The organism is Stenotrophomonas sp. MH181796 (assembly GCF_009659995.1).
GTDB classification, from domain to species: domain Bacteria; phylum Pseudomonadota; class Gammaproteobacteria; order Xanthomonadales; family Xanthomonadaceae; genus Stenotrophomonas; species Stenotrophomonas riyadhensis.
In genome coordinates this window covers 388316-429370 of sequence record NZ_RAHU01000007.1, presented here as the reverse complement: position 1 = coordinate 429370, position 41055 = coordinate 388316, and the positions used below count along the sequence as shown (strand labels likewise).

Here is a 41055-nt window from a genome sequence, read left to right as displayed (position 1 = left end):
CGTGGTCTCGAAGATCATCGAGTAATCTGGTAGTATCTGCGCCCCGATGTTGCCTGGGTAGGGCATCGGGGCGTATCAAATGGGAAAGCAGGCACAGGATGTGCCTTGTGTTCCCCGGACCAGGAAGGGGCAATGCCATTCAGGCGGCGTCAACAGGCGACTGTTGACAGCTGCCTTGCGTGCCATTATGCTTCTACGTCTGGGCAGGCCGGGTAACTGGTCTGCCTACGTTTTTGAGGTCTATGGAGTGACCTTGGCGGCCTGCAGGACTGTGGGTCGTCCGTATTCAGGAATTTCATGGGACAAAGCAACCCAGAGGCTTTGTCTGTCGCTCTTTTAACGAAGGAACCTACCGCCATGGCGGACCAAAAGATCCGGATCCGGCTGAAAGCGTTCGATCATCGTCTGATCGACCGTTCGGCCAGCGAGATCGTTGAAACGGCAAAGCGGACCGGCGCGCAAGTGCGTGGCCCGATCCCGCTGCCGACCAAGATCGAGCGTTACACCGTTCTCGTTTCCCCGCACGTCGACAAGGACGCGCGTGACCAGTACGAGACCCGCACGCACAAGCGCGTGCTCGATATCGTTGACCCGAATGACAAGACCGTGGACGCGCTGATGAAGCTCGAACTGGCTGCCGGCGTCGACGTTCAGATCAAGCTGACCTGAGGACTACGACCATGACGAAGAAGTATTCGTTGGGCTTCGTGGGCCGCAAGGCTGGCATGAGCCGCGTGTTCACTGAAGATGGCCGCTCCATCCCGGTGACCCTGATCGAAGCAACCCCGAACCGCATCGCGCAGATCAAGACCGTCGAAACCGACGGCTACAGCGCCGTGCAGGTGACCGTCGGCGCGCGTCGCGCTGCCCTGGTCAACAAGCCGGAAGCCGGCCACTTCGCCAAGGCGAAGGTGGAAGCGGGTCGTGGCCTGTGGGAATTCCGCGTTGAAGACGCGCAGCTCGGCGATTTCGCCGTTGGCGGCGAAGTCAAGGCGGACATCTTCGAAGTCGGCCAGATCGTCGACGTCCAGGGTGTCACCAAGGGTAAGGGCTTCCAGGGCACCATCAAGCGCCACAACTTCCGTATGGGCGATGCAACCCACGGTAACTCGCTGTCGCATCGCGCGCCGGGTTCGCTGGGTCAGCGCCAGACCCCGGGTCGCGTTTTCCCGGGCAAGAAGATGTCGGGCCACATGGGCGCGGTGCAGCAGAGCACCCAGAACCTGGAAGTGGTCAAGGTCGACGTCGAGCGCGGTCTGATCGCCGTTCGCGGCGCCGTTCCGGGCGCGGCGGGTGGCGACGTGATCGTCCGTCCGGCGAGCAAGGCATAAGGAGAGATGACGATGGAACTCGTTATCACGGGTAGCAACAACAAGGTCTCGGTCTCCGACGCCGTGTTCGGTCGCGATTTCAGCGAAGATCTGGTCCACCAGGTCGTCGTTGCCTACCGCAACGCCGGTCGCGCCGGCACCAAGGCACAGAAGACTCGCTCCGAAGTGGCTGGTACCACCAAGAAGTCGAAGAAGCAGAAGGGCGGCGGCGCGCGTCATGGCGCACTGACGGCTCCGATCTTCGTCGGCGGCGGTGTCACCTTCGCGGCCAAGCCGCGCAGCTTCGAGCAGAAGGTCAATCGTAAGCAGTACCGTGCCGCCATGTGCGCGATCCTGTCCGAGCTGAACCGTCAGGGCCGTCTGACCATCGTGGAGTCCTTCGACGTCGAAGTGACCAACACGAAGGGTCTGATCGCCAAGCTGGCCGGCCTGGAAGTGGGCAAGCGCCCGCTGATCGTCACCGAAGAAGCGTCCGAGCACCTGTACCTGTCCGCCCGCAATCTGCCGTACGTGCAGGTGCGTGACGTCCAGGGTCTGGATCCGGTCTCGCTGGTGGGTGCCGACACGGTCGTCATCACCGCTGACGCGGTCAAGAAGGTCGAGGAGTGGCTGGCATGAACAGCAACGAAAAAATCTTCAGCGTGCTGCGTGCCCCGCGTGTCTCCGAAAAGACCGCGCGCCTGCAGGAACTCTCCAACCAGTATGTCTTCGAAGTTTCGAACGAAGCCACCAAGGCCGATGTAAAGGCCGCGGTTGAGCAGCTGTTCGACGTCAAGGTCGAAGCCGTCAACGTGGTCAACGTCAAGGGCAAGAACAAGTCCTTCCGTAACCGTGCTGGCCGCCGCGGCGATTGGCGCAAGGCGTACGTTCGCCTGGCCGATGGCCAGTCGATCGATGTAACGGCCAAGGCCTGAGGTACATCCCATGCCATTGATGAAATTCAAGCCCACTTCCCCCGGCCGCCGTTCGGCCGTGCGCGTGGTCACTCCCGACCTGCACAAGGGTGCTCCGCACGCTGCGCTGGTCGAGTCGCAGAGCCGCTCGGGTGGTCGTAACCACCATGGCCGCATCACCGTGCGTCACGTCGGTGGTGGTGCCAAGCAGCACTACCGCATCATCGACTTCAAGCGCAACAAGCTGGGCATCCCGGCGCGCGTGGAACGCATCGAATACGATCCGAACCGCACCGCGCACATCGCTCTGCTGTGCTACGTCGACGGTGAGCGTCGCTACATCATCGCCCCGAAGGGCCTGAAGGCTGGTGATCAGGTGATCGCTGGTTCGGACGCCCCGATCAAGGCTGGCAACACCCTGCCGCTGCGCAACATCCCGGTCGGCACCACCATCCACTGCATCGAACTGAAGCCGGGCAAGGGCGCTCAGATCGCTCGCGCCGCTGGTGCGGCCGTGCAGCTGGTGGCTCGCGAAGGCATCTACGCCACCCTGCGCCTGCGCTCGGGTGAAATGCGTAAGGTTCCGGTCGAGTGCTGCGCCACCATCGGCGAAGTCGGCAACGACGAGCACAGCCTGGAAAAGCTGGGCAAGGCCGGTGCCAAGCGTTGGCGCGGCGTCCGCCCGACCGTTCGTGGTGCTGCCATGAACCCGGTTGACCACCCGCACGGTGGTGGTGAGGCCAAGGCCGGCCAGGGTAACCCGCATCCGGTCACCCCGTGGGGTGTCCCGACCAAGGGTTACAAGACGCGCCATAACAAGCGCACTCAGCAGTTCATCGTCCGCGATCGTAGGGGCTAATCGACCATGGCACGTTCACTCAAGAAGGGCCCGTTCGTCGATCACCACCTCGTCAAGAAGGTGGAGGCCGCTGCGGGCAGCAAGAAGCCGATCAAGACCTGGTCGCGCCGTTCGATGATCCTGCCTGACATGGTAGGCGTCACCATTGCCGTGCATAACGGCAAGAACCACATCCCGGTTCTCGTCAACGAGAACATGGTCGGCCACAAGCTCGGCGAATTTGCCATCACCCGGACCTTCAAGGGTCACGGTGGTGACAAGAAGTCGGGCAAGTAAGGAGAGATGACAATGGAAGCGAAAGCCATCCTGCGCACTGCGCGCATCTCCCCGCAGAAGGCTCGTCTGGTCGCTGACCAGGTGCGCGGTCTGCCGGCCGAGCGTGCGGTCAACCTGCTGAAGTTCTCGGACAAGAAGGCTGCCCACCTGATCAAGAAGGTGGTGGAGTCGGCAATTGCCAACGCCGAGAACAACCAGGGCGCCGACGTCGACGAGCTGAAGGTTCAGACCATCATGGTTGATGAAGGTCCGACCCTGAAGCGTTTCATGGCGCGGGCGAAAGGCCGCGGTACCCGCATCCTCAAGCGCACCAGCCACATCACTGTGGTTGTGGGCGCCGCCAAGTAAGCGGATAAGGAAAAGACCATGGGTCATAAAGTTCATCCGATTGGTATCCGCCTCGGCATTTCCAAGGACTGGAACTCCAAGTGGTACGCCAACAAGGCCGAGTTCGCTGGTTACCTGGCAGCCGACCTGAAAGTGCGCGAAATGCTGCGCAAGAAGCTGGCTCAGGCCGGCATCAGCAAGATCCTGATCGAGCGTCCGGCCAAGACCGCTCGCGTGACGATCCACACCGCCCGTCCGGGCGTGGTGATCGGCAAGCGCGGTGAGGACATCGAGAAGCTGCGCAAGGAAGTGAGCGAGATGATGGGCGTCCCGGCGCACATCAACGTCACCGAAGTGCGCAAGCCGGAACTGGACGCGCAGCTCGTTGCCGAGTCGATCGCCCAGCAGCTGGAGCGTCGCATCATGTTCCGCCGTGCAATGAAGCGCTCGGTCGGCAACGCGATGCGTCTGGGTGCCCTGGGCATCAAGGTCAACGTTGGTGGCCGCCTCAACGGTGCAGAAATCGCCCGTTCGGAGTGGTACCGCGAAGGCCGCGTGCCGCTGCACACCCTGCGTGCCGACATCGACTATGGCTTCGCTGAAGCCAAGACGACCTACGGCATCATCGGCATCAAGGTCTGGATCTACAAGGGCGAGGTCTTCGATTTCTCCCAGGTTGGCCAGGAAAAGCAGGACGACACCCCGTCGCGCAACGATCGTCACGATCGCGGCGACCGTGGTGACCGTCAGCGCCCGGCCCGTGAAGCGAGGTAACGACAATGTTGCAACCCAAGCGAACCAAGTACCGCAAGGTACACAAGGGCCGTAACGATGGCCTGAGCTGGAGCGCCAACGCTGTCAGCTTCGGCGAATACGGCCTGAAGGCAACCGCACACGGTCAGCTGACCGCGCGTCAGATCGAAGCGGCCCGCCGCTCGATCAGCCGCTACGTCAAGCGCGGCGGCAAGATGTGGATCCGCGTGTTCCCCGACAAGCCCATCACCAAGAAGCCCATCGAAGTCCGAATGGGTTCTGGTAAGGGCAACGTGGAATACTGGGTGGCCCAGATCCAGCCCGGCCGCATGATCTATGAAATCGAGGGTGTTTCCGAGGAAGTGGCTCGCGAGGCGTTCCGCCTGGCCGCCGCCAAGCTCTCGGTCACCACCACTTTCGTGACCCGTACGGTGCGCTGATGGATATCAAAACTCTCCGTGAAAAGTCGGCTGACGAACTCAAGGCCCACCTGATCGACCTGCGTAAGGAACAGTTCTCTGTCCGTATGCAGCAGGTCACCGGCCAGCTGCCGAAGACCCACGACATTCGCCGGGTCCGTCGCGAGATTGCTCGCGTCAAGACCCTGCTCGGCAGCACGAAGTAAGGATGGCCGCTATGAGCGACAATACTGAAAAGAAGACGCTGCGCACGGTCGAAGGCCGTGTCGTCAGCAACAAGATGGACAAGACGGTTACCGTCCTGGTTGAGCGTCAGGTCAAGCACGCGCTGTACGGCAAGTACATCAAGCGCTCGACGAAGCTGCACGCCCACGATGCCGACAACGCCTGCAAGGAAGGCGATGTCGTCCGCGTGACCGAGATTGCTCCGATGTCCAAGACCAAGAACTGGCGCGTGGTGGAAGTCATCACGCGCGCGGCTGAATAAGGAGCTGAATCATGATCCAGATGCAGAGCTACCTTGACGTCGCGGACAATTCGGGTGCCAAGCAGGTGATGTGCTTCAAGGTGCTGGGTGGTTCCAAGCGCCGTTACGCCGGCATCGGCGACATCATCAAGGTCACCGTGAAGGATGCGATTCCGCGCGGCAAGGTCAAGAAGGGTGAAGTGTATGACGCCGTCGTGGTGCGTACCCGCAAGGGTGTGCGTCGCGCCGATGGCTCGCTGATCCGCTTCGACGGCAACGCTGCCGTTCTGCTGAACAGCAAGCAGGAGCCGATCGGTACCCGTATCTTCGGGCCGGTGACCCGTGAACTTCGTTCGGAGAAGTTCATGAAGATCGTCTCGCTCGCTCCCGAAGTGCTGTGAGCGACAGGAGATAATCATGGCTAACCGTATCAAGAAGGGCGACCAGGTTGTCGTCAACGCTGGCAAGGACAAGGGCAAGCAGGGCGAAGTCGTCCGCGTCGACGGCGACCGTGTGGTCGTCGCCAACGTGAACATCGTCAAGCGCCACACCAAGCCGAACCCGCAGGCAGGTGTTGCCGGCGGCGTGGTCGAGCGCGAAGCTTCGATCCATATCTCCAACGTGAATGTTCTGAACCCGGCTTCGGGCAAGGGCGAACGCGTTGGCTTCAAGGTGCTGGAGGATGGACGCAAACTGCGTGTGTTCCGCTCCAGCGGTGAGGCGCTCGACGCCTGAGGAATGAGAAGATGAGTTCCCGTCTCGAAAAGTTCTACAAGGACGAAGTGGTGCCGGCGCTGATGAAGCAGTTCGGCTACACCAATCCGATGGAAGTGCCGAAGCTGGTCAAGGTCACCCTGAACATGGGTGTCGGCGAAGCGGCCACCAACAAGAAGATCCTGGAAAACGCCGTCGGCGACATGACCAAGATTTCCGGCCAGAAGCCGGTTGTCACCAAGTCGCGTGTGTCGGTTGCGTCGTTCAAGATCCGCGATGGTTGGCCGATCGGCTGCAAGACCACGCTGCGTCGCCACAAGATGTACGAGTTCCTGGATCGCCTGATCAACATCTCGCTGCCGCGCGTGCGCGACTTCCGTGGTGTTTCCGGTCGTTCCTTCGACGGCCGCGGCAACTTCAACATGGGTGTGAAGGAGCAGATCATCTTCCCGGAAATCGACTTCGACGCCGTCGACGCGATCCGCGGTATGGATATCGCCATCACCACCACTGCGAAGACCGACGCGGAAGCGAAGGCGCTGCTGGCAGCGTTCAAGTTCCCGTTCCGTAACTGATCTGTCGAGGAAACCGAAATGGCAAAGACCTCCATGGTCAACCGCGACATCAAGCGGGAAAAGCTGGCAAAGAAGTACGCTGAAAAGCGTGCGGCTCTGAAGAAGATCGTGTCCTCCGTGGACGCGACCTACGAAGAGAAGATCGACGCCGCAACCAAGCTGGCCAAGCTGCCGCGCGATTCGTCGCCGAGCCGCCAGCGCAACCGTTGCGAGCTGTCGGGTCGTCCGCGTGGCGTCTACAGCAAGTTCGGCCTGGGCCGTAACAAGCTGCGCGAAGCCACCATGCGTGGCGACGTCCCGGGTCTGCGCAAGGCCAGCTGGTAATCCCAGCCGGCCCTGCGATCAGGTGCCCCTTCGGGGGTTCCTGAACCGGGCAGGGGAGGCGTTCAGCCTTCCCGATGCAAAAAAACCGAAGAGCCCGGCGCAAGCCGGGCTCTTTTGGCGTATACTCCCGCGTCTTGCCCTGTGCAAACGGGGTTGTAGGAGTGGGCCCCTGGCCCGCTGCATCAAGGGACCTGGCCCGTTTCCAGGAGACAACAGATTTTCGCGAAAGCGGATATCGGTGCACTCAAAGGTACTCATATGAGCATGACTGATCCCATCGCCGACCTGCTGGTCCGCATCAAGAATGCGGCCGCGGTTGGCAAGCAGACGGTGAAAGCCCCGTCGTCCAAGATCAAGGTTGCGATCGCCCAGGTCCTGAAGGACGAGGGTTACATCACCGACCTGCGCGTGACCCAGCTGGAAAACAACAAGTCCGAGCTGGAAATCGTGCTGAAGTATTTCGAAGGCAAGCCGGTCATCGCGACCCTGAAGCGCTTCTCGCGTTCGGGCCTGCGCCAGTACCGCGGCAAGAGCGAGCTGCCGAAGGTCATGAACGGCCTGGGTATCTCCATCATTTCCACCTCCAAGGGCATCATGACTGATGCGCAGGCGCGCCAGCTGGGCGTCGGCGGCGAAGTCCTGTGCTTCGTGGCCTAAGGCGAAAGGAGTAGAACTATGTCCCGCGTAGCCAAGAAGCCGATCGACCTGGGTAAGGTTGAACTGAACGTCCAGTCGGACAGCGTCACCGCCAAGGGCCCGAAGGGCTCCCTGTCGCTGGCCAAGCCGGCCGGTATTGCCATCAACGTCGACAACGGCGTTGCCACCCTGAGCACCGAGAACGCCGAGCTGGTCGCACTGACCGGTACCGTGCGTGCGATCCTGGCCAACATGGTCAAGGGCGTGTCCGAAGGCTTCGAGCGCAAGCTGGAGCTGGTCGGCGTGGGTTACCGCGCTGCCATGCAGGGCAAGGACCTGAGCCTGTCGCTGGGCTTCTCGCACCCGGTCGTGTTCGTGGCGCCGGAAGGCATCACCATCACCACCCCGACCCAGACCGAGATCCTGGTCCAGGGCGCTGACAAGCAGGTCGTCGGTGAAGTTGCCGCCAAGATCCGTGCGTTCCGCAAGCCGGAGCCGTACAAGGGCAAGGGCGTGAAGTACTCCGACGAAGTCATCATCCGTAAGGAAGCCAAGAAGGCGTAAGTGCGAGTCCCTCGCAAGAGCCCGCACATCCGTGTGCGGACTCCTCAGGGAAAAGCCCAACCTTCAGCTTTCAAGGAATAATCAAAATGAACAAGAACATCGCCCGCCTGCGTCGCGCCAAGTCGACCCGCGCCCACATCCGTGAGCTCGGCGTCGCCCGCCTGTCGGTGCTGCGCACCGGCCAGCACCTGTACGCCCAGGTCTTCACCGCCGACGGTTCCAAGGTACTGGCTGCTGCCAACACCACCCAGACCGACGTCATGGAAGGTCTGAAGAACGGCAAGAACGCCGACGCCGCCGCCAAGGTCGGCCGTATCGTCGCTGAGCGCGCCAAGGCCGCCGGCGTCGAGAAGGTTGCCTTCGATCGTTCGGGCTACCGCTACCACGGCCGCATCAAGGCCCTGGCAGAAGCCGCCCGCGAAGCCGGCCTGCAGTTCTAAGGGATAAGGGCAGGGGACCTGTGGTCTCCTGCCCGCCTGCTCGCCCGCCTGAGTGAGGCTGGACGGCGCCACTCTTCTGCAGTGGCCCACCGGAACAACGCGACATTCCACAACCATAAGCGGCCCCGAGCCGTACATACCCAAACTACCAAGGAATCAAAATGGCAGAAGAGCGTCAGCAGCGGGGTCGCGATCGCGACCGTAACCGCGAAGAGAAAGTCGACGACGGCATGATCGAAAAGCTGGTCGCGGTCAACCGCGTCAGCAAGACCGTCAAGGGTGGTCGCCAGTTCACCTTCACCGCCCTGACCGTGGTCGGCGACGGCGAAGGCAAGGTCGGTTTCGGCTATGGCAAGGCCCGCGAAGTGCCGGTCGCCATCCAGAAGTCGATGGAACAGGCCCGCAAGAACCTGGTCAGCGTTGACCTGAACAACGGCACCCTGTGGCACACCATCAAGGATGGTCACGGCGCAGCCCGCGTGTTCATGCAGCCGGCTTCGGAAGGTACCGGCGTCATCGCCGGCGGTGCCATGCGCGCCGTGCTGGAAGCCGTTGGCGTGAAGAACGTGCTGGCCAAGGCCACCGGTTCGCGCAACCCGATCAACCTGGTGCGTGCCACCGTGAAGGGCCTGTCTGCTGCGCAGTCGCCGGCCCGCATCGCGGCCAAGCGCGGCAAGAAGGTGGAGGAACTCAACCATGGCTAATGAGTCCAACAAGACTGTGAAGGTGCGCCTGGTGCGTGGCCTGCGTGGTACTCAGTCGCGTCACCGCCTGTCGGTGCGTGCTCTGGGCCTGAACAAGCTCAACGATGTGCGTGAACTGAAGGACAGCCCGCAGGTTCGCGGTCTGATCAACACCGTTCACTACCTCGTCAAGGTTGAGGAGTAATCGATCATGACTCTGCGTCTCAATGAACTGAGCCCGGCACCGGGCGCCCGCACCGAGCGCACCCGCGTCGGTCGCGGTATCGGCTCGGGCCTGGGCAAGACTGCCGGCCGCGGCCACAAGGGTTCGTTCGCCCGTAAGGGTGGCGGCAAGATCAAGGCTGGCTTCGAAGGCGGCCAGACCCCCATGCAGCGTCGTCTGCCGAAGATCGGCTTCCGTTCGCCGATCGCCAAGGACACCGCTGAAGTGCTGCTGTACGCGCTGGACAAGCTGCCGGCCGGTGAGATCGACTTCGCCGCCCTGCGTGCTGCCAAGCTGGTCCCGAGCACTGCAAAGAAGGCCAAGGTCGTCGTCAAGGGCGAAGTGACCAAGGCGTTCACCCTGAAGGGTATTGCAGCCACGGCGGGTGCCAAGGCCGCGATCGAAGCTGCCGGCGGCAGCGTGACGGAGTAAGAAAATCATGGCGCAAGCTGGCATCGGTAACCTCGCGGGCGGAATGGGCAAGTTCACTGAACTTCGCCAACGTTTGCTGTTCGTCGTCGGGGCTTTGATCGTCTATCGCATCGGCTGCTACGTGCCGGTGCCGGGCGTCAATCCCGATGCCATGCTTGCCATGATGCAACAGCAGGGCGGCGGCATCGTGGACATGTTCAACATGTTCTCGGGCGGCGCCCTGCACCGTTTCAGCATCTTCGCGCTGAACGTGATGCCGTACATCTCGGCATCGATCGTGATGCAGCTGGCCGTGCACATCTTCCCCGCCCTGAAGGCGATGCAGAAGGAAGGTGAATCCGGTCGCCGCAAGATCACCCAGTATTCACGCATCGGCGCCGTGCTGCTGGCGGTGGTGCAGGGCGGTTCGATCGCACTGGCCCTGCAGGGCCAGGTCTCGCCGTCGGGCGCTCCGGTCGTGTACGCACCGGGCATGGGCTTCGTGCTCACCGCTGTGGTTGCGCTGACCGCCGGTACCATGTTCCTGATGTGGGTCGGTGAGCAGGTCACCGAGCGCGGCATCGGCAACGGCGTGTCGCTGATCATCTTCGCCGGTATCGTCGCCGGCCTGCCGGGTGCGGTCATCCACACCTTCGACGCCTACCGCGACGGCAACATCCAGTTCATCCAGCTGCTGCTGATCGCCATCGTCGTGCTCGCCTTCACCTTCTTCGTGGTGTTCGTCGAGCGTGGCCAGCGCCGGATCACGGTCAACTACGCGCGCCGCCAGGGCGGTCGCAACGCGTACATGAACCAGACTTCGTTCCTGCCGCTGAAGCTCAACATGGCCGGCGTCATCCCGGCGATCTTCGCCTCGAGCCTGCTGGCCTTCCCGGCCACCTTGGCCATGTGGTCCGGCCAGGCCGCCAACCAGAGCAGCTTTGGCCAGATCCTGCAGAAGGTCGCCAATGCCCTGGGCCCGGGCGAGCCGCTGCACATGATCGTGTTCGCTGCGCTGATCACCGGTTTCGCGTTCTTCTATACCGCGCTGGTGTTCAACTCGCAGGAAACCGCCGACAACCTGAAGAAGTCGGGCGCGCTGATTCCGGGCATCCGTCCGGGCAAGGCGACCGCCGACTACATCGACGGCGTGCTGACCCGTCTGACCGCGGCCGGCTCGGCCTACCTGGTGATCGTCTGCCTGCTGCCGGAACTGATGCGCACGCAGCTGAACGCCTCGTTCTACTTCGGCGGTACTTCGCTGCTGATCGTGGTGGTGGTGGTGATGGACTTCATCGCCCAGGTGCAGGCGCACCTGATGTCCCACCAGTACGAGAGCCTGCTGAAGAAGGCCAACCTGAAGGGCGGCAACCGCGGCGGTTTTGCCCGCGGCTGATTGGCCTGTTATACTTTCGTCTTCCTGACGTGATGGTCCCTCCGCTTCGCGGACTCCGGCCACACAAACGAAGGGCGGCCCCCGCAGCGGTTCCGGGTGGGGGTGTGATGAGGTGGTCCCGCGCTGGAGTAGCGCGGGCGGCCCCGGGGGGAAACCCCAGGTCCAACCCCATCCGGCGCCGGAGCCTGGGCACACTCCCCAGGCCGGGTTCATGAAACCAATGGTTTCACGGGCTTCCATGTAAACCGGAACCTTGTTAGTATCGCTAGTTCACTTTTTTGATCCATCCTGCCGGATTGGCGTGCCCGAGGCGCGCTGTCGGCCATCACTCAGCTGGAGAACCGCGTCATGGCGCGTATTGCAGGCGTCAACCTGCCAGCCCAGAAGCACGTCTGGGTCGGGTTGCAAAGCATTTACGGCATCGGCCGTACCCGTTCGAAGAAGGTCTGCGAAGTCGCAGGCGTTGCTTCGACCACCAAGATCCGCGATCTGTCGGAGCCGGAAATCGAGCGCCTGCGCGCCGAAGTCGGCAAGTACATCGTGGAAGGCGATCTGCGCCGTGAGATCGGCATCGCGATCAAGCGCCTGATGGACCTGGGCTGCTACCGCGGCCTGCGTCACCGTCGTGGCCTCCCGCTGCGTGGCCAGCGCACCCGTACCAACGCCCGCACCCGCAAGGGTCCGCGCAAGGCGATCAAGAAGTAAGGGACTGAGAAATGGCTAAGCCCGCTGCTAAGACCAAGAAGAAGATCAAGCGCGTCGTCACCGACGGCGTTGCCCACGTCCACGCTTCGTTCAACAACACCATCGTCACCATCACCGACCGCCAGGGCAACGCTCTGTCGTGGGCGACCTCCGGTGGCGCTGGCTTCCGCGGTTCGCGCAAGTCGACCCCGTTCGCTGCCCAGGTGGCTGCTGAAAAGGCCGGTCGTGCTGCGCTGGACTACGGCGTGAAGTCGCTGGAAGTCCGCATCAAGGGCCCGGGTCCGGGCCGTGAGTCGGCCGTGCGTTCGTTGAACAACGTCGGCTACAAGATCACCAACATCATCGACGTGACGCCTATCCCGCACAACGGGTGCCGTCCGCCGAAGAAGCGTCGCGTCTAAAGGGAGCGATAAGAAATGGCTCGTTATATCGGTCCTACCTGTAAGCTCGCCCGTCGCGAAGGCGCCGACCTGTCCCTGAAGAGCCCGGCGCGTGCGCTGGACTCCAAGTGCAAGCTGGAGCAGAAGCCCGGCCAGCACGGCGCCACTGCCCGTAAGGGCAAGCTGTCCGACTACGCCACCCAGCTGCGTGAAAAGCAGAAGGTCAAGCGTATCTACGGCCTGCTGGAGCGTCAGTTCCGCAACTACTACAAGAAGGCCTCGACCAAGAAGGGCAACACCGGCGAGAACCTGCTGCAGCTGCTGGAAACCCGCCTGGACAACGTCGTCTACCGCATGGGCTTCGCCGTGACCCGTCCGGCTGCCCGTCAGCTGGTGTCGCACCGCGGCGTCACCGTGAATGGCAAGTCGGTCAACCTGGCTTCGTACCAGGTCAAGGCTGGCGACGCCATCGCCCTGTCTGAAAAGGCTGCCAAGCAGCTGCGCGTCCAGGAAGCCCTGACCGTCGCCGCCCAGCATGACCTGAGCCCGTCGTGGGTTGAAGTGGATTCCGGCAAGTTCACCGGCATCTTCAAGGCTGTTCCGGATCGTTCGGATCTGCCTGCGGACATCAACGAAGCGCTGATCGTCGAGCTGTATTCGAAGTAATTCACATTGGAGAGCCCCCGGCGACGGCCGGGGGTTCACTAGGAGAACCCGCAACATGACGGTTACCGCCAACCAGGTTCTGCGTCCTCGCGGTCCGCAGATCGAACGCCTTACCGACACCCGTGCAAAGGTCGTTATCGAACCTTTGGAGCGGGGTTACGGGCATACGCTGGGTAATGCCCTGCGTCGCGTGCTGCTGTCGTCCATCCCGGGCTTCGCCATCACGGAAGTCGAAATCGACGGCGTGTTGCATGAGTACACCACGGTCGAAGGTCTGCAGGAGGACGTGCTCGAAGTCCTGCTGAACCTGAAGGACGTGGCCATCCGTATGCACTCCGGCGACAGCGCCACCCTGTCCCTGTCCAAGCAGGGCCCGGGCGTTGTCACCGCTGCCGACATCAAGGTCGACCACAATGTGGAGATCCTGAACGGCGAACACGTGATCTGCCACCTGACCAAGGATACGGCGATCAACATGCGTCTGAAGATCGAACGTGGTTTCGGCTACCAGCCGGCTGCCGCGCGTCGTCGTCCGGACGAAGAAACCCGTGCCATCGGCCGTCTGGTCCTGGATGCCTCGTTCTCGCCGGTCCGCCGCGTCGCCTATGCCGTGGAAGCGGCCCGCGTCGAACAGCGTACCGACCTGGACAAGCTGGTCATCGATATCGAGACCAACGGCACCATCGATGCCGAGGAAGCCGTGCGCACCGCCGCCGACATCCTCAGCGACCAGCTGTCGGTGTTCGGTGACTTCACGCACCGCGACCGCGGTGCGGCCAAGCCGGCCAACAACGGCGTGGATCCGGTGCTGCTGCGCCCGATCGACGATCTGGAGCTGACCGTGCGTTCGGCCAACTGCCTGAAGGCTGAAAGCATCTACTACATCGGCGATCTGATCCAGAAGACCGAAGTGGAGCTGCTGAAGACCCCGAACCTGGGCAAGAAGTCGCTCACCGAGATCAAGGAAGTGCTGGCTCAGCGCGGCCTGTCGCTCGGCATGAAGCTGGAGAACTGGCCGCCGGCCGGCGTCGCCAGCCACGGCATGCTGGGCTGATATCGGTAATGCCTGAAGGCTCCACCGTTCGCGGTGGGGCCTTCAACGCAACACAACATGCCATGACGAACCCCAGGTTCGCGCGGCAGGTCGTCCAGGACGGGCGGCCAGGACCAACCGCAGTCCGCGCAGCAACGCCAGGATGGCGACAACGATCCACACAGCCTCATCATTAACCAAGGAATATCACCATGCGTCACCAGAAGTCTGGCCGTAAGTTCAGCCGTACCAGCGCCCACCGCGAAGCAATGTTCAAGAACATGGCCGCCTCGCTGTTCAAGCACGAGCTGATCAAGACCACCCTGCCGAAGGCCAAGGAACTGCGCCGCGTTGCCGAGCCGCTGATCACCCTGGCCAAGGTCGACTCCGTCGCCAACCGCCGTCTGGCCTTCGCCCGCCTGCGCGACAACGAAGCCGTGGGCAACCTGTTCACCATCCTGGGCCCGCGCTACGCGAACCGTCCGGGCGGCTACCTGCGTCTGCTGAAGTGCGGCTTCCGCGCTGGCGACAACGCGCCGATGGCCTACGTCGAGCTGGTTGACCGTCCGGTCGTGGCCGAGGAAGTGGCCGAGTAATCGGACCGCTCCAATGCGACACAGCGAAAGCCCGGCCTCTGCCGGGCTTTTGCGTTTNCGAAAGCCCGGCCTCTGCCGGGCTTTTGCGTTTCCGGGGTCGGATCCCTTTCCGCAGGACAGGGCTCTGACCCACACCGTTCCGACAGGCGTCACCTGTGGCGGTTCGAATGGCGCGCACTCTCGGTTACGCTTGGCGCCTGATCCATTCGAGCGTTGACGATGAATCCACTGCGCTGGCCCTTCCGCGCCCAGTTCTTCCTGGGCTTCCTGATCTGCGCGGGCCTGCTTGGCTACGCGATCTTCCTGCAGCTGAAGATGGGCCTGGAGCCGTGTCCGCTGTGCATCTTCCAGCGCCTGGCGTTCGCCGCGCTTGGCCTGCTGTTCCTGATCGGTGCACTGCATGGTCCGTCCAACCGCCCGGGACGCGCGATCTATGGCGTGCTGGCGTTCATTGCCGCGGCCGTGGGTGTCGGCATCGCCGCGCGCCACGTCTACGTGCAGATGCTGCCGCCGGAAATGGGGTCCACCTGTGGCCCGCCGCTGGCCTTCCTGAGCGAGACCATGGGGCCGCTGGAAGTGTTCCGCACGGTGCTGACCGGCACTGGCAACTGCGGCAACATCGACTGGACCTTCCTCGGCCTGACCATGCCGATGTGGTCGGGCGTGTGGTTCGTGCTGCTGGCGCTGTGGGCGCTGGTGGTGTCGCTGCGCAAGGTCAAGCGCTGAAAGCGAAACGGGGGCGGATCCCTTTGCATCGCAAAGGGCTCTGACCCCATTCCCGGTGGGGGGTCAGAGCCCTTTCCTGCGGAAAGGGATCCGACCCCTGTCTCCTCAGAAGTCCTGCTGCAGGCTCAGGTAAGCGCCACGGCGCGGTCCCCACTGCGGGGCGAACACGCCGACACCGCCGCCATCGCGCAGCTGGTAGCTGCGGTCCAAAGCGTTGATCACCGCCAGCTGCACATGCAGTGGATGGCCGCTGTCGACGTTGAAGTCGTGCCCGGCGCTGAGGTTCACCTGCAGGTAGGACGGCAGCTCGCCGCCGTTGGGCACGCCCTCGATGTCCGAACGCAGGCCGCTTCCGAACACGTAGTTGGCCCCGATCCGGTTGTGCCCGGCGAACGCGTAGCTGAGGCCTCCAGAGGAAGTGAGCTTCTGGTCGTGGTCGAGGTGGATCCAATGGTCGGCCACATAGGCCAGCGCATCCGGATCGAGGTTGTACTGGCTGGTGATGACCTGGGTGCCGATCGCCTTGTTGTAGGCCGCGTTGAAGTAGGCGCTGAACGGACCGTTGCTGTAGTCGGCACTGAACTCCAGGCCACGGATATGGCCGCGGCGGTAGTTGAAGGTCGAGTAGATGTAGGCGGCGCCGAACTGGCCTTCGTCCTGCAGGCGCGCGACGCGGCGGTCGTAAGCGTCCAGGCCCAGGGTCAGGTGTTCACCCAGCTGCTGCGAGACGCCGATGTCGTAGTAGTCGCTGCGCTCCGCCAGTGGCGTGTTGTTGCCGCCACTGGGCTGCTGGTTGGTGGTGCCGTCATACAGGGCGATATCGCTGCTGGCGATCAGCTCACTGGCCGGTGGCGTGAAGTAACGCGAGTAGCCGGCGTGCACGGTGGTGCTGTCGCTGGCATTCCAGACCACGCCCACGCGCGGGCTGAGTTGGCCCTCGGTGCGGCCGAAGGCCTTGTAGCGATCACCACGCAGGCCGTAGTTCACGGTCCAGTCGTCGCCGATCTTCCATTCATCCTGCACGTACAACGCCAGCGTGCTGGCATGGAAGGCGCTGCGGTCAGGAATCAGCAGCGGCGTGGTGCTGGACTGCTGGCCGGTGTCATCGACCGGGAACACCCAGCTGCTGTTGCTGGCCCGCGCGTTCTCGTAGTTGCCGTACAGGCCGTAGCGCAGCGTGTGGTCGTTGCCCAGTGGTGTGGAGAAGTCGGCCTGCAGGGTGTTGGCACGGTTGCTGCGCTGGACCTGCGAGGCGACGCCACTGAACACCAGGTCGCCAATGACGTCCGGATTGAACGCCACATCGCTGTAGCGCTGCCCGGCCGACAGTTGGTAGGCGGTGCTACCCAGCGTGCCCTGCAGTACCAGCATGCCGAAGCGGGTGGTCTCGCGCTGGGTCTCATCCAGCTGGCTGGAATCGAAGGTGGTGGTATCGAGATAGCCAAATTGTGGCGTCTGGCCCGGATTGACCGGGATCTGGAAACGGTTGTTGGCGAAGCCGGCGAACACGCTCAGGCGGGTGTTCTCGTTGACCAGGTAGGTCAGGTCGGCGAAGGCCTTGCCCTGGTGGGTGTCGTCGTGCAGCGGTTTGCGCGAGTTGGTGGGGTTCTCCAGACCAACCTCGTTCTGGTCGTAGTTGCCGGTCAGGAACCAGCTCCAGCGCCCCTGGTTGCCCCACCAGGAGGCATTCGGGTTGACTTTGCCGAACGAGCCCGCGGTGAGTCCGGCGCTGCCGCCATTGCCGAGCTCGGCGCCACTGCGGGTGGTGATGTCGACCACCGCCGCGGTGCGCTCGCCGAACTGCGCCGGCAGCGCGCCGTCCATCAGGCGGATGCTCTTGATGGTGCGCGCGTCCAGGGTCTGGCCGAAGCCGGAGATCGATTCGGGCAGCAGCACGCCGTTGATGCGGTACTGCAGGTTGGCGTGGTCGCCGCGCACATGGACGCCGCCATAGGAGTCCTGGACCACGCCCGGGGCCTGCAGCAGCACCTGGCTGAGCGGGGCGGAGGCACCCAGCGGCTGCTTCTGGATGTCCTCGGCGGTGATCTGGTATTGGCTGCTGCCGATGTCCGGCGACAGCGCGTTGCGGGCCTGGTCGAGCTGGGCACTGACGGTGACCGTATCGAGATCCTTCACCGGGGCCACATCGGCAGCCAGGGCGAGGGAGGGGAGGTTGGCCAGGGTCAGGGCGAAGGTGATGCCGGTAGCGAGCAGGGAGGGCTTCATGGCGGATAGGCTGTGGAAGGGGCCAGTGGGGATTGAGTGTTACTTCGTAACAGTGCGTGGCGAATCATGCGCCTGTCCGGCTGGCCGTGGGCATGCCGCTTCTGGCCAATCGCGATGCGCTTTCCCCGGCGTTCAGTCATGTGCAGACGATGTTCGACCCTTTGCGACAGCGGTCCGCTCTGCGACCATGAACGCCCCCCACCTCCGGAAGTCTGCAATGAGCCTGTCCGCCGTTTCGCCTGTCCCCGATCCTGCCGCGGCCGCCGCTGGCGCTGCCTGGTCGCCGGAGAGCTGGCGTGGCAAGACCGCGCTGCAGATGCCGACCTATCCGGACCCGGTGGCGCTGGACGCCGCTCTGCACGAGCTGAAGCGGCTGCCGCCCCTGGTCACCTCGTGGGAGATCCTGGCGCTGAAGCAGCAGCTGGCCGAGGCTCAGGAGGGCAAGCGCTTCCTGCTGCAGGGTGGCGACTGCGCCGAGAATTTCAGCGACTGCGAATCGGGCACCATCTCCAACCGCCTGAAGGTGCTGCTGCAGATGAGCCTGGTGCTGGTGCATGGCCTGCGCCAGCCGGTGATCCGCGTTGGGCGCTTTGCCGGCCAGTACGCCAAGCCGCGTTCGGCCGATACCGAGACCCGCGACGGCGTGACCCTGCCCAGCTATCGTGGCGATGTGATCAATGCGCCGGCGTTCACCGAGGCGGCGCGCCTGCCGGACCCGAAGCGGATGCTGCAGGCCCACGCGCACTCGGCGATGACGATGAACTTCGTGCGGGCGCTGATCGATGGTGGCTTCGCCGACCTGCACCACCCCGAGTACTGGAACCTGGAGTGGGTAAGCCACTCGCCGCTGGCCGCCGAGTACCAGAAGATGGTGGCCTCGATCGGCGATGCGGTGCACTTCATGGAGACCCTGGCCGGGGCCCGCGTGCACAACCTCAACCGCATCGATTTCTACACCTCGCACGAGGCGTTGCTGCTGCCCTACGAGCAGGCGCTGACCCGACAGGTGCCGCGCCAGCAGGGCTGGTTGAACCTGAGCACGCATTACCCGTGGATCGGCATGCGTACCGCCGCGCTGGATGGCGCGCACGTGGAGTACCTGCGTGGCGTGCGCAACCCGATCGCGATCAAGGTCGGCCCGTCGGTGACGCCAGACCAGCTGCTGCGCCTGATCGACGTGCTCAACCCGCATGACGAGCCGGGTCGACTGAGCTTCATCCATCGCATGGGGGCGGCGCAGATCGCCGAGAAGCTGCCGCCGCTGCTGGATGCGGTCAAGCGCGATGGCCGCCGCGTGCTGTGGGTCTGCGATGCGATGCATGGCAACACCGAAAGCACTGCCAATGGCTTCAAGACGCGTCGCTTCGACAACGTGCGTGGCGAAGTGGAGATGTCGTTCGATCTGCATGCGGCCGCAGGCACGCGCCTGGGGGGTGTGCACCTGGAACTGACCGGCGAGGACGTGACCGAGTGCACCGGTGGCGCACGCGAACTGACCGAGCGTGACCTGGAGCGTGCGTATCGCTCAACGGTGGACCCGCGGTTGAACTACGAGCAGTCGCTGGAGATCGCGATGGCGATCGTGCGCAAGCAGGAGCAAGTGCGGTAAGGGGTTTTCGGCAGGGCTTGCAGCCCTGCACCTGCTGTAGTGCCGGCCGCTGGCCGGCAACCTCAACAGCAACGGCAGAAGCGGATATTCCGTGGGATGGCGGGGCGGTGTGGGTAGTCAGGACACGCCGTAAACCCATCCATGGGGGCTCGATGGCGCCATCCATGGCGCCAACGGTCCTGCCTATCCACACCGCCCCGCCTCTGACAGATTCCGGCGGCTGTTGGTAGGTGCCGACCTTGGTCGACACGGTAGATCCACGCTATGCGTGGATGAATTTCCAATGGAATCGAATATTTCGATATCTGTGAGATTTGAGCCGAGCATGGCTCGGCTCTACAAAAAATGCCGACAGATCGCAGAAAACTGTCGAAGGCGGGGTGGGTCCGGTTGCGGGGGCGTGAGCCGCATGGATGCGGCGACCGAGCTTACATGGACGTACTTGCAGCGTCCCCCGCAACCGGACCCGCCCCGCCACCCCACAGGAAACCCGCTTCTGCTTCGGCTGTTGCTGTTGCTGTTGCTTCGGCTCGCAGCAGGTGCAGGGCTGCAAGCCCTGCCGACCAACACCCTTCTTACGAACGACTGACGTGACGCTCATGCGCCATGCGCGAGGCTGTCCGCTTGGCTGTTCGAGTGGAGGTGGCAACGGTGCACTGGCAAACCGCACAGGCCTACGCATGGCCGTTGGGATTGGCAGCAGTGGTGGGCGGCATCGGTGCGTGGCTGATCCTGTGGATCTATCACCGGCTGAAAGGGCGTGATCGGCGGCGCGCGCGCATCGGTCGCGTGCTTGGATTGCCGATGGCCACCGCATGGCCGCTGCTGCTGTTGATTCCAGCGCTGCAGGCCACGCCGCTGCAGGATCCCGTGCTGGGCAACCTGCAGCATGTGCTGCACATCGCGCTGACCGCCTGCTTCATCTGGTTGCTGGTGCGTGCGGTCGCCGCGGGTGAGCGCGCGATCCTGCGCAACCATCCCATCGATGTCTCCGACAACCTGGAGGCACGCCGCATCCAGACCCAGACGCGGGTGCTCAGCCGCGTGTTGATGGGCGGCATCATCGTGCTCGGTGCCTCGCTGGTGCTGTTGACGTTCCCGATGGTGCAGAAGATCGGCACGGCCCTGCTGGCGTCGGCGGGCCTGATCGGCCTGGTGGCGGGTATCGCCGCCAAGCCGGTGTTCGGCAACCTGATCGCTGGCCTGCAGATCGCGGTGACGCAGCCGATCCGGCTGGATGACGTGGTGATCGTCGAGGGCGAGTGGGGGCGCATCGAGGAGATCGGCAGCAGCTACGTGGTGGTGCGTATCTGGGATGAGCGGCGGATGGTGGTGCCGCTGACCTGGTTCATCGAAAACCCGTTCCAGAACTGGACGCGGCGCAGCGCCGACCTGCTCGGCACCGCGTTCCTGTGGTTGGACTACCGTGCGCCGATTGCGGCGATCCGTGCTGAGCTGGAGCGCATCTGTCGCGGCGAAGCATTGTGGGATGGCCGGGTCTGCGTGACCCAGGTGACCGAGACCAGCGAGCGTGCGATCCAGGTGCGCCTGCTGGTCAGCGCGCGCAGCTCCGGCGATGCCTTCGATCTGCGTTGCCTGGTGCGCGAACGCATGCTCGATTTCCTCGCGCGTGAGCATCCGCAGTCGCTGCCGCAGGTGCGTGCGCGGCTGCAGCATGCAGACGAACTGGACATGCCGCGCGGTCCACGTGCACGCACAGCAGATGTGCGTTCGCCGGGTGCGGAAGATGGCGAGGCGGCGATCGTACCGGTGGAGCCGGAACCCGAACGGTAGCGCCGGCCGCTGGCCGGCAACTCCGGATCTGCCGGCCAGCGGCCGGCACTACCGGATCACGGCTCGCCAGCGTCGATCAGTGCGTCGGTATCGAAGTGCGGTGGTCGCCGCGCGCGCGTGCGCTGTTCATAGGCATAGGCCATCTCGATCAGCTTCGGTTCGCTCCAGGCGGTGCCCATGAACAGCAGGCCGACCGGCAGGCCATCGATCTGCCCCATCGGCACGGTGAGGCTGGGATAGCCGGCCACGGCGGCGGCGCTGTAGCTTTCACCGGGGAAGTCGTCGCCTTCGCTGCGGATCGGCCATGCCACGCCGGTGGTGGGCGCGACCAGCGCATCAAGCTGGTGGGCGGCAAGGGCGGCATCGATGCCCTCCGGCCCGGCCAGCCGGCGCGCATCGCTGCGCGCGCGGATATAGGCGGGATCGGCCAGGCCGGCGGTGGCATCGGCTTCCACCAGCAGTTCCTGGCCGAACAGGCCCAGTTCCTGTTTGCTGTGCGCCTGGTTGAAGGCGATCAGGTCGGCCAGGCTGCGCAGTGGCGCTCGGTGGGTGTTGAAGTAGCGCTCCAGCCCGGCCTTGAATTCGTACAGCAGCAGCGTGCGTTCGGCCTCGGCCCAGGCGCCCTGGTTGGGCAGCTCCACCGGTACCACCATGGCGCCGGCGCGGCGCAGCTCGGTGGCGGCCTGTTCGATCAGTGGCGGCATGCCGCGGTACTTCAGCAGCGGTGTCTGCAGCAGGCCGATGCGCTTGCCACGCAGGCCCTGCGGGTCCAGTCGCGCGGTGTAGTCGTAGACCGCGCGGCCGGGCATGGTGGCCGTAGCCGGGTCGGCATCGTCGCGGCCGGCGATCGCGGTCAGCACGGCGGCGGCGTCAGCGACACTGCGCGCCATCGGTCCGGCGGTGTCCTGGCTGAAGGAGATCGGGATGATGCCATCGCGGCTGACCAGGCCGACCGTCGGCTTCAGGCCGACCACGCCGTTGATCGCCGCCGGGCAGACGATGCTGCCGTCGGTTTCGGTGCCGATCGCCACGCTGGCCAGGTTGGCGGCCACGGCCACCGCGCTGCCGCTGCTGGAACCACACGGCGAATGGCTGATGCGATAGGGGTTGCGGGTCTGGCCGCCACGCGCGCTCCAGCCGGAGATCGAATCATTGCCGCGGAAGTTGGCCCATTCGCTGAGGTTGGTCTTGCCCAGCACCACCGCACCGGCGTCGCGCAGCCGGCGCACCAGGTAGGCGTCATCCGGGCGGAAGCCCTGCAGGGCCAGCGAGCCGGCACTGGTGGCCATCGGCGCGGCGTTGATGTTGTCCTTCAGCAGCAGCGGGATGCCGTGCAGCGGCCCGCGCAGGCGCCCATCGCGGCGCTCGCGGTCGCGCTCGGCGGCTTCCTTCAGGGCGTCGGGGTTGAGCTCGATCACCGCGCGCAGGCGTGGCCCGGTGCGGTCCAGGGCGGCAATGCGCTGCAGGTAGGCCTGGGTCAGGGTGGTGCTGTCCAGTTCCCCGGCGGTCATCCGCGCCTGCAGGTCGGTGACATCGGTTTCGGCGTACGGGAACGGCACGTTGCGGCTCGCGGGTTCGGCCGCATGCGCGCTGGGCGTGGCCGGGCTGCAGCCAGCCGAAAGCAGCGCCGGCAGCGCGGCGAGCAGGCAGGTCAGCAGAGGCGGCAAGGACGGGCGCATGGGGCGGCTTGGTCGGCTCCAATCCCCAGTGTAGCCGGTGCTCAGCGGTGGCGCTTGCGCAGGTCGCGGGCGAGCACGTAGACCACGATCAGGTTGATCGCCAGGATCGTCCACGACGGCCAGCCGGGGTGGCGGATGATCGCGAAGATGTCGAAGGGCAGGTACAGCGAGGCGGTCAGGCAACCCAGCCAGGAGGCCCAGGCCTTGGCGCGCCACAGGCCCCAGGCTTCGACCAGGTGCAGCAGGCCGTAGCCGATCATCCCCGCCGCGGCCAGGTGGACCGCGTCGGGGCTGATCATGTGCAGCAGCGAGGGCAGGGTGCCATGGTCCGGATCCAGGCTGAAACGCCGGATCAGGACCATGATGCCGTGCCGCAGCGGCTGCGGTCCGAGCACTTCCAGCCCGGTGGCAGCCAACAGCGCCAGCATCGCCTTGCTCGCTTCGAGCAGGGCGATGACATGGAGACCCGGATGCCGGTGTGGATCCGGGTTGTAGCCGCTCTGGTTCACGGGGTGCTGGCTCAGCCGCCGCGCGAAGCCTTCTTGCGGTCGCTTTCGGTCAGGAACTTCTTGCGCAGACGGATCTCCTTCGGGGTGATCTCGACCAGCTCGTCGTCTTCGATGAAGTCCAGGGCCTGCTCCAGCGAGTACTTGATCGCCGGGGTCAGCTGGATCGCATCGTCCTTGCCCGAAGCGCGCATGTTGGTCAGCGGCTTGGTCTTGATCGCGTTGACGGTCAGGTCGTTGTCCTTGGAGTGGATGCCGACCAGCTGACCTTCATACACGTTGTCGCCTTCAGCAGCGAACAGCTTGCCGCGTTCCTGCAGCGGGCCCAGCGAGTAGGCCGGCGTGGTGCCCGGCGCATTGGCGATCATCACGCCGTTGATGCGCTTGGCGATCGCGCCCTGTTCCTTCGGGCCGTAGTGGTCGAACACGTGGAACAGCAGGCCCGAACCCTGGGTCAGGGTCTTGAACTCGTTCTGGAAACCGATCAGGCCACGGGCCGGGATCGAGTATTCCAGGCGCACGCGGCCCTTGCCGTCCGATTCCATGTTCTTCAGCTGGCCCTTGCGGGTGCCCAGCTTTTCCATCACGCCGCCCTGGTGGATTTCTTCGATGTCCACCACCAGCTGCTCGATCGGCTCCATCATCTGGCCGTCGATTTCCTTGATGATCACTTCCGGGCGCGACACGGCCAGCTCGTAGCCTTCGCGACGCATGTTCTCGATCAGCACCGACAGGTGCAGTTCGCCACGGCCGGAGACCAGGAACTTGTCAGCGTCTTCCAGCTGCTCGACCTTCAGGGCCACGTTGTGGACCTTCTCACGGTCCAGGCGGTCCTTGATCTGGCGGCTGGTCAGGAACTTGCCACCGGACAGGTCCTTGTTGCCGGCGAACGGCGAGTTGTTGACCTGGAAGGTCATCGAGATGGTCGGCTCGTCGACGGTCAGCGCCGGCAGGGCTTCCGGGGTGTCCGGGGCGCAGATGGTGTCGGAGATGGTCAGCTCCTGGATGCCGGAGATGGCCACGATGTCGCCGGCCTCGGCGGTATCCTGCTCGATGCGCTCCAGGCCCATGAAGCCCAGCACCTGCAGCACCTTGCCGTTGCGCTTCTTGCCTTCACGGTCGATGACCGCGACCTGCATGTTCTTCTTCAGGGTGCCGCGCTGGATGCGGCCGATGCCGATCACGCCCACGAAGTTGTTGTAGTCCAGCTGGCTGATGCGCATCTGGAACGGGCCTTCCGGGTCCACTTCCGGACGCGGCGCGTGCTGCATGATCGCTTCGTACAGCGGGGTCATGTCGCCATCGCGCACGGTGTCTTCCAGGCCGGCGTAGCCGTTCAGGCCCGAGGCGTAGACGATCGGGAAGTCCAGCTGCTCGTTGGTGGCGCCGAGCTTGTCGAACAGGTCGAAGACCTGGTCGATCACCCATTCCGGACGGGCGCCCGGACGGTCGACCTTGTTGACCACGACGATCGGCTTGAAGCCCATCGCGAAGGCCTTCTGGGTCACGAAGCGGGTCTGCGGCATCGGGCCGTCCATCGCATCGACCAGGATCAGCACGGTGTCGACCATCGACAGCACGCGCTCGACCTCACCACCGAAGTCGGCGTGGCCGGGGGTGTCGACGATGTTGATCCGGTTCTTGATACCGGTCTTCTTGTCTTCCCAGGTGATGGCGGTGTTCTTGGCCAGGATGGTGATGCCGCGTTCCTTTTCCTGGTCGTTGCTGTCCATCACGCGCTCGGCGAGGACGGTGCGCTCGGACAGGGTGCCGGACTGCTTCAGCAGCTGGTCGACCAGGGTGGTCTTGCCATGGTCGACGTGGGCGACGATGGCGATGTTGCGAAGATTTTCGATGGACATACGAAAGGGGGCCAGTCGGCGCCGGATTTGGAAAAAGAAGTCCAACATTATACGTCGAACTTGACGATTCGCGAAAAGGTGGATTTCACGCCCGTCACGGGGCCCATTCAGCTGGCGGTCCGCGGCGCCGGTCGAGGCCGCCTGGCCTGCACGGCGGGGCAGCCCGTCCCGTGGCTGAAGCCCGGATCTGCGCCCATGGTCGAAGCCGCCGCCGCCACGAGGCAGGTGTAAACTAGGTGGCTAGACGCGTTCCCCTCTGCATCAAGGATCTTCATGTCCCTCATCGCCACTTTCGACACCACCCAGGGCCCGATCAAGGTCGAGCTGTTCGCCGACAAGGCGCCGCTGACCGTGGCCAACTTCGTGAACCTGGTCAAGCACGGTTTCTATGACGGCCTGATCTTCCACCGCGTGATCGCCGACTTCATGATCCAGGGCGGCTGCCCGCAGGGTCGTGGCACCGGCGGCCCGGGCTACAAGTTCGAAGACGAGAAGAATGGCGTGAAGCACGAGGTCGGCTCGCTGTCGATGGCCAACGCCGGCCCGAACACCAACGGCAGCCAGTTCTTCATCACCCACATCAAGACCGACTGGCTGGACGGCCGCCACACCGTCTTCGGCAAGGTCCTGGAGGGCCAGGCCATCGTCGATTCGGTCAAGCAGGGCGACGTGATCCATTCGATCACCCTGGAAGGCGACGTCGACGCCGTGCTGGCCGCCCAGGCCGAGCGCGTCGCGGAGTGGAACAAGCACCTCGCCGCCTGATCCCCCTTCGAAACGGCCACCCATGGGTGGCCGTTTCCCTGTTCCCCGCCGCCCGCCAGGCCTGCGTGGCCACGCCCGCGGCGTCCCATCAAACGCTTGCAAGCAAGAGGAAACCCCCATGAAAGCACCCGTTCGTGTTGCCGTGACCGGCGCCGCCGGCCAGATCGGTTATGCCCTGCTGTTCCGCATCGCCTCCGGCGAAATGCTGGGCAAGGACCAGCCGGTCATCCTGCAGCTGCTGGAACTGCCGGTCGACAAGGCCCAGGCCGCCCTGAAGGGCGTGATGATGGAGCTGGAAGACTGCGCCTTCCCGCTGCTGGCCGGCATGGTCGGCACCGATGACGCCGAAGTCGCGTTCAAGGACGCCGACATCGCCCTGCTGGTCGGCGCGCGTCCGCGTGGCCCGGGCATGGAGCGCAAGGACCTGCTGCTGGAAAACGCCAAGATCTTCACCGCCCAGGGCGCGGCGCTGAACAAGGTCGCCAGCCGTGACGTGAAGGTGCTGGTGGTCGGCAACCCGGCCAACACCAACGCCTACATCGCGATGAAGTCGGCCCCGGACCTGAAGCCGGAGAACTTCACCGCCATGCTGCGCCTGGACCACAACCGCGCGCTGAGCCAGCTGTCGACCAAGCTCGGCAAGCCGGTCGGTGGCATGGAGAAGCTGGTCGTATGGGGCAACCACAGCCCGACCATGTACCCGGACTACCGTTTCGCCACCGCCGATGGTGCGTCGATCGCCGATGCGATCAACGACCAGGAGTGGAACGCCAACACCTTCATCCCGACCGTCGGCAAGCGCGGCGCGGCGATCATCGAAGCCCGTGGCTCGTCCTCGGCTGCCTCGGCCGCCAACGCAGCCATCGACCACGTGCGTGACTGGGTGCTGGGCAGCAACGGCAAGTGGGTCACCATGGGCGTGCCGTCCGATGGTTCCTATGGCATTCCGGAAGGCGTGATCTTCGGCTTCGCGGTGACCACCGAGAACGGCAAGTACACCCTGGTCAAGGATCTGCCGATCGACGACTTCAGCCAGAAGTACATCGACAAGACCCTGGCCGAGCTGGAAGAAGAGCGCGCCGGCGTCGCCCACCTGCTGGGCTGATGCAGGCGGTACCGGCTCCGGCCGGTACGTCTTCCATCAAGGTAGGTACCGACCGTTGGTCGGTACGCAGAAGACGGGGAAGCTTCGGCTTCCCCGTTTTTGTTTGGACGGATACGGAACCGCATGATCCACCTGCATTACATCGACGACGCGCTGCTGGTGGCCGAGAAGCCGGCTGGCCTGCTGTCCGTGCCTGGCCGAAGCACCGAGAACCAGGACTGCGTGGTCGCGCGGCTGCAGGCGCTGTACCCGGATGCGTTGACCGTGCATCGCCTGGACCAGGTGACCTCCGGCCTGCTGCTGCATGCGCGTGGCAAGGACATGCAGGCAGCGTTGTCGATGCAGTTCGAGCAGCGCCAGGTTGGCAAGCGGTATGAAGCGGTGGTGCAGGGGCTGCTCGAAGGCGATGCCGGCGAAGTGGACCTGCCGCTGATCGTGGACTGGCCGAACCGGCCGAAGCAGATGGTCGACCATGAGCGTGGCAAGCCGGCGTTGACCCGCTGGCGCGTACTGGCCCGTGATGTTGAGGCGCAGCACACCCGGGTGGCGTTGGAACCGATCACTGGCCGCAGCCATCAGCTGCGCCTGCACATGGCCAGTCTCGGTCATCCCATCGTCGGTGACGTGCTGTACGGTGCAGCACCGGCGCTACGCGTGCACCTGCATGCGCGCAGCCTGCGGTTCACCCATCCAGTGACGGGCGAGGCGCTCGCGGTCGAGTCCGCGACTCCGTTCTAGGGGTTCGGCAGGGCTTGCAGCCCTGCACCTGCGGTAGTGCCGGCCGCTGGCCGGCAACAGCAACAGCAACAGCAACAGCGCGCATTCCGTGGGATGGCGGGGCACTGTGGGTGTGCGGGGACGCCGTAAACCCGTCCATGGGGGCTTGGTCGCGGCATCCATGCCGCTCACACCCCGCAAACCCACAGTGCCCCGCCTTCGACAGGTTCCCGCGGCTGTTGGTAACCACGGCCGTCGTTCCGCGCGGCTGTTGGTAGGTGTCGACCTTGGTCGACACGATTTCTCTGTCAGATATCGAGTGAATCATCCACGCATGGCGTGGATCTACCGTGTCGACCAAGGTCGACACCTACCAGAGCAATACGCCGTTCCGACAGATCGCGGAAAACTGTCGAAGGCGGGGTGGGGCCGGTTGCGGGAGTGTCCGCGGCATGGATGCCGCGGCCAAGCCCCCAAGGACGGGTTTACGGCGTCTCCCGCAACCGGACCCACCCCGCCATTCCCCAGGAAACCAGCTTCTGCTGTTGCTTGGGCTTCGGCCTCTGCAGGTGCAGGGCTGCAAGCCCTGCAGAACAAAACCCCACCCCCTACCAAGGTAGGGCGGCCCGCGCGGCAGCGCCGGACTATCCTCGAACCCATGACTTTGTCTGGGAGGGCTGCGTCATGAACTACGAGGAAACCTACCGTCGCTCGATCGACGAGCCGGAGGCCTTCTGGGGCGAGGAAGCCAAGCGCATCCATTGGCACAAACCGCCGCAGCAGGTGCTCGACTACAGCAACCCGCCGTTCCGGCGCTGGTTCGTCGGTGGTGAAACCAATCTCTGCTACAACGCCGTCGACCGCCACCTGGCCGAGCGCGCCGACCAGCTCGCGCTGGTCGCCATCTCCACCGAAACCAACAGCACCCGCGAGATCACCTATCGCCAGCTGTATCGCGAAGTGAACGACTTCGCCGCCGTGCTCAAGCATCTCGGCGTCGGTCACGGTGATCGCGTGGTGATCTACATGCCGAACATGGCCGAAGCGGTGTTCGCCATGCTCGCCTGTGCGCGCATCGGCGCCGTGCATTCGGTGGTGTTCGGTGGCTTCGCCGCGCACAACCTGGCGCTGCGCATCGACGACGCCAAGCCCAAGCTGCTGATCGCCGCCGATGCCGGCATGCGCGGTGGCAAGCTGATTCCGTACAAGCCGATGGTCGACGCCGCCTGCGCCGAAGCCACGTCACCGCCGCCGCACGTGCTGATCGTGTCACGCGGGCTGGATGCGGCCCAGCCGCGGGTCCCGGGCCGCGATGTGGACTACGCCACGCTGCGTGCGCAGATCGGTGAAGTCGACGTGCCGGTGCAGTGGCTGGAAGCGAGCGAGCCGAGCTATCTGCTGTATACCTCCGGCACCACCGGCAAGCCGAAGGGCGTGCAGCGCGATGTGGGGGGCTATGCGGTGGCGATGGCACAGTCGATGGAAACGGTGTTCGACTGCAAGCCGGGCCAGGTGATGTTCTCCACCTCCGACGTCGGCTGGGCGGTCGGCCATTCCTACAATGTGTACGGCCCGCTGATCGGTGGCTGCACGTCGCTGCTGTACGAAGGGCTGCCGACCAACCCGGACCCGGGCATCTGGTGGGCGCTGTGCGAGCAGTACAACGTGCGCACGATGTTTTCATCGCCCACCGCCATCCGCGTGCTGAAGAAGCACGACGCCGATTTCATCCATCGCCACGACCTGGGGGCGCTGAAGTACCTGTTCCTGGCCGGCGAGCCGCTGGACGAACCGACCGCGCACTGGATCAGCGAAGCGCTCGGCAAGCCGATCATCGACAACTACTGGCAGACCGAAACCGGCTGGCCGGCATTGACCCTGCTGCCGGGCCTGGAAATGAAGCCGGTGCGTTTCGGCTCGCCCGGGTTCCCCAATCTCGGCTACCGGATGAAGGTGATCGACGAGAACACCGGCGAGGAAGTGGCACCGGGGCAGAAGGGCGTGCTGGTGGTGTCGCCGCCGCTGCCGCCGGGCTGCATGAGCACGGTGTGGAACGACGACAGCCGTTTCCTGCAGAGCTACTTCAGCCACTTCAAGGAACTGCTGTACAGCTCGCTGGACTGGGCGATCCGCGATGACGATGGCTACACCTTCATCCTCGGCCGTACCGACGATGTGATCAACGTGGCCGGCCATCGTCTGGGCACGCGCGAGATCGAGGAGGCCATCTCCAGCCATCCGCGCGTGGCCGAGGCGGCGGTGATCGGGGTCAAGGACGAACTGAAGGGGCAGGTGCCGCTGGTGTTCGTCACCCTCAAGCAGGGGCTGGATGGCGAGGATCCGGCGCCGGTGGTGGCCGAGATGATGGCGACGGTGACCACCTCGCTCGGCGCGGTCGCGCGCCCGGCGCACGTGCACGTGGTCAATGCGCTGCCCAAGACCCGCTCCGGCAAGCTGCTGCGGCGCTCGCTGCAGGCGCTGGCCGAACAGCGCGACCCGGGTGACCTGTCGACGCTGGACGACCCCAGCGCGCTGGAGGAGATCCGCCGCGCGCTGGGACGCTGATCCGGCAACCTCGGGAATCATGGGATTGCCGGCCAGCGGCCGGCACTACCCTCCGCGTCCAGAACATGCGCTAAGCTCGGCCTGTCATCGACCTGCAATACGCGGCGCGCGCCGGGGAACGCGCGCGCCGCCCGGCGATGGCATACAGGGGAGCGTGCCCGCCAGGGCGCGCAGGCATTGCGCATCGAGGGAGGGGGAAGCAATGGCATTGCTGCACGCCAAGACGGCGGCTGGCCGTCAGGAAATCGAAGACCGGGGCCGGCGCCTGCCGGCGGCACTGCGTTCGATCCTGCTGATGGTCGACGGCCATCGCGACGACACCGAACTGCGCGGCCTGTTCGAAGGCCTGCGGGCACCGCCGGATGCACTGGAGCAGTTGGCCGCGCAGGGCCTGATCGAAGTGATCGGTGGCAGTGCCGAAGCCACACCGGCGCGCGGCATCAGTACCGGCCGCGAACAGGACCCGGCGCTGTACCAGCAGCTGTACGACGCGATGAGTGAGGCCGTGCGTCGGCATCTGGGCCTGAAGGGCTATTTCATGCAGTTGAAGATCGAACGCTGCACCGATGCGCTGGCACTGGAACGCCTGTGCCCGGAACTGCTGGCGGCGGTGGGCAAGGCACGCAGCCCGGCGCTGGCGCAGCGCTGGTGGCAGGAAACCCAGGCGGCCGTGGTCAATGGCGGCGGCGAGGTCGTGCAGGCCTGAGCCACCGCGTAAAGTGATCGGTTCACTTCCCCACAAGGAGTCCCGCGTGCAGGACGACCACGACGACACCGATACCCCCGGCTGGGACGCGATCAATGCGGCGCTGGCGCCGCTGTATGCCGGGCAGGAGCCGCGTCACTACGGCACCGCGCTTCCGTACACGCTCGGAGGCCAGGATCCGCTCGATGGCATCAGCGTGTACTGGGCGGATGCGCCGGTTCCACACTGGCATTACATCACTTACGGCTTCTCCGAGTTGTATGCCAAGGAGAGCAGCGATGTCGCCGCCAGCGGCTATGGTTTCGAGTTGACCTTCCGCCTCGCTGCCGAAACCGGTGAGGACGCCGGCAGTGCGCCGCCGGTGTGGCCGATGAACCTGCTGCAGAACCTGGCGCGCTACGTGTTCGGCAGTGGCAACGTGTTCGAGGATGGTCATCACCTCAATGCCAACGGCCCGATCGCGCTGGAGACCGACACGCGCTTGTGCCACCTGGCCTTCATTGCCGATCCGCAGTTGCCGGCGCGGGACACGGCCAATGGCCATCTGCAGTTCCTGCAGCTGGTCGGTTTGACCGATGAAGAGATGGAGGCGGTCAAGCGCTGGTCGACGCGCGGCGTGCTGCAGGCAGTGCAGCCGGCGATGCCGTTGTGGATCAGCGCTCTGCATCGCGGCAATTTGCTGGACGATCCGGCACTGGCCGCGCAGGTGCAGGCCGGCAGCGAGCGCGAGGGCTCCAGCACCGGCATGTTGTTCATCGAGACGCTGGACTGGCGCCAGGAGGGGGGCGTCACCACCCTGGTGCTCGGCGCTGGCCAGGTGGCCAGCGTGTGCGAGCTGCTGCCGCTACGGCTGCGCCACGGCAAATCGCTGGAACTGGTCAGCCGCGAGCGGCAATGGGAATTCATTCCGGCCGGACGCGGTGAAGTGGGTGACGTGTCCGCCGACAGCGCGCGCTGGGCACTGGACGAGTCGGGACTGCAGGCGCTGGCAGGCGTGCGGGCCGAGCGCGGGATCTACCCGGTGGCCGGGGCGCTGCGCATCGAAGTGGTGCCGACCTACCTGCGCGATGCCAAGGGTGAAGTGATCCGCCAGATCGGCTGAGTGTGACGATGGCACCGGTGGGTCAGAGCCGCCTGCTGTGCAGACGGATCCGACCCCGCCCTGGCAGCCGTGTCGGGGTCGGATCCGTTCGCCACGCGAACGGATCCGACCCATGGTCTGGATCAGGCCAGGCCTTCGGCCTTCAGTGCGGCCTGTACGCCTGCATCGGCGTCCATGCGCGCCTTGTAGGCGGCCAGATTGTCCAGGCCGGACAGGTCGACCTTGGTGCCGGCGGCCCAGCGCAGGGTGATGTAGAAGTACGGGTCGGCGAAGCTGCGGAAGCCGGCCAGCCAGGGCTTGTCGGCCAGCTGCCTGTCGGCGGTCTCGAACAGGCCGCCAAGGCGCTTGTGCGCGGCGGCACGGATCGCGTCGTACTGGCCTTCGTCGGCAATGAACTTGCCCGGCGAGAACAGCGGCGAGAAGGCCGGATGCACATCGGAATTGACGAAGGCCAGCCAGCGGGTGGCTTCGGCGCGCTGGCGCGGGCTGCCGTCGCCGCCGAGGCCAGCCTGCGGGAAGCTGTCGGCGATGTAGCCCATGATCGCGGCGTTCTGCAGCAGCACGAAGTCGCCGTCGACCAGCGCAGGAACGGCACCGGCCGGATTGATCTTGAGGAATTCCGGACCCTTCAGGGTGTCCTTGTTCAGCAGTTCAACCTCGAACGGCTGGCCGGTCCACTGCAGGGCGATGTGGTCGGCGGTGGAACAGGCACCGGGCTTGCTGTACAGCTTCATGGGAACTCCAGGTGATGCGGGCGGGAAGCGCCCACTATCCCAGAGCCTGGCGGCGGGCGGCAACGCTGCCGCCAGCACGGATCGTTACGACTGCCGTGGCTTGAGGTTCTGCACCTTATAGAAGGTGTGATCGCCGATGGTGGCCACCTGGTAGGCATTGCGCCAGTTCGGGCTGGCGATGGACAGCGCAGCGAAATGGCTGGCACCGGGCACGATCTCGCGGCGCTCGCCGGCCGGCAGCGCCCAGTTGCGCTCGGCGTCGAAGGCCACGTTCATCGCCTCGCTCCAGGCCGCGTCGTTGCCCAGCTGGGTGCCGGGGGAGACGATGGTCGGCGCGAACTGCTTGCGCGCGGTGACCACCTGGCACATGGAGTCGCCCCACAGGCCACTGTCGAGGCGGCGCAGGGCGACCTCGGCGACGGCCTGCTGGCCACGCAGGGTCTGGTCGCGGGCTTCCAGGTAAACGGTGGTGCTCAAACACAATGAATCAGCGGCCGGCTGAGGCAACAACTGCGACAGCCAGAGAATCCAGGCCAGTTTCATATAACTCCTTGCTCCGTGTGGGTCGCACCCTCCGGTTCCGGCCGCAGGGGCGACAGGAGGCGGGGCACGACTTGGCGTCATGGGGAGGCGGCCATCGGGGCCGCCCCGTGGGCAGCCCCAAAAGAAACGATCAGTACCGATCGAGGGGGCTGCGCCGGCTCACCGGAAACTGGCTGGTGAGCGGAAAGATGGCGCAAGGTAGGGGGGCATAGCCGAACGCATCGTGAACCGTCCGGCTTGACATTCAGGTTCGGCAGGGGTGACGGAAATCACATTCCGCCCCCCATTCAGGCACCCATCAGAGCGCGGCGGCGACCCGGCTGCCCTGGTCGATGGCCCGCTTCGCATCCAGTTCGGCGGCCACATCGGCCCCCCCGATCAGCTGCGCGTTGATGCCGGCGGCCTGCAGTTCGGCCTGTAGCGCACGGTTCGGTTCCTGCCCGGCGCAGATCACCACGTGGTCGACCGGCAGCAGCTGCTCGCTGCCTTCCAGGCGGATGCGCAGGCCTTCGTCGTCCACGCCCAGGTACTCGACGCCGCCGAGCATGCGCACGCCCTTGGCCTTCAGTGTGGCGCGGTGGATCCAGCCGGTGGTCTTGCCCAACCGTGCACCGGGCTTGCCCGGGCTGCGCTGCAGCAGCCACAGCCGACGCGGTGACGCTTCCACCTCGGGACGGGCCAGCGCGCCGCGGGCCTCGAACGCGCTGTCCACGCCCCATTCGGCCATCCAGCGCTGCGGGTCCAGCGAAGGCGACTCGCCGGCGTGGCTGAGGAACTCGCCGACATCGAAGCCGATGCCGCCGGCGCCGATGATCGCCGCATTGGTGCCTACTTCAACCCGGCCCAGCAACACGTCCAGGTAGCTGACCACTTTGGCGTGGTCGGCGCCGGGGAAGTCGACCCTGCGCGGGGTGATGCCGGTGGCCAGCACCACCTCGTCGAAGCCGGCCAGGGTGGCGGCGTCGGCGCGGGTGCCCAGGCGCAGCTGCACGCCGGTTTCGGCCAGCTTGTGGCGGAAGTAGCGCAGGGTCTCGTGGAACTCTTCCTTGCCGGGGATGCGCTTGGCCACGTTGAACTGGCCGCCGATCTCCTCGTTGGCATCGAACAGGGTGACCTGGTGGCCGCGCTGGGCAGCGACGGTGGCACAGGCCAGGCCGGCGGGGCCGGCACCGACCACGGCAACCTTCTTCGGCGTGGCGGTGGGACGATAGACCAGCTCGGTCTCGTGTGCGGCGCGCGGGTTGACCAGGCAGCTGGCCAGCTTGTTCTCGAACACGTGGTCCAGGCAGGCCTGGTTGCAGGCGATGCAGGTGTTGATCGCCTCCGCGCGGCCGGCACGGGCCTTGTTCGGCCACTGCGGGTCGGCCAGCAGCGGGCGTGCCAGCGACACCATGTCGGCACCGCCATCGGCGAGGATGCGTTCGGCGACATCGGGCATGTTGATGCGGTTGGTCGCCACCAGCGGCACCTTCACATACGGCTTGAGCTTGGCGGTGACGCCGGCGAAGGCAGCCCGGGGCACCGAGGTGGCGATGGTCGGAATGCGCGCTTCGTGCCAGCCGATGCCGGAATTGATGATCGTCGCGCCGGCCGCCTCGATCGCCTGCGCCTGCTGCACGATCTCTTCCCAGTTGCTGCCGTCTTCCACCAGGTCCACCAGCGACAGGCGGTAGATGATGATGAAGTCCGGGCCACAGGCCTCGCGGATGCGGCGCACGATCTCGACCGCGAAGCGCATGCGCTGGTTGGCATCGCCGCCCCAGCGGTCGGTGCGCTTGTTGGTGCGCGGGGCGATGAACTCGTTGATGAGGTAGCCCTCCGAGCCCATCACTTCCACACCGTCGTAGCCAGCCTCGCGGGCCAGCTTCGCGCTGCGTGCGTAGTCGGCGATATGGCGCTCGACGCCACTGGCCGACAGTGCGCGCGGGGTGAACGGGTTGATCGGCGCTTTCAGCTTCGACGGTGCCACCGACAGCGGGTGATAGGCATAGCGGCCGGCATGCAGCAGCTGCAGGCAGATCTTCGCGCCATGCTGGTGCGCGGCAGCGGTGAGCTGCCGGTGCGGACGTACTTCCCAGGGCCAGGACAGCTTGCCGCCGAACGGCTTCAGCCAGCCCACCACGTTCGGCGCGAAGCCGCCGGTGACGATCAGGCCGACGCCGCCCTCGGCGCGCTCGGCAAAGTAGGCCGCCAGCCGCGGGAAGTCGCGGGCGCGATCTTCCAGGCCGGTGTGCATCGAGCCCATCAATACGCGGTTGCGCAGCTGGGTGAAGCCCAGGTCCAGCGGGGCGAACAGATGGGGATAGGCGCTTTCGTTGGCTGGCGACATGGTCGATACGCTTGCGTACGGAAGCGCGAAGCGTGCCGCGAAACGGCGGCCGGGGCAAGGGCCGGCCTTTGGGTAGTGCCGGCCGCTGGCCGGCATCCCGGTCAGCTCAGGGGGACTGCGGTTGCCGGTCGGCGGCCGGCACTACCGGGGTGCGACCGATCCCGAACCAGCCCAGCGTGACACCACACAGCGGGCCGATCAGCAGGGCGAAGGCGAGGGTGCCGAGGCCGACATTGCCGCCCAGCCACCAGCCCAGCAGCAGGACGCTGCCCTCGATCAGGCTGCGCACCTTCCAGATCGGCCAGCCGGTGCGGGCGTGCAGGCCGGTCATCAGGCCATCGCGCGGGCCGGGGCCAAGCTTGGCTCCGATGTACAGGCCAGTGGCCAGCGCGACCAGCAGCATGCCGGCGCAGAACATCGCCAGCTGCCAGCGAAGACCGATTGCCGGCGGCAACAGCCACAGCCCGAACTGCGCAGACGGGCCGATCAGCATCACGTTGAGGACGGTGCCGACGCCTGGCTTCTGTCGCAATGGCCACCACAGCAGCAGCACCAGTGCGCCGATCACGTTGGTGGCCAACCCGAACGATAGCGGTGTCTGCGCGGCGATGCCCTGCGACAACACATCCCAGGGAGCAACGCCGATCGCGGCGCGGATCATCAGCGAGGCACCGAAGCCATACAGGAACAGGCCGACGATCAGTTGCAGCAGGCGCAGGGGCAGGGCGGTGGGCATGGCAGACTCGGGGGAGGAGGATCTGTTCCCACCGTATTCCCACTTCCGCTTCATCCATAGATACAGATGCCGGTCAATCCGCTGGTACAGGCAGCGCCGATCCTGGATGTGGGGCTGTTCTGTAGAGCGAAGCCCATGCTCGGCTGCTTTGCCTGGCGCCGCCAGCCGAGCATGGGCTCGGCTCTACATGGGAAGCGTCACTCGCCCCAGCCTGCCAGCGCCAGCTTGCCCACCGTGCGCCCGCTGGCGAGGCGCTGATGCGCGATGTCCAGGTTGGCCGCAGTGATCGTGCCGAGCGTCTCGCTGAGCGTGCCACGCAGCTGGCCGGCGTCGATCATGCTGGCCGCGCGGCTGAGGATGCGGTGCTGTTCGATGCGGTCGGCGGTGGCGAAGCGGGCGCGCGCGAACATGAACTCCCAGTGGATGCCGATGCACTTGGCCTTGTACGGATCACCGATGCGCAGTGCAGCGCGCGGTTCGACGATCAGGCCGACATGGCCCTGCGGCGCCAGCAGTTGGCCCAGTTCATCCCAGTAGTGGTCGGTGTCGGCCAGATTGAGCGCGACCTGTACCGCATCGATGCCCAGTGCCTGCAACTGGGGCAGCAGCGGCCGGTTGTGGTCGATCACATGGTGTGCACCCATCTGCCGGCACCAGTCGGCCGAGGATGTGCGGGAGGCGGTGGCGATCACCTCGAAGCCGGCATGCCGGGCCAACTGGATCGCCATCGATCCGACGCCGCCCGCACCGCCGATCACCAGCAGGCGCTGGCCGGTATGGCGGCGGTCATCCAACTGCAATGGCATGCGCTGGAACAGCAGTTCCCATGCGGTAAGCGTGGTCAGCGGCAGCGCGGCCGCTTCAGCGAAATCCAGCGTGGTCGGCTTGCGGGCGACCAGGCGTTCATCGACCCATTGGTACTGCGCATTGCAGCCCGGACGGGTGACATCGCCGGCGTAATAGACCTCATCACCGGAGGCGAACAAGCTGGCCTCTTCGCCGATGGCTTCGACCACGCCGGACGCGTCCCAGCCGAGCACGCGGGGCGCCTCCAGCGTGCTTGGGGCAGTGGCCGCGCGCTGCTTGCCATCGACGGGATTGACCGAGACCGCTTCGACCCGGATCAGCAGGTCGCGACCGCGGGGAGGCAGCGGCGGGGGCAGGTGGATATCGCGCAGTGCGGGGGCGGATTCACGACTCAGGGCGACGGCTTTCATCTCGGCTCCGGCTGGGTTCGTGGCCCCATCATAAGGTTCCTCACCTTTCCGCAAGCGCGCTGAACCGTGTGAAGCAATCCGTTGCGGAATATGTCGCTTTCCCCGCCTAAACACCGTCAAACCCTTGCAGCGCGAAGGTCTTGCGGATTTTCATCATCCTGTATAGGGTTTCAACGTCGGACCGGTGGAGGGTCGGGCACAACACTTCACATGTTACGGGACTGTTAACATGACCTTCACCCGCCTGAGCATAATGTTCGCGGCGGTGGCGTGCTGAATCGGCTGTCGAACATCGACGCAGTAGTGCTGGCCCATGCCTCTACCGGTTTCATACCCCCGAAATAGGAGCTGTACTCAATGAACAAGAAGATCCTTACTGCCGCGCTGCTGGGTGGTCTGGCTTTCGCCCAGGCTGCCTCCGCGCAGGAGTTCGATGACCGCTGGTACCTGACCGGTTCGGCCGGCTTCAACTTCCAGGACAGCGACCGTCTGACCAATGACGCTCCGTTCGTGACCCTGGGCCTGGGCAAGTTCATCAGCCCGAACTGGTCGCTGGACGGTGAGCTGAACTATCAGAACCCGAACTTCGATTCGAACAAGGACCTGAACTGGTCGCAGTACGGCGTCTCGCTGGACCTGCGTCGCCACTTCATCAAGGAAGGCCGCGGCTGGAACCCGTACATCGTCGGTGGCCTGGGCTACCAGAAGTCGGAAGAAGAGTACCCGGCGCTGAATGCCAATGGTCCGCGCCAGCGTAAGGACGGCAACGTTGCCGCCAAGCTGGGCGTCGGCCTGCAGACCACCTTCGAGAAGCGCGTTGCTGTCCGCGCCGAAGTGGCCTACCGCGCTGACTTCGACGACAAGAGCGTTGCCGCTCCGAAGGAAGACTGGTTCGGTGACGTGCTGGCTTCGGTCGGCGTCGTGATCCCGCTGGGCCCGGCTCCGGTCGCGGCTGCTCCGGCTCCGGCTCCGGTTGCCCCGAGCTGCGCCGACCTGGATGACGACGGTGACGGCGTCAACAACTGCGACGACAAGTGCCCGAACTCGCAGCCGGGTCAGACCATCGGTCCGGACGGTTGCCCGGTGCCGGTCTCCATCGACCTGAAGGGCGTCAACTTCGACTTCGACAAGTCGAACCTGCGTCCGGACGCCGTGGCGATCCTGAGCGAAGCCACCGAGATCCTGAAGCGTTACCCGGATCTGCGCGTTGAAGTTGCCGGTCACACCGACTCGAAGGGTACCGACGCTTACAACCAGAAGCTGTCGGAGCGTCGTGCTACCGCCGTGTACAACTACCTGACCAAGAACGGCGTTGACGCCGGTCGCCTGGTCGGCCCGATCGGCTACGGCGAGAGCCGTCCGATTGCTCCGAACACCAACCCGGATGGTTCGGACAACCCGGAAGGTCGCGCCAAGAACCGTCGTACCGAGCTGAACGTCCAGAACTAAGTTCTGACGCTCTGCCAGTAGGACACAGCAGGACCCGGCTTCGGCCGGGTCTTGTTGTTTCTGCGGCCCGGAATCCGCGTGTCCGTCGGTCCGGGAACAACCGTTCGTCGGGTTTTTATCCGTAAAACCAATGAGTTGCCGTATTCATTGAAAGTGGCGCTTGAAAGCTGTCGCGGCATTGCTAAACTCGCCGCGTCACTTCCTTTCCTGGATGCCCTTCATGCTGCGCTCTGCATCGGCCGCCTTCCTGGCGCTGGCCCTGGTTCCCGCCGCCCACGCTGCGGTCGATTGCTCGGTCAACACCAGCGCCTCGCCGCTGCCGTTGCCGGCCACGACCATCGCGCCGGTGGCCGACGAGCTGTACATCCGTGGCAACCAGCTGGGCATGCCGGCCGGCGTGCTGAGCAGCAGCTACGATCCGTCGCAGTCGCTGGACCAGGTGCTGCAGCGCCTGCGCATCGATGGCTGCCAGAACATCGCCAAGGCCATTCCGAGCGCCCCGGCAGTGAAGCCGAACGATCCGGCGGCCTACAAGCCGCAGACCGAATTCGACAACACGCCCTGGCGCTTCGACATGAGCCAGAACGGCAAGCGCATGACCGCCGAAGAGTTCGACGCCTGGATGAAGGCGCGTGGCGTGCGTGTGGTCAAGGCGCGTCCGGCTCCGGCCGCCACTCCGGCCCCGGCCGAAGCACCGGCTGAGACCAAGCCGGTCGACAAGAAGTAAGCACCGCGGGGAGCAGAGGCTTGCGCACGCGCCGCCCACCTGCCGCCCCCGCCGCCCGCTCCCACGCACCGCGTGGGCGTGCGACTCCCGCTGCCACTGCCGCCGGTGTCCGTCATGGCCTGGCGCGCGTGCTGTCCAAGGCCGGTGTGTGTTCGCGCAGCGAGGCCGCGCGCTGGATCGCCGATGGCCGCGTGCGCGTCTCCGGCCGCATCGTGCGGGATCCCGAATTCCCGATTGGGCAGCCGGCGCCGCCGATCGAGGTCGATGGCCAGCCGATGGGCGCGCCGCAGCGCCTGTACCTGATGCTCAACAAACCGCGTGGGGTGGTGACCACCGCGCAGGATGAGCGTGGCCGCGATACCGTGTACCGCTGCTTCGATGGTGCCGGCCTGCCGTGGATCGCGCCGGTCGGGCGCCTCGACAAGGCCAGTGAAGGGTTGTTGCTGTTCAGCAACGATCCGCAGTGGGCGGCGCGCCTGACCGACCCGCAGACCGGGCCGGACAAGACCTACCACGTGCAGGTCGACCGCCAGCCCGATGACGCCACGCTGGCGGCCCTGCAGGCCGGCGTGGACGACGAGGGCGAGTTCCTCGTCGCCCAGGCTGTGCGCGTGCTGCGCAGCGGCGACAAGACCGCGTGGCTGGAGGTGGTCCTCGACGAGGGCCGCAACCGCCACATCCGCCGCCTGTTGGCGGCCTTCGACCTGCAGGTGCTGCGCCTGGTCCGGGTTGCGATCGGCGGGCTGCAGCTCGGCGATCTCGGCAAGGGCCAGTGGCGGGTGCTGGAGGTCAGTGACCAGCAGCGGCTGGGGGCCGCTGCACCGGGCTGATCATCGCCCGCGGCCGGCGGTTGCCGGCCACCGTTCCAGGCGTAGGGGGCGTCTGGCTGCTGAATTTCCCGAACGGAGCCTGCCCATGTACCACCCGACCCTCAACCAAACCCTGCGCTGCGCAGGCCTGCTGCTGCCGATGGTGCTGCTGACCGCCTGTGGTGGCCACAAGAAGGTGGCCAAGGCGGAAACGCCGGCCGAGACCCCGGTGGTGGAAGTGAAGACCCCGGAGCTGGATGGTCGCGGCAGCTACCGCTTCCTGATGAGCAACGGCGACAAGAAGATGACCGCCGACGAGTTCGACGCCTGGATGAAGGCCAACGGCATCCGCGTTGCCAAGGGCAACGGCCAGGATGCTGCCGCCAAGCCGGTGGTGGTGGCCAGCAAGGACGAGCCGAAGGGCAAGAAGAAAAAGAAGTGATGCCGGGAAGGTGCCGACCTCGGTCGGCACGCCATCA

Annotated in this window: 49 protein-coding genes; 40 read left to right on the top strand and 9 right to left on the bottom strand. The window is 65.2% G+C overall.

Translation table 11 applies throughout. The features are described 5' to 3' along the window. Positions 1–357 precede the first annotated feature (357 nt). The 28 genes from rpsJ to D5301_RS19210 all read left to right on the top strand — a co-directional run bounded on the left by rpsJ (position 358) and on the right by D5301_RS19210 (position 15396). The gene (rpsJ, locus tag D5301_RS19345) at positions 358–669 is read left to right on the top strand and encodes a 30S ribosomal protein S10 (protein WP_005408208.1); all 312 of its coding nucleotides are present in this window, start codon (positions 358–360) and stop codon (positions 667–669) included. A gap of 11 nt (positions 670–680) precedes the next feature. Next, positions 681–1331 (top strand): 50S ribosomal protein L3, encoded by a 651-nt coding sequence (gene rplC / locus D5301_RS19340; protein WP_004145336.1) that lies wholly within the window; start codon positions 681–683, stop codon positions 1329–1331. Positions 1332–1343: 12 nt separating this feature from the next. Continuing rightward, a complete protein-coding gene (rplD, locus tag D5301_RS19335) occupies positions 1344–1949 on the top strand; it encodes a 50S ribosomal protein L4 (RefSeq protein WP_004145337.1) in 606 nt (201 codons plus the stop codon). Further along, a complete protein-coding gene (gene rplW, locus D5301_RS19330) occupies positions 1946–2245 on the top strand; it encodes a 50S ribosomal protein L23 (protein WP_004145338.1) in 300 nt (99 codons plus the stop codon). Before rplD ends, rplW begins: the two co-directional genes overlap by 4 nt. Positions 2246–2255: 10 nt before the next feature. Then, positions 2256–3083, top strand: a complete 828-nt coding sequence (rplB, locus tag D5301_RS19325) for a 50S ribosomal protein L2 (protein WP_004145339.1) — start codon at positions 2256–2258, stop codon at positions 3081–3083. Positions 3084–3089: 6 nt separating this feature from the next. Further along, positions 3090–3359 (top strand): 30S ribosomal protein S19, encoded by a 270-nt coding sequence (rpsS, locus tag D5301_RS19320; RefSeq protein ID WP_004154485.1) that lies wholly within the window; start codon positions 3090–3092, stop codon positions 3357–3359. 12 nt (positions 3360–3371) lie between these two features. Beyond that, the gene (gene rplV, locus D5301_RS19315) at positions 3372–3707 is read left to right on the top strand and encodes a 50S ribosomal protein L22 (protein ID WP_004145348.1); all 336 of its coding nucleotides are present in this window, start codon (positions 3372–3374) and stop codon (positions 3705–3707) included. An 18-nt stretch (positions 3708–3725) separates the two neighbouring features. Further along, on the top strand, positions 3726–4460 hold the full coding sequence (gene rpsC, locus D5301_RS19310) for a 30S ribosomal protein S3 (RefSeq protein WP_004145350.1): 735 nt from the start codon (positions 3726–3728) through the stop codon (positions 4458–4460). A 5-nt stretch (positions 4461–4465) separates the two neighbouring features. Further along, entirely contained in the window at positions 4466–4879 is a 414-nt protein-coding gene (gene rplP / locus D5301_RS19305) for a 50S ribosomal protein L16 (RefSeq protein WP_004154486.1), read from the top strand. After that, a complete protein-coding gene (rpmC, locus tag D5301_RS19300; RefSeq protein WP_004154487.1) occupies positions 4879–5064 on the top strand; it encodes a 50S ribosomal protein L29 in 186 nt (61 codons plus the stop codon). Before rplP ends, rpmC begins: the two co-directional genes overlap by 1 nt. A gap of 11 nt (positions 5065–5075) precedes the next feature. Continuing rightward, positions 5076–5345: a 30S ribosomal protein S17 gene (gene rpsQ, locus D5301_RS19295; RefSeq protein WP_004154489.1), complete on the top strand. Its 270-nt coding sequence runs from the start codon at positions 5076–5078 to the stop codon at positions 5343–5345. Between the two features lie 11 nt (positions 5346–5356). After that, on the top strand, positions 5357–5725 hold the full coding sequence (gene rplN / locus D5301_RS19290; RefSeq protein WP_004145357.1) for a 50S ribosomal protein L14: 369 nt from the start codon (positions 5357–5359) through the stop codon (positions 5723–5725). A 16-nt stretch (positions 5726–5741) separates the two neighbouring features. Beyond that, positions 5742–6059 carry a 50S ribosomal protein L24 gene (gene rplX / locus D5301_RS19285; protein WP_004154490.1) on the top strand — a complete coding sequence of 106 codons (318 nt, stop codon included), beginning with the start codon at positions 5742–5744 and terminating at the stop codon, positions 6057–6059. An 11-nt stretch (positions 6060–6070) separates the two neighbouring features. Then, complete coding sequence (gene rplE / locus D5301_RS19280) at positions 6071–6613, top strand: 50S ribosomal protein L5 (protein WP_004154491.1); 543 nt, start codon at positions 6071–6073, stop codon at positions 6611–6613. An 18-nt stretch (positions 6614–6631) separates the two neighbouring features. Beyond that, positions 6632–6937 carry a 30S ribosomal protein S14 gene (rpsN, locus tag D5301_RS19275; RefSeq protein WP_005408209.1) on the top strand — a complete coding sequence of 102 codons (306 nt, stop codon included), beginning with the start codon at positions 6632–6634 and terminating at the stop codon, positions 6935–6937. A gap of 258 nt (positions 6938–7195) precedes the next feature. Continuing rightward, the gene (rpsH, locus tag D5301_RS19270; protein ID WP_005408210.1) at positions 7196–7594 is read left to right on the top strand and encodes a 30S ribosomal protein S8; all 399 of its coding nucleotides are present in this window, start codon (positions 7196–7198) and stop codon (positions 7592–7594) included. 18 nt (positions 7595–7612) lie between these two features. Further along, positions 7613–8137 carry a 50S ribosomal protein L6 gene (gene rplF / locus D5301_RS19265; protein ID WP_010483977.1) on the top strand — a complete coding sequence of 175 codons (525 nt, stop codon included), beginning with the start codon at positions 7613–7615 and terminating at the stop codon, positions 8135–8137. A gap of 80 nt (positions 8138–8217) precedes the next feature. Then, the gene (gene rplR, locus D5301_RS19260; protein ID WP_024957318.1) at positions 8218–8577 is read left to right on the top strand and encodes a 50S ribosomal protein L18; all 360 of its coding nucleotides are present in this window, start codon (positions 8218–8220) and stop codon (positions 8575–8577) included. Between the two features lie 161 nt (positions 8578–8738). After that, positions 8739–9281 (top strand): 30S ribosomal protein S5, encoded by a 543-nt coding sequence (gene rpsE, locus D5301_RS19255; RefSeq protein WP_004145411.1) that lies wholly within the window; start codon positions 8739–8741, stop codon positions 9279–9281. After that, a complete protein-coding gene (gene rpmD, locus D5301_RS19250) occupies positions 9274–9465 on the top strand; it encodes a 50S ribosomal protein L30 (protein ID WP_004154497.1) in 192 nt (63 codons plus the stop codon). Before rpsE ends, rpmD begins: the two co-directional genes overlap by 8 nt. 6 nt (positions 9466–9471) lie before the next feature. Beyond that, on the top strand, positions 9472–9915 hold the full coding sequence (gene rplO / locus D5301_RS19245; protein ID WP_004154498.1) for a 50S ribosomal protein L15: 444 nt from the start codon (positions 9472–9474) through the stop codon (positions 9913–9915). Positions 9916–9922: 7 nt separating this feature from the next. Next, complete coding sequence (secY, locus tag D5301_RS19240) at positions 9923–11290, top strand: preprotein translocase subunit SecY (protein ID WP_004154499.1); 1368 nt, start codon at positions 9923–9925, stop codon at positions 11288–11290. 348 nt (positions 11291–11638) lie between these two features. Further along, positions 11639–11995 (top strand): 30S ribosomal protein S13, encoded by a 357-nt coding sequence (rpsM, locus tag D5301_RS19235; RefSeq protein WP_004154500.1) that lies wholly within the window; start codon positions 11639–11641, stop codon positions 11993–11995. Between the two features lie 11 nt (positions 11996–12006). Then, entirely contained in the window at positions 12007–12396 is a 390-nt protein-coding gene (gene rpsK / locus D5301_RS19230) for a 30S ribosomal protein S11 (protein ID WP_004145443.1), read from the top strand. Between the two features lie 15 nt (positions 12397–12411). After that, complete coding sequence (gene rpsD / locus D5301_RS19225) at positions 12412–13041, top strand: 30S ribosomal protein S4 (protein WP_004145446.1); 630 nt, start codon at positions 12412–12414, stop codon at positions 13039–13041. A 55-nt stretch (positions 13042–13096) separates the two neighbouring features. Beyond that, on the top strand, positions 13097–14095 hold the full coding sequence (gene rpoA, locus D5301_RS19220) for a DNA-directed RNA polymerase subunit alpha (protein WP_010483975.1): 999 nt from the start codon (positions 13097–13099) through the stop codon (positions 14093–14095). Positions 14096–14286: 191 nt separating this feature from the next. After that, a complete protein-coding gene (gene rplQ, locus D5301_RS19215) occupies positions 14287–14670 on the top strand; it encodes a 50S ribosomal protein L17 (RefSeq protein WP_005408217.1) in 384 nt (127 codons plus the stop codon). Between the two features lie 219 nt (positions 14671–14889). Further along, a complete protein-coding gene (locus tag D5301_RS19210) occupies positions 14890–15396 on the top strand; it encodes a disulfide bond formation protein B (protein ID WP_153856577.1) in 507 nt (168 codons plus the stop codon). 105 nt (positions 15397–15501) lie between these two features. On the opposite strand, the gene D5301_RS19205 is transcribed toward D5301_RS19210, so the two are convergent. Next, a complete protein-coding gene (locus tag D5301_RS19205; RefSeq protein ID WP_153856576.1) occupies positions 15502–17622 on the bottom strand; it encodes a TonB-dependent receptor in 2121 nt (706 codons plus the stop codon). A 217-nt stretch (positions 17623–17839) separates the two neighbouring features. Between D5301_RS19205 and D5301_RS19200 the strand changes: the two genes are divergently transcribed. Together D5301_RS19200 and D5301_RS19195 are read left to right on the top strand one after the other, a co-directional pair. Next, a complete protein-coding gene (locus D5301_RS19200; RefSeq protein ID WP_153856575.1) occupies positions 17840–19231 on the top strand; it encodes a 3-deoxy-7-phosphoheptulonate synthase class II in 1392 nt (463 codons plus the stop codon). Positions 19232–19837: 606 nt separating this feature from the next. Next, complete coding sequence (locus D5301_RS19195) at positions 19838–21025, top strand: mechanosensitive ion channel family protein (RefSeq protein ID WP_153856574.1); 1188 nt, start codon at positions 19838–19840, stop codon at positions 21023–21025. 56 nt (positions 21026–21081) lie between these two features. Here D5301_RS19195 and D5301_RS19190 read toward each other — a convergent pair whose 3' ends face one another. Genes D5301_RS19190 through typA form a run of 3 tightly spaced genes read right to left on the bottom strand, consistent with a single transcriptional unit; the run spans position 21082 to position 25072 of the window. Continuing rightward, a complete protein-coding gene (locus D5301_RS19190; protein ID WP_153856573.1) occupies positions 21082–22704 on the bottom strand; it encodes an amidase in 1623 nt (540 codons plus the stop codon). 41 nt (positions 22705–22745) lie between these two features. Next, positions 22746–23213, bottom strand: a complete 468-nt coding sequence (locus D5301_RS19185; protein ID WP_005415426.1) for a DUF2127 domain-containing protein — start codon at positions 23211–23213, stop codon at positions 22746–22748. Between the two features lie 11 nt (positions 23214–23224). Next, on the bottom strand, positions 23225–25072 hold the full coding sequence (typA, locus tag D5301_RS19180; protein ID WP_032129766.1) for a translational GTPase TypA: 1848 nt from the start codon (positions 25070–25072) through the stop codon (positions 23225–23227). A 273-nt stretch (positions 25073–25345) separates the two neighbouring features. Here typA and D5301_RS19175 point away from each other — a divergent pair, with 273 nt between their 5' ends. From D5301_RS19175 to D5301_RS19150, 6 genes are all read left to right on the top strand, one after another. Continuing rightward, complete coding sequence (locus D5301_RS19175) at positions 25346–25837, top strand: peptidylprolyl isomerase (protein ID WP_004153629.1); 492 nt, start codon at positions 25346–25348, stop codon at positions 25835–25837. Positions 25838–25955: 118 nt separating this feature from the next. After that, positions 25956–26942 carry a malate dehydrogenase gene (locus D5301_RS19170; protein ID WP_004153634.1) on the top strand — a complete coding sequence of 329 codons (987 nt, stop codon included), beginning with the start codon at positions 25956–25958 and terminating at the stop codon, positions 26940–26942. Positions 26943–27065: 123 nt separating this feature from the next. Then, a complete protein-coding gene (locus D5301_RS19165) occupies positions 27066–27680 on the top strand; it encodes an RluA family pseudouridine synthase (RefSeq protein WP_153856571.1) in 615 nt (204 codons plus the stop codon). A gap of 663 nt (positions 27681–28343) precedes the next feature. Beyond that, a complete protein-coding gene (prpE, locus tag D5301_RS19160; RefSeq protein ID WP_153856570.1) occupies positions 28344–30224 on the top strand; it encodes a propionate--CoA ligase in 1881 nt (626 codons plus the stop codon). A 202-nt stretch (positions 30225–30426) separates the two neighbouring features. Beyond that, the gene (locus tag D5301_RS19155; RefSeq protein WP_110711170.1) at positions 30427–30930 is read left to right on the top strand and encodes a hypothetical protein; all 504 of its coding nucleotides are present in this window, start codon (positions 30427–30429) and stop codon (positions 30928–30930) included. A gap of 46 nt (positions 30931–30976) precedes the next feature. Next, complete coding sequence (locus tag D5301_RS19150; RefSeq protein WP_324187355.1) at positions 30977–32032, top strand: suppressor of fused domain protein; 1056 nt, start codon at positions 30977–30979, stop codon at positions 32030–32032. Positions 32033–32154: 122 nt separating this feature from the next. Here the strand turns inward: D5301_RS19150 and D5301_RS19145 are convergent, their stop codons facing one another. The 5 genes from D5301_RS19145 to D5301_RS19125 all read right to left on the bottom strand — a co-directional run bounded on the left by D5301_RS19145 (position 32155) and on the right by D5301_RS19125 (position 37591). After that, on the bottom strand, positions 32155–32766 hold the full coding sequence (locus D5301_RS19145; RefSeq protein WP_153856569.1) for a glutathione S-transferase N-terminal domain-containing protein: 612 nt from the start codon (positions 32764–32766) through the stop codon (positions 32155–32157). 84 nt (positions 32767–32850) lie between these two features. After that, positions 32851–33309 carry a cell wall hydrolase gene (locus D5301_RS19140; protein WP_004154513.1) on the bottom strand — a complete coding sequence of 153 codons (459 nt, stop codon included), beginning with the start codon at positions 33307–33309 and terminating at the stop codon, positions 32851–32853. A gap of 298 nt (positions 33310–33607) precedes the next feature. Next, positions 33608–35638, bottom strand: a complete 2031-nt coding sequence (locus tag D5301_RS19135; protein ID WP_153856568.1) for an NADPH-dependent 2,4-dienoyl-CoA reductase — start codon at positions 35636–35638, stop codon at positions 33608–33610. A 106-nt stretch (positions 35639–35744) separates the two neighbouring features. After that, positions 35745–36374: a hypothetical protein gene (locus D5301_RS19130; protein ID WP_153856567.1), complete on the bottom strand. Its 630-nt coding sequence runs from the start codon at positions 36372–36374 to the stop codon at positions 35745–35747. 197 nt (positions 36375–36571) lie between these two features. Continuing rightward, on the bottom strand, positions 36572–37591 hold the full coding sequence (locus tag D5301_RS19125) for a zinc-binding alcohol dehydrogenase family protein (protein WP_153856566.1): 1020 nt from the start codon (positions 37589–37591) through the stop codon (positions 36572–36574). A 357-nt stretch (positions 37592–37948) separates the two neighbouring features. Between D5301_RS19125 and D5301_RS19120 the strand changes: the two genes are divergently transcribed. The 4 genes from D5301_RS19120 (at position 37949) to D5301_RS19105 (ending at position 41018) form a co-directional block, all read left to right on the top strand. After that, entirely contained in the window at positions 37949–39040 is a 1092-nt protein-coding gene (locus D5301_RS19120) for an OmpA family protein (protein ID WP_110711182.1), read from the top strand. 220 nt (positions 39041–39260) lie between these two features. Next, positions 39261–39767 (top strand): hypothetical protein, encoded by a 507-nt coding sequence (locus D5301_RS19115; RefSeq protein ID WP_110711183.1) that lies wholly within the window; start codon positions 39261–39263, stop codon positions 39765–39767. 20 nt (positions 39768–39787) lie between these two features. Continuing rightward, the gene (locus D5301_RS19110) at positions 39788–40597 is read left to right on the top strand and encodes a pseudouridine synthase (RefSeq protein ID WP_153856565.1); all 810 of its coding nucleotides are present in this window, start codon (positions 39788–39790) and stop codon (positions 40595–40597) included. A gap of 85 nt (positions 40598–40682) precedes the next feature. After that, positions 40683–41018 carry a hypothetical protein gene (locus tag D5301_RS19105; RefSeq protein WP_005412356.1) on the top strand — a complete coding sequence of 112 codons (336 nt, stop codon included), beginning with the start codon at positions 40683–40685 and terminating at the stop codon, positions 41016–41018. Positions 41019–41055 lie beyond the last annotated feature (37 nt).

What these genes read in the sequence shown, in the direction of transcription:
- rplN (WP_004145357.1), top strand. Translation starts at nt 5,357, where the DNA reads ATGATCCAGATGCAGAGCTACCTTGACGTCGCGGACAATTCGGGTGCC.
- prpE (WP_153856570.1), top strand. Translation starts at nt 28,344, where the DNA reads ATGAACTACGAGGAAACCTACCGTCGCTCGATCGACGAGCCGGAGGCC.
- rpsQ (WP_004154489.1), top strand. Translation starts at nt 5,076, where the DNA reads ATGAGCGACAATACTGAAAAGAAGACGCTGCGCACGGTCGAAGGCCGT.
- D5301_RS19115 (WP_110711183.1), top strand. Translation starts at nt 39,261, where the DNA reads ATGCTGCGCTCTGCATCGGCCGCCTTCCTGGCGCTGGCCCTGGTTCCC.
- rpsC (WP_004145350.1), top strand. Translation starts at nt 3,726, where the DNA reads ATGGGTCATAAAGTTCATCCGATTGGTATCCGCCTCGGCATTTCCAAG.
- rpoA (WP_010483975.1), top strand. Translation starts at nt 13,097, where the DNA reads ATGACGGTTACCGCCAACCAGGTTCTGCGTCCTCGCGGTCCGCAGATC.
- D5301_RS19145 (WP_153856569.1), bottom strand. Translation starts at nt 32,766, where the DNA reads ATGAAGCTGTACAGCAAGCCCGGTGCCTGTTCCACCGCCGACCACATC.
- rpmD (WP_004154497.1), top strand. Translation starts at nt 9,274, where the DNA reads ATGGCTAATGAGTCCAACAAGACTGTGAAGGTGCGCCTGGTGCGTGGC.
- rpsN (WP_005408209.1), top strand. Translation starts at nt 6,632, where the DNA reads ATGGCAAAGACCTCCATGGTCAACCGCGACATCAAGCGGGAAAAGCTG.
- D5301_RS19120 (WP_110711182.1), top strand. Translation starts at nt 37,949, where the DNA reads ATGAACAAGAAGATCCTTACTGCCGCGCTGCTGGGTGGTCTGGCTTTC.
- D5301_RS19165 (WP_153856571.1), top strand. Translation starts at nt 27,066, where the DNA reads ATGATCCACCTGCATTACATCGACGACGCGCTGCTGGTGGCCGAGAAG.
- D5301_RS19155 (WP_110711170.1), top strand. Translation starts at nt 30,427, where the DNA reads ATGGCATTGCTGCACGCCAAGACGGCGGCTGGCCGTCAGGAAATCGAA.
- rplW (WP_004145338.1), top strand. Translation starts at nt 1,946, where the DNA reads ATGAACAGCAACGAAAAAATCTTCAGCGTGCTGCGTGCCCCGCGTGTC.
- D5301_RS19125 (WP_153856566.1), bottom strand. Translation starts at nt 37,591, where the DNA reads ATGAAAGCCGTCGCCCTGAGTCGTGAATCCGCCCCCGCACTGCGCGAT.
- rplB (WP_004145339.1), top strand. Translation starts at nt 2,256, where the DNA reads ATGCCATTGATGAAATTCAAGCCCACTTCCCCCGGCCGCCGTTCGGCC.
- rplF (WP_010483977.1), top strand. Translation starts at nt 7,613, where the DNA reads ATGTCCCGCGTAGCCAAGAAGCCGATCGACCTGGGTAAGGTTGAACTG.
- D5301_RS19140 (WP_004154513.1), bottom strand. Translation starts at nt 33,309, where the DNA reads ATGAAACTGGCCTGGATTCTCTGGCTGTCGCAGTTGTTGCCTCAGCCG.
- rpsS (WP_004154485.1), top strand. Translation starts at nt 3,090, where the DNA reads ATGGCACGTTCACTCAAGAAGGGCCCGTTCGTCGATCACCACCTCGTC.
- rplE (WP_004154491.1), top strand. Translation starts at nt 6,071, where the DNA reads ATGAGTTCCCGTCTCGAAAAGTTCTACAAGGACGAAGTGGTGCCGGCG.
- D5301_RS19205 (WP_153856576.1), bottom strand. Translation starts at nt 17,622, where the DNA reads ATGAAGCCCTCCCTGCTCGCTACCGGCATCACCTTCGCCCTGACCCTG.
- rplQ (WP_005408217.1), top strand. Translation starts at nt 14,287, where the DNA reads ATGCGTCACCAGAAGTCTGGCCGTAAGTTCAGCCGTACCAGCGCCCAC.
- D5301_RS19210 (WP_153856577.1), top strand. Translation starts at nt 14,890, where the DNA reads ATGAATCCACTGCGCTGGCCCTTCCGCGCCCAGTTCTTCCTGGGCTTC.
- rplX (WP_004154490.1), top strand. Translation starts at nt 5,742, where the DNA reads ATGGCTAACCGTATCAAGAAGGGCGACCAGGTTGTCGTCAACGCTGGC.
- D5301_RS19200 (WP_153856575.1), top strand. Translation starts at nt 17,840, where the DNA reads ATGAGCCTGTCCGCCGTTTCGCCTGTCCCCGATCCTGCCGCGGCCGCC.
- D5301_RS19130 (WP_153856567.1), bottom strand. Translation starts at nt 36,374, where the DNA reads ATGCCCACCGCCCTGCCCCTGCGCCTGCTGCAACTGATCGTCGGCCTG.
- D5301_RS19170 (WP_004153634.1), top strand. Translation starts at nt 25,956, where the DNA reads ATGAAAGCACCCGTTCGTGTTGCCGTGACCGGCGCCGCCGGCCAGATC.
- rplP (WP_004154486.1), top strand. Translation starts at nt 4,466, where the DNA reads ATGTTGCAACCCAAGCGAACCAAGTACCGCAAGGTACACAAGGGCCGT.
- rplD (WP_004145337.1), top strand. Translation starts at nt 1,344, where the DNA reads ATGGAACTCGTTATCACGGGTAGCAACAACAAGGTCTCGGTCTCCGAC.
- D5301_RS19190 (WP_153856573.1), bottom strand. Translation starts at nt 22,704, where the DNA reads ATGCGCCCGTCCTTGCCGCCTCTGCTGACCTGCCTGCTCGCCGCGCTG.
- rpsD (WP_004145446.1), top strand. Translation starts at nt 12,412, where the DNA reads ATGGCTCGTTATATCGGTCCTACCTGTAAGCTCGCCCGTCGCGAAGGC.
- D5301_RS19105 (WP_005412356.1), top strand. Translation starts at nt 40,683, where the DNA reads ATGTACCACCCGACCCTCAACCAAACCCTGCGCTGCGCAGGCCTGCTG.
- rplC (WP_004145336.1), top strand. Translation starts at nt 681, where the DNA reads ATGACGAAGAAGTATTCGTTGGGCTTCGTGGGCCGCAAGGCTGGCATG.
- secY (WP_004154499.1), top strand. Translation starts at nt 9,923, where the DNA reads ATGGCGCAAGCTGGCATCGGTAACCTCGCGGGCGGAATGGGCAAGTTC.
- rpsJ (WP_005408208.1), top strand. Translation starts at nt 358, where the DNA reads ATGGCGGACCAAAAGATCCGGATCCGGCTGAAAGCGTTCGATCATCGT.
- rpsK (WP_004145443.1), top strand. Translation starts at nt 12,007, where the DNA reads ATGGCTAAGCCCGCTGCTAAGACCAAGAAGAAGATCAAGCGCGTCGTC.
- rpsH (WP_005408210.1), top strand. Translation starts at nt 7,196, where the DNA reads ATGAGCATGACTGATCCCATCGCCGACCTGCTGGTCCGCATCAAGAAT.
- rpsM (WP_004154500.1), top strand. Translation starts at nt 11,639, where the DNA reads ATGGCGCGTATTGCAGGCGTCAACCTGCCAGCCCAGAAGCACGTCTGG.
- typA (WP_032129766.1), bottom strand. Translation starts at nt 25,072, where the DNA reads ATGTCCATCGAAAATCTTCGCAACATCGCCATCGTCGCCCACGTCGAC.
- D5301_RS19195 (WP_153856574.1), top strand. Translation starts at nt 19,838, where the DNA reads ATGCGCGAGGCTGTCCGCTTGGCTGTTCGAGTGGAGGTGGCAACGGTG.
- rpmC (WP_004154487.1), top strand. Translation starts at nt 4,879, where the DNA reads ATGGATATCAAAACTCTCCGTGAAAAGTCGGCTGACGAACTCAAGGCC.
- D5301_RS19135 (WP_153856568.1), bottom strand. Translation starts at nt 35,638, where the DNA reads ATGTCGCCAGCCAACGAAAGCGCCTATCCCCATCTGTTCGCCCCGCTG.
- rplV (WP_004145348.1), top strand. Translation starts at nt 3,372, where the DNA reads ATGGAAGCGAAAGCCATCCTGCGCACTGCGCGCATCTCCCCGCAGAAG.
- rpsE (WP_004145411.1), top strand. Translation starts at nt 8,739, where the DNA reads ATGGCAGAAGAGCGTCAGCAGCGGGGTCGCGATCGCGACCGTAACCGC.
- rplO (WP_004154498.1), top strand. Translation starts at nt 9,472, where the DNA reads ATGACTCTGCGTCTCAATGAACTGAGCCCGGCACCGGGCGCCCGCACC.
- D5301_RS19175 (WP_004153629.1), top strand. Translation starts at nt 25,346, where the DNA reads ATGTCCCTCATCGCCACTTTCGACACCACCCAGGGCCCGATCAAGGTC.